Source organism: Methanosarcina horonobensis HB-1 = JCM 15518, assembly GCF_000970285.1.
GTDB lineage: Archaea > Halobacteriota > Methanosarcinia > Methanosarcinales > Methanosarcinaceae > Methanosarcina > Methanosarcina horonobensis.
In genome coordinates, this window is record NZ_CP009516.1 from 3,860,349 (window position 1) to 3,918,019 (window position 57,671).

Genomic DNA, 57,671 nt, shown 5'->3' on the forward strand with positions numbered 1-57,671 from the left:
ATAGTATATTAATATCTATTGGAAGAGTTCAGACAAGATATCTCACTAAATTTTACTGAGACAATCAAATTTATATAAAAATACCTTTGATTACCGGGAAAAACTTTGATTTTCAAAAAGATATCAAAAAGATAATCTCTTAAGGTAACCTCTTTCTTAAGGTAACCTCTTATTACACTCAACTGAAGTGAAAAACCTATGAAAATTCATTGCCTCCAGCATCTAAAAAACGAAACTCTTGGAAACATAGGGACCTGGGTGTCTCTGAAGGGGCATACGCTCACAAAAACCCTGCTTTATGAAAAAGCTGTCTTTCCCGCGCCTGAAGATTTTGACCTGCTCCTGATAATGGGCGGGACAATGAGTGTTTATCAGGAAAAAGAGTTCCCATGGCTGAGATCGGAAAAAGAGTTTGTGAGAAAGGTAATAGATGAGGGCAAACCAGTACTTGGAAGCTGTTTCGGAGCACAGATGATTGCAGAAGTTCTGGGAGGAAAAGTTACCAGAAACAGGTTCAAGGAAATAGGCTGGCACAGAGTAAAAGCTCTGGCAGGAGAAAAACTGAAAATGAAAAATGAAGGAGTGATGAACTCATGGCTTCCTTCAGGCTTATTTCCCGAGTTTACCGCATTCATGTGGCATGGGGACACCTTTGAGATTCCGGCAGGTGCGGTAAGAATTTTCGAAAGCGAAGCCTGCCCGAACCAGGGTTTTATTTATGGAGAAAACGTTCTCGGGCTACAATTTCATCCTGAAGCCGACAGGCGGTGGATAGGAAATCTGATAGAAGATTCCGGGCACGAGCTTGTTGAAGGGGAATATATTCAGTCTAAAGAGGAAATACTTGAATATGAACGCTTTCTTGGAGATTCCCGGAGTATTGCTTTTTCTCTCATGGATTGGTTTGAGAAAAAGTGTGAAAATTGAGTGAAGTCTAAAGGCTCGAAGTTTATAGGTAGAAGCGTAAAACCCGAAGTCTTTAGCTTCGTGGGATATAAGCGTTAACTTCCAAACTATTATCAGTTATCGATCCTGAAAATTTATTTTAATTGTTACCCATTATATAATATTTGATACTGTCACCACAACCCAAAATACGAAAACCAAGGAACCGAAAAATTAAGGCAGGACTGGAATCGATAAACCGCTTACTTTACAAAATTTGCAAGCGCCACTCTCTCGATCACGAGTTCCGGGATATGTTCTTCTCCTGAAGCCTCTATTTCTTCATCTGTTATCCTGAAGAGAGAAAGGATTCCTTTTCTTTTTGAACCGGAATAAGCAAGAACTTCGGAACATGGTTTTTCTTCGATAAGTTTCCGAACTTCGGAGAAAGCGAGAAGCAAATTATCCATTTTTCCAAGAAGCACAAAAACCGCATTATTATCTCCTTCATGAAGCCCTATAGAAAAACTCCTTTCAATCTGTCTTTCGCCTGCTGCATAACGCATGATCTCGATTCCCGGATCTTTTGCCACATTCATACCTGATGCGACAGCCCTGAGAGCCTTCCCTACTGCAAAATGAAGATGCCTTTCGCCTGTTATAAGGTCAGCGTTAAGGCCCTGAATGGTTACTTCATTTTCGGAAGCGATTGTGTTTACGATCTTTAGAAAACCGGGAAGGTTCGGAATTCTCACCGCTCCACAAATAACCTGGATTTCCCTTTGCATTTCCATACTCCTGCCATATCCCGGATTCTACAATAAGGGTTTCGGTTGAGGAAAGTGTATGATAAAAAGAGCAGGACTCCAGATCTAATATAAAAGTTTTTATTCTTCTAATGTGTAGACATAGTGACTAATAAAGTTAATATAGTACTCACATATTCATTATAAAATTTTGTAAAATATTTTGCACTCAAAAAGTTCAGAGAACTTGGTTCGCTGTTTCCGGGAGGTGTTAAATATTCAAAAGAAAAAAGTCAAGTCTGAATTCTGTTTCTGTTCGACTATTCCATCCAACGGCCTTACTGCAGTTTATAAGGAGCCGGAAGAAAGGACGGAACTTATAGTAGATTATATTAAAGCAGGCCTGCAACAAAACGAGCGCTGCATCTGGCTTGTCCCGGATTCTGAGAGTGCAGAGTCAGCAAAAGATTTGCTTTCAAACTCAGAGCTGGATATCGAAAGCTGTATAGAAAAATCCAGACTTAAGATAATTTCCCTGCAGGAAACAGAAATCCTTTCTGTCAAACAGCCAGAGACTTCAGGGATATATTTTGATTGGAATGCAGGAAACCCGCAGAAAGAGATTATAAAGTTCATTCACGCAGGAAACTGGCGATACCTGCGCATTAATCTTGAGGTCGGAAACTTTGGTAAGTCAATTACAGATTCCCTAAAGGAACTAAGGCGCATCTTTGCTGAGAATATACCTGAAAAGAAGATCAGACCACTCTTTATGATTAGAGAGGAAGATCTTTCCCCGGATGAAGTTTTCTACCTTATAGAAGCCGGGGAGAAACTGATAATTAGAAGAGACGGAAGATGGAAGTCTCTTAGAGTAAAGCAAGAAAACCCGGACAAAAAATTCAAGACATTACTTGAGAGTTCAAGTGACTCTATACTTATACATGATATGAAAGGAAGGGTTCTGGAAGCAAACCACGTGGCCTGTGAAATCTTCGGATATACGCGCAGTAAAATGCTCGGGAAGCACATTAAAGATTTACGGACTAATATCCACCTTACCGAGTTCGGACAGCAGATAGAGAAGCTGAAGCAAACAGGATACTTCATTTTCGAAATGGACTCACTGCGGAGAGACGGCACGGTTGTTCCTCAAGAGATCAATAACAGGTTAATTGAATACGATGGAGAAACAGCCGTACTATCCATAGGGAGAGATATAAGTGAAAGGAGAAAGAATGAAGAGGCACTGAGGGCTTCGGAAAGAAAATACAGGACACTTTTTGAGGAGTTTCCCGGAGGAATTGCCCAGTTCGATACCGAGGGGGTTATTACTCTCTGCAATGAGAGCTTTGTAAACCTCTCCGGAAGCCGTGAAAAGGAAAAAATTAGCTTTAGTTTACTGAACCTCCTAGAAGGAAAAAATCCCAAAAAGAGTATTACATGCCTCCCCGAAGTTCCTGTTCATTATGATCTGAAGTATATCTTCAGTGAAAAAAATGGGAGAACCCCTGTTGCTATAACATACAAGCCTCTAATATCCGAAAATTTCGAACTTGTCGGAGGCATTGTGCTTGTAGAGGATCTGACTGAAGTAAAGAGGTTAGAGACCGTAAGGCTTCAGCAGACGGAGTCTCTTAGAAAGCTGGTGGATTCAATACCTGTGCCTGCATTTTGTAAAGACAGAAACGGAATATATATTGCCTGCAATAAGGGTTTTGAAACTCTTGTAAGAATGAAAAAAGAAGAAATTCTCGGAAAGTCTATTCATAACTTCATCTCTCCTAAAATTGCTGAAAAGCACCATGCAATGGATATAGAACTGGTAAAACATAAAAGAACTCAGGTCTATGAAGCATCTTTGAAATTTGCTGATGGTTTAGTACATCAGGTAATGTTCAGTAAGTTCGTGTTCAGTGGAGTAAATGAAGAAGACTCTGTGCTCCTCGGCATTATGATCGACATAACAGAACGCAAGCAGGCTGAAGAAAAAATGCTTCAGGCAAAAATGGCGGCTGAAACCGCAAACAGAGCGAAAACCACATTCATTGTCAATATGAGCCATGAATTGAGGACTCCCCTGAATGCTGTTATAGGGTTTTCGGACCTTCTATTGAGCGAGACTTTCGGGCCTCTTAACGAAAAGCAAAAGAGGTACGCTGAAAACATTTCAAAAAGCGGAAACCATCTTTTAGATGTCATCAATGATGTACTGGATATCTCAAGGCTTGAACTGGGAAATATTGAGTTATATTACGAAACAGTGGATATACCCGCAGTAATTGAAGAAGTACAGAGAGTTCTTTCCTCTCTCTCAGCGGGAAAAAATATCCGTATAGAATACAAGGTTGAGAAGGGTCTGAAAACTATAATCGTGGACAAGGTAAAGTTCAAACAGATTCTTTATAACCTTCTGAATAATGCAATTAAATTCTCATCCGAAGGCGGGAAAGTAAACATCTCTGCAGAGCTTAAGGAAGATATAGTTGAGATCAGTGTAAAAGATGAGGGTATCGGCATCAATGAAGCTGATTACGAAAGAGTTTTCCATCCATTCGTGCAGATTGATGAGTCCATATCCAGAAAACATGGAGGCGTGGGGCTTGGGCTTGCACTCGTCAAAAGGTTTGTCGAACTTCACGGAGGAAAGGTATGGGTTAAAGCCAGCCCGGGAAAAGGCAGTACATTCACCTTTAGAATTCCAAAAAGGCCTGAAAGCCAGGTACAGGAAAATATTAGCTCTGTACAAACCTCTTATGATCTTGAAATTGAGAGGGAAAAAGAAAAAATAGAAAAATAAAAGAAAAAGCCGAAGTTTTCAGTATGGGCCCTGAATCACCAAACATTTGAGAACAACCTCAACCACAACCAACCCAAGCAGTACCATTAAAAAAAGAATAAAAAGGTTGAGGATGATCTGGCCGACTTTTGTGCTGACTGCCGCCAGTTCATACATCCGGATTCCCATATATATCTATATATGGGACAATATATAATCGTTTGGAAATTTTTACACTAATTCAAATATTTGAATTTGAAAGTCAGGACTAAAAAAGTTTCGGAGCCTGCCCTTTTAGCGATTTCTTCTTCGTATTCTTTGCTGTTCTTCATTGCAATTAACTTCTACTACCAATTGCCATCTCTACTTTTTACTGCAATTAATGCTCTTCCATTACTCCCTTTTGATCTGTCAGCAATCCTTTTTGATCCTTTTCTTCAATTACCCTGACAAAATGCCTGTCTGATAAATCCTCTTTCCCGGACCAGAAAATTGCTTTATGGTATTTCCATACATCAGGGTCAAACTCAAGGATGCCCACGTGGACTATGAGTTCAAAGACAAACCAATAGGCTGCAAACAGGTGTACTAAACGGATCAACCCCAGAGCATCAACGTTAAACAAAGACGCAACATACCAGGCTGCAGAGAGAATCCATTCGGATATGGGAAGCCCTAAAGGAGCCCAGGCAATGTTGTAAAGCACAACTCCTGTTATGGCAATGAGAGCAATTGCAGTACTTTCGAAAATAATCAGCAGCTTGAGCATAGGATGAAGTTTCGTAACATAATGCCCTTCCTGCTCATCATAGATCGTAAATGCGGGGTACTTTCCTTTGCCGAAAAAGTTCCTGACAATACCAGACAGGCGTTCAGCATCGTCCTCCCCAAAAACATAGGACTCTTTGAAATGTTTTACTCTATTTCTGACGCACCATCTCTCACCTTTGCAGGAAAAGATATTATAGGGAACAAGAATCCAGTTTGCGACCAGGAAAAAAGGAACTGCAATCATGTGGAAAGCCCGAGCTGTTTGAAAAGACATGAAGTCCCAGCCAAAGTAGATCTTGAACCCTGTGATAAGAAGGGTAAACATGGCAACCAGATGAACCAGGTGAGTAACCCTCTCAAGCCAGGTATACCGTTCGACAATTATCCTCCTGGAAGCAGGTTTCTCAGCAGATCGTACCATATAGGTCTCCTTTAGAGTATTTTTATAGTAGAATTGGAATGCTTTCCAGTTTTGTCAATTGTATGAACCGCACATGCAAAACAGGGATCATAAGAACGGGCTGTATGCAGGATTCCGAGAGGATTCGAATAATCTACTCCAAGAGCATTTTCCGCAGCTGAAATCTTGGTGCCTATAAGAGCCTGCTCAACAGGGCTCGGAATTCCCTGTGAATTTCTGGGACCAAGGTTCCAGGTACTCGGAACTACAGCCTGATACAGGGTTACCATGGAATCCGAGCCTGTAGTAATCCAGTGCCCCAATGCTCCGCGCGGAGCTTCCCATAAACCCATTCCTTCGGAGTTCTTTGCCATGGAAAGATCGGTATGTACTGCAACCCTTGCATCAGGCTCCAGATCCTGCGAAATCCATTTCAACAGTTCAGGCATAACTACCAGGATTTCCTGCATCCTTGCAATCATGCGAGTATAGTTGTTTAAAGGAAAATAACCATTTTCTTCAAAAATTCTCACCAATCCGGTAACAAGAGGTTCTCCCATAATCAGGAGGCGAGCAAGAGGCCCAACTTCACAGGGAATGCCACCATAATGAGGAGCCTTTGACCAGGAGTAACGACTTTCCGAACCTCTGGTGTAATCGATTTCATCAGGGTTGTCTTCAGGAACAGTAATTCCGTTCCATGGAGGCCGGTCTCTTTCTTCGTCAATATAAAGTGCATGAGCAGTGCTTTCCGAAATTTTCCTGTAATCGAATTTTTCAAGTTCCAGATGCCCATTCATATAACCCGAAGGAATTACTCTACTATCTGCAGGACTTGTAGGATCATATCCCTCCCCTTTTTCAGGCTTGAAGAAAAGCCCGTAGGAAAGAAAACCGATCTTATCAGGATCAGTGTAAACTCCTGCGTGTTCCATTTTCATACTGATAGGCAAGCCGAGAAGTTTTTCTCCGATTAATTCCGAACCAAAAGCCGCGAAAAGAGGGACATCTCCCCAGCCTGAAGAGTGTGAAAAATCATTGTTAGAAAGAGAGTTATCCAGAAGTTCCTGCAGGCGTTCGAGGACAAAATTGACAGCTTTTTGAGGAGAAGAAGCTCTGTAAGTGTTTTCTATCCATGTCCCGGGAGAGACTCCGAGAGTAGATGTTTCAACGAACTTAGCAGTTTCTGAAACGTACGCTTCAAGCTTCTGAATATCTCCAAAATTGGGAGAGTAAACTACTCCTCCGACATGCTGCAGAACAGAATGAGGCATTTTGCCGGCTATAAGCGAAATACCCACGTGAAGGCGGCGAAGCTCCCTTATAGCACCAAGATAAGAAGAGCCGGCAGGATAGGTTGTACCATTGTATTGATTCACCAGAGGCGCAAAACGTCCAACTAATTCGCCCCATACTGCATTTCCCACATCTCCGTATTGTGTAAGGATATCACGATAAGCCGGGTTTGCAAGATCTGGACCCCACAGCACGTAAATATGGACTGCATGGCTGGCTATCAAATTCATTCCCTGGTGAATATTTCGCATAACAAGGGCGTCTTTGGGAACCTGATCCGCAACCCCGAAAAGATCGTCCAGAGCATTTGCTGCAGCTATACTGTGACAAACCGGACAAACACCACATATTCTCATAGTCATAAGTGCCGCATCCCTGGGGTCATGTTTTTGAAGAAGCCTTTCAAAACCTCTAAAAACCAGGCCGCTGCTCTGTGCATCAGTAATTACACCATCAGCATCGACTTCAGTATTGACTCTGTAATGCCCTTCAATTCTAGAAAGAGGATCTACGGTCACCTGTACCATTATTTTTCACCTCCGATTTCCTCGGAAGTACTTTCTTCAGCAGTGCCTTCCTTTTCTTCAGGCTTTTTCAAAACAGTCCTCCGGAGAGCGTGAGCACCAGCAGCAAGGAGTGCTCCTCCTATTGCTACGCCTGCTATAGTATCCAAATTTGTACCGACAATTCCGGTATCTTCAATCTCGACATAAAAAGGCCTGGTACTATCCGGAAAACCGGGCTGTACACAGCCAATACATGGAGAACCTGCCTGAGGACAGAAGTTGAGATGACCATTCCAGTGGCGAAGAGCGCAGTCAGCATGGGAATAAGGCCCCTTGCACCCTAATTTCCAGAGACACTTCGGTCCGCCTACTGTCGTATCAAACTCTCCGCGATCATAGTATCCACGGCGAGGACAGTTATCATGGACAACATGGTCAGGGGGATAGAAAACCTTCGGACGGTTCCATTTATCCAGCACTTCAGGTAAATCTTCAGGTACCTTGATTTTTCCAGTGGCGATCGCTCCTATGGTTAGAAACACCCAGTCAGGATGGGCTGGGCAGCCGTTAATATTAATAACCGGTGTGTCGATCCCAAGCAGGTCTATAATTCCTTTTGACGAGTCTTCCAGAGTAAAGGCAATCCCACGATGGTCCATAAGCTCAGCAACATCACTCTTAGCAGCATTCACTCCACTATGGGTCGCACACTGCCCGATTGCAACGATTACTGAGGCATTTCTCGCAGCTTTCTCATAAACCTCCTTATAGGGCCTTCCACCCAGCATCAGGTATTTCCCGGAGCCATGAGGCCCGTTCGCGACTGCTCCTTCAGAGATAAGGATGTAGCCCCTTTCATTTTCAAGAATCTCGTCCAGTAGGATTTCGGAGTTCAGCTCACTGGTATTTGCAGGTTTTCCGTCCACGAAAATTCCCTGCTGCATCATTAAAACTTCCTGATAGAGCAATTTGAGGTTATAAAGCTGAAGTAACTCTATGAGATCAGGTGATTCTCCGTCCAGCATTGATATGGTACAGCCGCTATCCATTACCCCGTGAAGCCATACTATTTTGGTTTCCGGTAGCTCACTAAGGGCTTTTATCATATCACTTTTATATGTTTGTAAGAATAACGAAGCTCCCAGTATCCCGACAGCTTTTATAAAGGTTCGACGATCCATCGTCATGAAATCGAGGTTTTTAAACTTTTCAAGTAAACACTCTTTACTCATCCTACTCTCCCCAACAATAAGAAATAATTTATTAAATAGAGATATAATAAGACATAGACCCTATTATATTAAAAGACTATCACGGTTCAGAACAAAATCATCGGTGTTATAGCTGATTCTTATAACAAATATTTTCTACATTATTTAGATAGTCTAGTTACATTTAAAATAAATATAGTTTTTCTAAAGATTTATATATTTTAATAACCAGCTTATATATTGAAATTTTAAGTTTAGTATTTGCAGCATAGTACGAAAAAACAGCACGCGCTGCATAGTACAAGAAATAGAATTATGAAGAATGTGGGGGATAGAGTATGACTATAGGGGATGGTCACGATTTAAAATCATCGAGATTTTCAGGCGATGAGGTTTTAGAGGCTTGTTATGATAATGAAAGGGCTCTTCGTAGCGGCGACAGAGACCCCGCAGTAGAGAAAGTTCAGGAAGCTCTGATAATTTTAGGTTTTCCTGTGCCCAAAGTCGGAATCACCGGTATCTTTGGCGATGAAACTGAGTTAGCTGTCAGAAGTTACCAGGAAGCACGTGGATTGAAGGTTGATGGGATAATAGGGCCGGAAACTATAGAAAGTCTGGACTCAGAGTTCCCGAGAATAGTATCAGAACCTTCCGTTTCACCAACAACGGAACCACCGGTCTCTAAGGTTCCAACTCCATTAACACCGGAATCTCCGGTTAGGTCACCCAGGGCATCTGCGGTCAGATTGGCAGGGGAAACTCCGGAGCCGGTAAGAGCACCTCATGCCCCATCAGTAGAAGAGCTCTCAGTCCCACCAGTGGAGGAAGCTCCGGATGTTGAACCGGTACATGCGCCTGCGGTAAAGCCAGTACATGCACCGCCTGTCCCACCGGTAAGGGAAGTTTCGGCTAGACCAGAACATACAATGAGGCATGTAGAAACAAAACCGCCTTCAACTGCACCTTCAACTGCACCTTCAACTCCACCCGTGACTCCAGAAATCCCTGAGACTGACAGCCAGGGCCGCAAGTTCCATTCCTCCGGCATGTGGAATGTGGACAGTTTTCTTGAAATCAAGGGTGGTCGATCAATGCACTTTGAGGTGAAAAACCTCGGTGTCCTTGCATCACCTCTCAGGATAAAAGCCAATACCGGAGAATCCCGAGATGCTATGATTCTATCTCAAACCATTGCAGATTTCGAATTCTCTATGGTCGGCAAAGAGCCGTTTAACTGGAGATTTGATATCGAAACAGATAGCGATACGGCTTTACTTGAGTGGTATCTCTACAGTACCTGGGTGCCGGGAGAACCAGAGAAACCTTGAGCGGAAAGAATACTCTTTCCTTTTTAATTTGTCCGCTCGACACGCTCTTTAAGAGCCTGGTTCATCCTGTTAAAGCCGTTTCTGGTATTTTTAAGTACTGAAGTGGAAAAAACCAAAAAGGAAATGAAATTAATAAAAAAGATTAAAGAGTATGGGAAAACTCTTCCCTGATGAGCCTTATAGCTTCATCTACAGCCTCGAGGACTTCAGGGTTAATATCCGTAGAGATTTCTGTAGCTACCTCTCCAATCTCTATTCCTATTACCACAACTTCCGGAAGGGACTGAATCTGCTCTCCGATTCTCAAAACATCAGTAATTGTGAGATCGTGTACCGAGACCAGTGTATGAGGCTCAGTACCCTCCAGAAGGTCTTTGCCTTCGATCCGGTGTACCGAACCTGTCCGGCTGCCTGTCAGAACCGCATCGACAATTATTACTTTTCTGGCGCCGTCAAGCAGATTAAGGAGATCCAGCCCGCAGACTCCTGCATCTGCTATATCAAGCCCTTCGAGCCCTTCAAGATCTGTTTTTTTAAGAGCTTCGATGATCCTGATACCTATGCCGTCATCGCCCATAAGCGGACTTCCGCAGCCCAGAATTCTGACAGGAGCATGTAGTATAGACATATTCTCACTTCATGAAATTGAACATATGTAATTCTTTTCTGGCAGCTCTATGTCTATACCACATTTTTTCTGTGCCCGAATATATTTCCTGATAATGGAATTCCCGGAATGTTAGTCCTTTACAACTTCCGAAGGCGTATCTGACGAATCGTGCCAGAGCTCCCTATCAGGAAGGTGCTTCGGGTTGGGCTTAACAATTTCTACGTAGTGGGAATCCGAAAGGTCTTCTTTCCCGGACCAGAAGATAGCCTTGTAGTACTTCCAGACATGCGGATCAAACTCAAGAATACCCACGTGAACAACCAGTTCAAAGACAAACCAGTATGTCAGCAGCAGGTGGGAAAGCCTGAGAAGCTGCAGGGAACTCATTCCGAATGAAGGTGCAATCAGGTCTCCAGCTGAAAGAATCCATGATGCCAGGGGGAGGCCGAAAAGCGACCAGTCAAGCTTGTAGAGAACGACTCCAGAAACCGCAATTAAGAAGATAGCTGTACCCTCGAGTACGATAAGGATCTTCATTATGGGGTGGAGTTTGGTCTTGTAGTGTCCCGAAACTTCATCATAGATGGTGAATGCTGGATACTCTCCCTTTCCGAAGAAATTGAGAATTATTGCCTTCATGCGCTTTGCATCTTCAGGACCGAAAACATAATGGTCCATGAAATGTGCCAGTTTTTCCATAACTCCACCTTCACTTGCAGAGAAGATGTTGTACGGAATAAGGATCCAGTTCACTGCAAGTAAAGCAGGAACCATGATCATGTGAAGGGCGCGGGCAGTATGGAAACTCATAAAGTCCCAGCCTGCGTAGATTTTTAACCCGGTAATGATGAGCACCAGCATCGCCACAGCATGGATGGTGTGGGCCGTCCTGTCAAGGACGGTATAGCGCTCAACAACCATCGGGTTATCTTTGGATTTCATCGTGGGTCATCTCCTATACTTTCTTAGAGTATTCTTATAGTATTTGGAGCGTTTTTCCCGGTAAGGTCAATGGTGTGGACTGCGCATGAGATGCATGGGTCATAGGATCTGCCTATATGGAAGATACCGGTAGGATTTGCATAATCGACACCAAGAGAGTTTTCTACGGCATTAATTTTTGACCCTATAAGGGACTGTTCGAGCGGACCAGGAATGCCTTTGCTGTCTCTTGGGGACATTAACCAGCTACCCGGAACAATTGCTTGATAGTTTGAAACCTTTCCATTGCTACCAGCAGAGACCCAGTGCCCGAGAGAGCCACGCGGAGCTTCCCACAGGCCCATTCCCTGATTATCTTTAGCTTTATTAAGGTCTATAGGCACAGAAATCTTGCCGGTGGGGTTATAGTCAACTGTTACCCACTGGAGAAGCTGGTGTGCAAGGATAGTGGTTTCCTGTATGCGGGCCATCATTCTTGTGAAGACGTTAGCTGCAGAGTAGCCTTTAGCATTGAAAGCCTGAGCAAGTCCGGTTACAAGAGGTTCTTTCATTACAAGCAGGCGTGAGAGAGGTCCGACTTCGGCAGGAAGTCCATCGTATCTTGGAGCCTTGTCCCAGGTATACCTGCTCTCTGAACCACCAGTGTAAGAGATTTTCTCAGGGTCGGTAAACGGAATGGTCTCTCCCTTTGAGGGGTGAAGATCGCCTTTGCTGTCATCGTAGAAGGAGTGAGCAACACTTTCAGTAATCTTGTCAGAATCAAATTCCTTGCGCTCAAGGTTGCCGGTCACGACACCTGATGTCTGGAATCTGGCTCCTGCAGGACTCTTCGGGTCGTATCCGTCATCTTCGACATTGTAGAACCCACCATATGCAAGGAAGGATATCTTTGAGGGGTCGCTGTATCCGCCAATTTTGTCGTGTTTCAGGCTTGCAGGAAGACCAAGGAGGGTTTCTCCTACAAGTTCAGAACCGAAAGCTGCATATAATTCCACATCTCCCCAGCCCGCTTCTCTTGAGAAGTCGTTGGAAGTTGTTGATTTATCAATAAGGCCCTGGAGATGTTCGGTTACAAAGCTTACAGCTTTGTCGGGAGAGCTTGCCTTGTATGTGTTTTCAATCCATGTATCAAAAGGAACTTGCAGAGTATACTTTGATACAAAGTCCATTACCTGGAGATAGTAGGAGGAAAGTTTAACGATATCTGCAGCTGTTGGCTTGTAGGTATATCCACCAGGGTAGGGTGTTACCGGGCCCGGCATTCTGCCTGCAATAAGTGCAATGGCTTCCTGAAGGCGCTTCTTTTCAGGAATTGCTGCCATGTAAGAAGTTCCTGCAGATATGGCTGCTCCGTCAATCTTGTAGCTTATAGGGGCAAACCTTCCAACCAGCTCTTTCCAGACTGCATTTCCTGTGTCTCCGAGAGTCCCAAGGACATCTCTGTATGCAGGGTTTGCAAGGTCAGGGCCCCAGAGCACATAGATGTGGGTTGCATGACTTGCAATGGTGTTTAAACTCTGGAAAATGTTCCGCATAACCAGGGCATCTTTTGGAACATATTCAGCTACACCGTAGAGATTGTCAAGGGCATTTGTGGCTGCCAGGGAGTGAGAAATCGGACAGACACCGCAGATTCTCTGGACAAGAAGAGCTGCATCCCTGGGATCCTGTTTCTGCAGGATGCGTTCAAATCCACGGAATATCGTACAGGAACTCTGAGCATCCGTGATGACACCGTTGGCATCCACTTCCGTGGAAACACGAAGGTGACCTTCAATTCTGGTTAAGGGGTCTACTGTAACATTTACCATTTTTCACTCACTCTCCTTTCATTCTTCTAACAGCATGTACCCCTGCAACTACAGTAGCTGCACCGACTGCAGCTTTGGATAATGTGTCAATATTTGCCCCAAGAAGCACGCCTTTGTCTTCGGCTTCAACATAAAGGGGTCTTGATGAATCAGGGAATCCAGGTTCCACACAGGCTATACAGGGACCGCCTGCCTGGGTACACATGCTTACGGAACCGTTCCATCTGCGAATTCCACAGTCAGCATGGGAATAAGGAGCTTTACAGCCTAATTTCCACAGGCACTTTTCCCCGCCAACCTGCTCGTCAAATTCTGCACGGTCATAGTATCCGCGGCGAGGACAGTTTTCATGTACAGTGTGATCCGGAGGGAAGAAAACCTTTGGTCTGCCATAATCATCCAGAACGGCAGGAAGGTCACCAGGCACCTTGATCTTTTCAAGGATTACCGCACCCAGGGTAAGGAGAATCCAGTCAGGGTGAGCAGGACAGCCAGGGATGTTGATTACAGGTTTATCGATGCCGAGCTCCTGAAGCATGCCTTTTGTTTTATCATTCTTTGCGAAGGCCACTCCTCTGTAATCTGTGTCCTTGGCAATATCACTGTCTGCAGAAGTAATTCCTCCGTATGCGGCACAGGTTCCGACTGCAATGACGGCAGTGGCATTCTTTGCAGCTTCTCCGAGGATCTCCTTAAAGGTCTTGTTCCCGATCATGAGATACTTACCTGAACCCTGGGGACCGTTTGGAATTGAGCCTTCAACAACCAGAATATAATTACCTTCTTCAATAAGCTCTTCAAGAAGGATCTCGGAGTTGAGTTCGGCATTGTTTGCAAGTTTTCCATCTACGAATATTCCCTGCTGAGCAAGAAGAGTCTCGTGATAAGCAAGGTTAACATTGAGTTTGCTCAAAGCCTGCGCAACATCAGGGTTGCCTCCGTTTAAAAGAGATTCTGAACATCCGGTGCATTCGGACCCGTGGAGCCAGACAATCTTTGTCTCTGCAAATTCAAGCGCGCTTACAATTTCTGTTTTATAGGTGCCAAGAAACGCTGTTGCACCAAGCACGCCTACAGCCTTCATGAAAGTACGCCGGTCTAGTTTTAAGAAATCTAAACTATCCAGTGTACGGGCAAGGTTTTTCATTCCAGTACTCATCTCTACCACATCTTGTTTTTTACCCAAATTATATATCCGAAAGAAAATTTTAATTTAATTTCCACTGCAATTATATAAATGTGTATATAAATATACCGATAATGTTTTCAATGAGGGAATAGTATTTAAGGTTTTTTACACAATAGAATAAATATATTAATGCGGTAGATGGAATTTATTTAATATAGATAAAAATATAAAATATAAGATAAATTAATCTTGCGTCTTAATACAGACAATAAACCTGTAAAAGGCGATTTAACAGGATCAGTTAACCATACAGATCGAAAGAAATAGTCTACACATAAAAGAAATTTATTTCCTGAAGTAAACGATTTGCAGTATGCAGATATGGATTACAGTGCGGTTAAAAGTATCATAGAAGTCATCATAAGCACAATATAGAGATTCAAAATTATCAACCCTCAAAGAATTACATGCCTTATTTACCATGTTCTTCTTAAGTACCACTTATTTTTGTTAACCTGCATATTAATAATGTATGAACTCGTAAGTATATCCTTGATTTATCTATACCTTAAGCCGAGCATGCAGATCGATTAATATTTGGCCTCAGGTAAACCCACATATATCGCCTTGACCAGCGACTTTTGTGCAATTACTCTTATTCTGATTACTGTCGATCCTATTGCCTGCAGAAAAGTTGGTAAAACTCATTTAATATAGAAAATATTAACAAAGTTGCCTGAAATTTTAGTTATTTAATAAAAATCTTTGACTAAAATAGCCCTTAAGTAGTCAGAACAGATTTTTATTACTCTATAAAAAGCATTTCACGAGCTGGTTCTAAATAAAAAAACAGGTAAAAGTTTTGGAAGCAAAATTAAAAAACAAAAAAGATATAAGAAAGCTATACAATTGAGCAAAAATAATATTCACTATTATATTCGCTATAAAATACCCACTTGTATACTTACTTTTATGAATTTTCAGAGATTAATTTCTGGTGTTCAGGGATTTAGTTTCTGGAATATTCTACATACCATACTAACCCTTGATTATTAACTGCTCTTTCCTAACCAGGAGACAGAATAGATAGGGAAATAGAGTTACCCTGGAGAGAGTAGTTTTTCTAAGGTTGCTAACCTTACAACGTATACCCTATACTTACAATGCGTATCCTGTAGAATTATTTTTTAAAAGAACAATCAAATAGTCCAGAACGTTAATCCTCCAAATATTAATTCAGATATCAGTTTAAATATCAATTCGAGTATCAATTACAAACAAGTATCGTTCGAATCTTAAAACAAAAGCAGGAAAGAAAAACAATAGAGGTAATATGTGCATAGCTATTCCTGGAATGATTAAGGCTATCGTAGACGAAAACACTGCTACGGTTGATATGGGAGGGATCTGCAGAGATGTAAATATGGACCTGCTTGGAGGTGCCACTGCTGATCTGCTCGGAAAGTATGTCCTTGTCCATGTAGGGTACGCAATATCTGAGATCTCAAAAGAAGAGAGTGAAGAAACCATGCGCCTCCTTAAACAGTTATCGGGCCTTGAAGATTCAAATTTCTTTGAAACGGGGTTTTCCGGAGAGGCGGACGTTGAGTAAAATGAAAAACGAGGATTCTTCTTTAAATCCCTCCATGCCTGACCTTGAAAAAAAGCTCCTTGAAAGGATTCAGGCTTCAGAAATGCCGCTTCGCATAATGCATGTCTGCGGGACGCACGAAAGAACCATATCAAAATACGGACTCAGAAGTGTACTTCCGCAAAACATAGAAGTAATAAGCGGTCCCGGATGTCCGGTCTGTGTCACCCCTGAAGAAGATGTTGATATTGCGATCGCTCTTGCAAAGAGCGGCGCAACTGTAGTCACTTTCGGAGATATGATGAGGGTTCCCGGTTCGGCAGAAAGTCTACTTGATGCAAAATCCGGGGGAGCGGATGTAAGGATGGTATACAGCATTGATGATGCCATATCCCTTGCAAATAAAAAGCCTGAACTTGAAGTAGTCTTTTTCGGGATAGGCTTTGAAACCACAGTTCCTGCCAATGCGGCTGCCCTTTTAAGAAAAACTCCAGAAAACTTCAGCCTTCTTGCATCCCAGAAACAGACCCCTCCTGCAGTCGGGCTTCTTGCAAGGGATTCCGAAGTTGACGCTTTTATTGCTCCCGGACATGTTGCAACCATTATAGGGACAAAGCCGTTTGAGCCCCTTGCAGAAAAAGGCTTTCCTGTTGTTGTAAGCGGGTTTGAAGCAAGAGATGTCCTCCTCGGGATAAACCTGCTCCTCGCACAGGCAGAAAAAGGAGTTTCAAGGGTAGACAATGGTTATCCAAGAGTCGTAAAGCCGGAAGGGAATAAAATAGCCCTGAAAATGATGAATGAGGTATTCGAAACCTCAGAGTCGGAGTGGAGAGGTATCGGAAACATAGAAAATTCAGGTCTCGTGCTCAGGAAAGAGTATGAGGATAAAAATGCTTCAAAGAAGCATGAAGACCTTTATTCCACTTCCCTTGAAGAGATAAAAGCAAAAGCCGAGAAAAAGGATAAAAAACGCTGTATCTGCGCGGCCATCCTGACAGGGAAAGCAAAACCCTCCCAGTGCCCCAACTTCGGGAAAGAATGTACCCCTAAAAAGCCTTCAGGACCCTGTATGGTCAGTCAGGAAGGTATGTGTTACAACTGGTTCAGGTACTCAAAGGAAGGAGGCAGCAGATTTGCATGAGTATTCCCTTGCCTGTGAGATCTTTGAGCAGGTAATATCAACTGCCGAAGCTCACGGAGCTCTGGAAGTCAGGCATGTAATCCTTGAAATGGGAAGGCTTGCTCATGCGAACCCCGAGCAGTTGAGTTTCTGTTTTAAAGCCATTGCCGAAGGGAGTATTGCCGAAAATGCGGAGTTTATTGTAGAGATGATCCAGCCTTCACTGGAATGTGAATGCGGATACACAGGTACCCTTGATAAAACACAGGCAGGAAAAGACGATGAGCTCCTGAGCGAACTTCTGGAATACATTTCAGCGCTTGAGTGCCCGATATGCGGAAAAAACGCCCGCATTACAGGCGGTAGAGAGCTGATTATAAAGAGCATCGATATTGAGACAGAAGTAGAAAAGTGAGCTTCCAGGCAGGTAAATATATAAATCTGGTAGAAGGTAGCAGGTCTATCAAATAAGCTCATGTAAGTACTCACTTAAATGCTCATTAGAAATTTCACTGGAATTCACTGAAAATCTAACTAAAAGAGCTTAATAATTAACACACCCCCATCCGCAAAATTGGTCAATATCAGTGAGCGGATTTCCCTTCAGATAACCAAGTAACCCCGAGTGATGTTTATGTTAATGCATGTAATCCACATGGGACACGATGTGTTCAAGGCAAATGATAAAATTGCCGAAAAAAACAGGAAGACCCTTGACAAACATAGAGTCTTCTCGGTAAATGTTATGGGAGCCATCGGGTCAGGAAAGACCACTCTGATCGAAGAGGCGGTCAGGCATCTGAAAGAAAAATACAGAACCGCAGTAATCGCAGGTGACGTTATTGCAGAGATGGATGCCTCCCGATTCAGGAAACTCGGGGTGCCGACAATCCCTGTAAACACAGGAAAGGAATGCCACCTGGATGCAAAACTGGTGGAGAAAGCCCTCAACGATATAGACCTTGACAATACGGACCTCCTTATTATTGAAAATGTGGGTAATCTGATCTGTCCTGTAGACTTCAAGCTTGGAGAACACCTGAGAGCGGTTGTGGTCAGCGTCACCGAAGGAGATGATATCATTCTGAAGCATCCCATGATATTCAAAACCGCAGAACTTGCAGTCATAAACAAAGTTGACATTGCACATGCAGTTGATGTCGATGCCGAGAAAATGAGGGATGATATCCTTTCCTTAAACCCTGATGTGCCGGTTATCCTTACTTCAAAACACGACTGGGAGAGTCTTGAGACCTGGATAAGCTTTATTGAGCTTGGAATCAGAAGAGCTCAGGAAGCTCAGAGAAAGTAAGGCATTGAAAGCTGTTCGAACGCGGGAAAAGAAGCACGGAAAAAGAAGGCAGTACATGAAAACAAACACCATTTCCCTGGAACACGGGGCAGGCGGAGAGGTAATGCAGGCGCTTATAGGGGAGATTATCCTTAAAAATTTCCGCAATAGAAGCGCAGGCTCAATAGGACTTGATAGCCTCGATGACGGGTCTACTGTCAGACTTGAGAACTTTAACTCTGCCTCCGAACTTGTGCTGACAACGGACAGCCATGTTATAACCCCTGCTTTCTTCCCGGACACCAATATAGGACGCCTCGCAGTTTCAGGCACCATCAACGACCTCACCGTAATGGGAGCAAAACCCCTGGCCCTTACCTGTGCAGTTATAGTCCCCGAAGGTTTTCCGATCCATGAGTTTGAAGAGATAATTAAAACAATGGACGAAACTGCTGCCGAAGTAGGAGTCCCCATAATTACAGGCGACACCAAGACCGTAGAAAAGACAGCCCTTGATTCAATCATCCTGAACACAGCAGGCCTCGGCATAACGGACAGCCCTGTCAGAGACTCAGGCCTGAAACCGGGAGACAGGCTCCTTGTCACAGGCACTATAGGCGACCACGGGATTTCTCTCATGGCCCACAGGGAAGGCTTTGACTTTGAAACCGACCTTGTTTCGGATTCTGCTCCCCTCTGGAAACTCATAGAACCGGTCCTGAAACTTCGGACTCCGGAAGGAGAGCCTGTAGTAACGGCCATGAAAGACCCGACCCGCGGAGGTATTGCAAACGCCCTAAATGAAATGGCAGCAAAAGCCGGAGCAGGAATTCTGCTTGAAGAAGACCTTATCCCTTACAAGCCCGCAGTCACTGCAGCCTGCGAAATGCTTGGTCTTGACCCTCTCGAGGTTGCAAACGAAGGAAAAGCCGTTATCGGAGTCAAAGCCGGCTTTGAAGAAGAGGTTATCTCCATTCTCAGACAGCACCCCTACGGCAAAGACGCAGCCCTTATTGGAGAGGTTACCGCAGAAAACAAAGGCGAAGTAATCCTCAGGAACCGCTTCGGTGGAATGCGTTATGTGGACATGCCGGCTGGAGACCCGATCCCGAGAGTCTGCTGAGAAATGCTTATCTTGACCCTGAAAACTGCATTTAACCCGTACACATAACACAGATTGTTTTCCATATGCATTTTCTGTTTTCCATATGCATTTTCTGTTTTGAACATGCGTTTTTTGTTTTTATCCGACCTTCCGCAGATGTCTTCAAAAAAATAACATTTTTCCTGTTTTCAATGAAGGAAAAAGGTCGAAAATTATGGGACATTTCAAAAACACACATGTTTGAGTAACCAGGGAGATTCCCAGAAAAAACGATAGCAGAGGAAATTATGAAAATTGAAAGAGCACCTGCGGAAAGTGGGAATGTCCTGCAGGATTCAGCAAAGTTTGAGACCGATTCTGAATCCTGTACACCCGAAGGCATGAAGTACATAACTTCATAAATATTTTAAGGTTTGTTTCTTGGAGTCCGGATAGTAGCAGATTGGTGGTAGAAACATCTATTAACTCTCAAAATGAAGCCGCTCTTCATGCAATTTGTATGCTGAATGCAGATGGGAATTGAATTCGGGAACTCGCATCAACCCCAAACAATACAAAAGAAAAATCCGTGAGCCTGCATATTCTGGAAAGTCCGTACATGCAAGTTACAATATTCTGGATATCGAATGGCAGAATAATTTTATGTGAAATCCAGAAGGTACAAAAGCCAAAATCAATATCGGAGGATTCTATACTGAAAAATGGAGACTTTTATTGGTATGATTTAGGAATCAAAAGGATACAAACTCTTATTTAAAGTCATTATTCGATTTCAAGAGAGATAGGTACAAAGATATTTCTTCTAATAGATAGAGCTACATGGCATAGACTAGCAAAGGCAGAGGAATTTTATCAAAACAATAAGCAGTGGTTGAAAATATCGTTTTTCCCTCCGGCTACTCCAGATAAGAACCCAACAGAACATTGTTGGAAAGCGACAGGAGAAGATTTAACATAAATAAAATAATTTAAAAATGTGAAAGTACTAAAGGAAGAACTAGATAAGTTTTGGGAGAAATATACATTTAAACATAAAATATCGCATTATTTAAAATGGTGACTATAGTCTTGGTCGGAGTTTGGAAATGCGTCAAAGGAGAGTTCATGAAATATTTAAAGAAGAAAATCTGTAAGTTAAAAAATCTGTGGGGAATCCGTTGTGGAACTGAAGATTACACGTAAAGTTTTTTCAGCCTACTGGCTGCTCCCTGCAAAGTTTATTTTCGCAATACTCGGGTTATGGATTACAGGGCGAGCAAATGGACTTGAGAATCCAAACCGAGATAGCATCTATGAGTATATTAAAGCCAATCCTGGAGTTTGTTTTAGTGACATTGCGAAAAGTACGGGCTTGAGCAGGAGAATAGTTCAACATAGTATACAAGTTTTGGAAACTCAATATAAAATTGAGGTTTACAAGGAAGGTGGAAAAATAAGGTGTTTCCAAAACTCAACATATAGTGAAAAGGAAAAGAAAGTTCTTGTGACCACTCAAAACATAACGAATAAAAAGATAATTTCAGAAATATTAAATGGTGAATGCAATACAAACACAGCTCTTGCGCGTGAAATTGGAATTTCCAAGGCTACAGTTAGCTGGTATATGAAAAATCTTAAGGAAATTGGCCTTATAAGGGAAATAAAAAGAGGAAAAAGTAAAATCTATAAAATAAACATTTCGTACAGAAACCTGATAGAAAGATACAAGTAAGCATTTAGTCCACTTCACAATATTGTATATACCCAAAAGCTTTTAGAAAAATTTACTGGAATCTCTTTTTGTATCAGAATACTTTTGTTTTTTTCAATTCATCATCTCTTAAAATTTCTAACCTGCCTTATTTTTGGAGTAAGGAATTAAAGATTGATTGCAGTCTCAGTAATATAGTGAAATTCTCCTTTTATTGATCACGCTGTTTGTTTCATGACTTTATTAATTGGAGCTAACTTTCTCATTTTGCAACAAATATACATCACTAGCAATATTGCGAGGCTAGAAAGCCTTGTAAAGTTCAGTTTTATTTAATTCTCACTATAGAGAAATATAGCGTCTTAAAAAGTGCTGCTACTTTTCCTAAAAGGAATGTCCAAACATCGAAGATACAGATGAAAATCGATAGGCAGTAAGCAACATTATTTTTAACTTCTGTGCAAGCTCTCAAACTATTTTTTGTTAACTCGTTTCAGATTTGTACTCTTCTCTTATGCCTGATTGTTTGAGATTTTACACATAAAACTTTTAAAGGATTATAGATATTGTGAACGTGGGATTGAACATAAAGAGATAACAGGAATGGAAAGGTATGAAAATATTGCTTTTGCTCTGAATCTTAAAGATGTTCAAAAACTTTCCGGAAAAATTCAGATGTAAAAGACACTGAATTTAAGTTTAAACCCCCAGAACATACAGAGGTGGTCAATAGAATATAGATTATATTATAAAAGAGGAATTATTGCGTTCATTTCCAGTATATTTTTTTAGTTTTTTAATAATCGGGTTTCTAGATAAGGAAGAATATATCTCGATAGGGATGTCAGGGGTATTTATTCTGGCTTTTGTTTTAACAGCAATACACTTCAAACTTATAGTCTGGTACAGGAAAGAGGAGTATTTGACAGACCCTTCAATCAGTTCAATAATAGACAATATGTTTAAGCGACAGAAGCCCGAAATAAGGAATGCAGGATATGAAGAATTAAACCTAAACTTCCGTCCTATTCTAACAATACTTGTCATCGCAGATCTTGTGTTTCGTTATGCGATCTGAACCAAGAGCTATTTTTGAGGCTTGCAGAAAAAATTACATGCATAGCAGTAGCTAAAGCTAAGAAATGACATAAATAATGTCGGTAAAATGTCAATAAAGAAATAGTTAAAGAGAAAATAAACCTGAAAAGTAGAGTGATAAAGATGAGAATATATTTTAAAGGAAAAACCCCGAAAATCTCAGAAACGGCTTTTGTTGCGGATTCGGCAGATATAATCGGAGATGTTGAGATAGAGAGCTTTTCAAGCATATGGTTCAATGCCGTGATCAGAGGAGACCAGAACAAAATACAGATCGGAAGTCGAACAAGTATCCAGGACGGAGTAGTGATTCACGCAGACCCTGAAAATGGGGTTCAGGTTGGAGATAATGTATCAGTCGGGCACGGGGCTGTGCTGCACGGATGCAAAATCGAAGATAACGTGCTTATCGGCATGAATTCAACTGTGCTGAACGGGGTAGAGATCGGGAAAAATTCAATCGTCGGAGCAAATGCGCTTGTGCCTCAGGGGAAGAAGTTTCCTGCTAACAGCCTTATTATCGGAGTCCCCGGGACGGTAAAAAGGGAAACAAACAAGGCAGAGGTTGAGGCTATAAAAGAAAATGCAGAAGAGTATGTAGAGATGGCAAAAGAGTACAGGGAAGAGATGAAGAAGTTTGCCTTTGCAGCATCAAATTCAATGACCTGAACAGAAAACCATTGTGGGAGAAAGAATAGGAGCAAAGGGAGGTAGAAATGCCAAAACTGGATCTCAAAAAAGAAAATAAGGAGCTCTATAATCCGTCTGCAAAGGAAGTTTCAATAATATATGTCCCTGAAATGAACTATCTAATGATAGACGGGGAAGGAGACCCCAATACATCACAGGAATACCAGGACGCGATAGAAGCATTATTTTCAGCATCATTTAAAGTTAAGTTTATTTCTGCAAAAGAGGCATCGAAGGACTATGTCGTAATGCCTCTTGAAGGGCTGTGGTGGGTTGAAAATATGGAAGACTTCAGCATCCGGGACAAAAGCAACTGGAAATGGACAGCAATGGTAAGGCAGCCCGACTTTATCACAGAAAGTATGATAAAAAAATCCATAGAAGAAGTTGAAAAGAAGAAAGATCTTCCTGCACTTTCCAGGATAAGGTTTGAAAGCCTGCATGAAGGCTTATCAGCTCAGATTATGCATCTTGGTCCGTACTCCGAAGAAGAGCCAACAATGGAGAAATTGCACAATTTCATTGAAGCAAAAGGCTATGAATTTGACGGCAGCATGCCCGGGGAAAAGCACCACGAAATATACATAAGTGATGTGCGCAGGACAAAACCTGAGAAGCTTAAAACTATTATAAGGCAGCCCGTAAGACAGAAGAAAAAGGAATAATGCAGGATTGCAGGATTACAGAAATTGCTCCTGCCGTTATTGCGAGAATCACTGGCAAGCTATTAGCAGCAAGATTTAGCTCAAAAGCATTCTATACTGAAATCCTTTCCGTCTGTTTAAGATATTATAGCGAACTTATGGTGAACAATTGGTTATCGCAGTACTGAACATTCGGCCTAGATATTCTTCGGGTATACCATCATCAGACGGTCCATATAACCAACACTGCAAATGTTGTTAAATATAGTGCTCAGTAACTGCTCGGAGACTACACTTTTTGGGCTCCCTTTTGCGACCAGACCTCCCCGATACATGACAACGACATCATCACAGAACCATGAGATATGGTTTGGATCGTGGCTGCAGGCAAGTATTGTCGTCCCTTTCGCAGATATCTTCTTCAGGATATTCCAGATTCGGATCTGATTGCAGAAGTCCAGAGCGGATGTAGGCTCGTCCAGCAGCATTAAAGGTGTGTCCTGTGCCATAGCCCTTGCGATAAGCACGAGCTGGCGCTGACCACCGCTAAGCTGGTTGTAAGGCTTATCGGCTAGATGAGAGATCTCGAGCATTTCCATAGCTTCCCGGACCTTGTTCCTGTCCTCCTCGGAAATGCCAAAGATGCCGCCCATGTGCGGGGTCCTGCCCATCAGCACAACTTCCTTGACGAGGTAAGGAAAAGGAGGCTTGTGTTCCTGGGGCACGTAGGCAACAAGTTTTGCCAGCTCCCCGATCTTTTTCTTCCTGACATCGCATCCGTCAACGGATATGCTGCCGCTGCCGTACTTAAGGAAGCTCATGCAGCACTTGAACAGGGTTGTCTTCCCTGAACCATTTGGCCCGAAAAGTCCGCATAAAGAACCTTTCTCTACCCTGAATGAAATCCCTTTGAATACGGGTACGCTGTTGTACCCGAAGCTGAGGTTATCTACTTTCAACATATAATCACCCGAAAATCTCCTTTTCTTTACTACGCAACAGATACACCAGGTAAGGTGCACCTACGATAGCCGTGATGATCCCTATTGGGATTTCTGCCGAAGTCAGAGTACGTGCAATCGTGTCACAAAAGATAATATAAACACCACCCATCAGTGCTGCCGTGGGAATGACAAAACGGTTATCCGGTCCCTGGATAAGGCGGGCTGCGTGGGGCATCATCAGGCCGACCCATGCAATAATCCCGACCGAAGATACACAGATAGCAGTAACCAGTGTAGCCAGTACAATGAAAATAAACTTAAAAACCTCCGGGTTCACACCCAGTGCTCGGGCCTCCTCGTCGCCCATGGAAAGGACGTTCAGCTTCCACCCGAAGAACCACATGATAACTACGGATATCAGCACAACAGGTACAGTCAGATACACATCATCCCATGTTGTGTAGTAAAAGCCGCCCATCATCCAGAAGACAATTTCTCTCAGTTGTGTATCGTTTGAGAGGTATTTCATGATGGAAACACAGGCGGAAAATATCGAGCCTATGATGATACCGGCAAGTACCAGCGTGACAACAGGTGTCTGCCCCCTGCTCCTTGCCAGTGTATATGCAAGGAATACGGAAAGAGAGGCAAACGCAAAAGCACCCAGCTGTATAGAAACAAAGATATGAGGATAGACAATCCCCAGGGCTGCGCCGAACGCCGCTCCCGAAGATACTCCAAGGATATATGGTTCCACAAGAGGGTTGCGGAAACACCCCTGATAAATCGCCCCGGCCACAGAAAGCCCGATACCGACAGTTATAGCCATAATGACTCTCGGGAAGCGGATATTCCAGACGATTGTGTTTTTCAGCTTATTCAGGGAATCCGCGTTATCCGGTGAAAACAGATGAGTGGCGATGATAGAGTATACTTCCGGTATAGAGATATGATAGGTCCCTAAACAGATCGTGACCATCCCGCCTGCCATCATAACAACAGCGAGAAAGAGCATGACACACATCTTTCTCGCCTCAAAAAAATTGAGGGCAGTAAAGGTTGATTTTTTTACGTCAATCGATACTTCTTCCATGAAAAACACCCTGGAATCCTGCTCTATCATCCAGTCCAGACACTTGTTTGAACGAAGAGATACATTTGATACATCCCGACACTTTCATCCGCACACCATGCACGCCATAACACACCTTTATCCGTTCCACTGCGTTTTTAGAAATCGTACTCCACTGTCCAGTCAAGGTACTGGGCCGACCTGATTTCTTCTGCTGTTGCACGGTCCACTCCATATACATCCTGGTACAGTTTCAATGCAAACTCATGGACCTTGATATCCTGGAAAAGATCAGGATAACAGCCTTTCGCAACAATCAGCAAATCCAGAGGATACTCGACACGGCGGTCGCAGTTTCTCGGCGTGTAAGGCATGGAATAGATACGCTTGTTTTTGACTGCCTTAAGTTCCTGCACATTCTGGTAATACATCGCATCCTGAAGTTCGATAGGCGGATGGTACCCGGAATATGTGGGTAAAAAAATCACATCAGGGTTCAATGCCAGAACCTGCTCGGCGTTAAGCAACTTGCCAGAACCGGTATCCTGGTAAGCATTCCTGCCATTGGCAACAGTCTCGAGGATGTATGATTCCGGAGTATCGATGCCGCTTACATACCCGGCACCGCCGCTTTGCCTGGCCTTGGAAGAGATCCCGAGATAGAGCGCTGTGACCTTTTCCTCTTCAGGGATATCTTTAGTTCTGTCCAGAATCATCTTTTCCGTATTATCCAGATAATCTGCCAGGGCCATTGTCTTTTCCTCCTTATCGAACAACTGTCCGATTACACGCATCTCATCGCGCATGGTGTTCAGGCCGGAATTATTGTAGTTGTTCGGAGAATAGAGCACGATTACGGGTATGCCCAGAGACTTGATCGTTGATATCTTTTTATTGTTATTTTCGATATCATTAGCACTCATAGAGCAGTCACCAACCCTTATAATGAGTACATCAGGATTCGCACTAGCCAGTTTTTCGTAGTTAATGATGGTCATACCTGACGAAGACTCCGTACAGGACACATTCGCTAGCCATGGATTAACGACGCACATCGTATTTGATCCACCGCTAAAAGTATAATTTGTACCGGAGTTTAGAGTAATATTTGACTGATAAAGTGAACTGGAACCAAGCCCAACCGAGCCAACAGAAACTACTTTCTCAACCTCACTAAGATTCGTCAGGACACCTTCAACGAACCCGTCGTCGATGGTAGCGATACGCTGGATATCTTTCGGCAATTTCACCTGGACGCCACGCATATCCGTTACGTAACGGTATTGTTCATCAGATGAGTCTGTTGTTGTCGATGAGTTTGCGGCAGTTGTTATAATCTGGCCTGCCTGTTCAGTGCATCCTTCTACCGATACTGTAAAGAGCGTTATGAGTACACATAAAACAAAGCCCTTTTTAAAATCAAAATAACTGGAAAGCTTAGTTATTTGGTTATCATTTTCAGGTTTATCGACCATATATAATACCTGTAGCAACTATTTATTATTTAGTATTATATTGTACTACATAACAGTATCGAATTAATTTTTATAGCTATGATTAAATTAAATGATAACAATTATTGCTAAAAATTATATATGATATGCCGAAGTATAGTAAGGACGCTTAGCTTAAAGGGTTAAAAATGGCAGGATCTATCGATCGTTGGTTATCCAAGAATCAGAGGGGAGAGGCGATATTTTATCCGTTCGTGTATTTAATAACTATTCTTTTACTTCTTACTGCACTGCCTTTGATAGCTTATGCGGATGATACGAAAACCGTCACCGTTGTATATCTCTATGAAGAAGGCTGCCACCGGTGTACCGAAGTAATGCCAGTAGTCAGGCAGGCCATAGAGGAAACCCGTGGAGAAGGACTCTCTGTCGATTATCAGGAAATTAGAGTCAATTCACAAAAAGGCACATCCTATGTCGACCGGTATAGTCTGATAGATATCCCGGATCTGATTATCGATAATCATACGATTATTGGTCCCGCAAACCTGGATGGAGATTACGTAACAATTCTAAGAAATATTAAGGATACAATCGCATCTTCTTACGGATATGCTCCGCCAGTGACTGTGCATACAACTGCAGTAAAAAAAAGTGGAAATGACAATAACGTTACTGTAACGGTATATCTATTAAACCAGGGCAACGCGCCAATTAATGTCAGTCTATCCGGGGGGCTGACAGAGGGTTCCCGATTAGTTTCAGGACTATTTTTCTGGAGCGGCCCATTACAGCCGGATGCTGAAGAAAAGGTAACATACGTGCTATCGGGTGGCAACACCTCTTGTGTGTCCCCTTCTACCGTATATTATGAAGATAACTGTGGCAGGCATGTTATTACAGACAGCTATATATCCGTCGGCACGATGCCGATGATCTCGGTTCCCATTGCATTTGTATCCGGAATCGTAGCTGCATTTTCCCCGTGTAGCCTCGCAGTCATAACATATATGGCCACGCTGGCAGTTTCCAGTGAAAGACGGTACTTGTTGCTGATTAATGTGATGTCTTTTTCGGTAGGGTTGCTCTTCACTTATTCACTGATCGGTGTCTGCTTCTACAGGCTCAGTGTTACCATGCCCTCCATGTATAATGTAGCCAGATATGCTATCGTCATTTCAATGCTCGTCATCGGCTCTGCCATGATAATCAGGACATTATTCAATTATGGGCGCAGTTTCTCGGATATAGGGTTCAAAAAGTTCCTTGCTCTGCTGCAGCCATATGGCAAAATGAGCACGGCTAGCTACAGCTTTGCCATTGGGATGGGATTCAGCATGATTAAAATGCCCTGTGCTGGCGGGCCATATCTCGCGATACTTGGCATAATGGCGGATCAGAGCGGCTCATTTCATAGATTATATTACCTGCTGGCTTACGATGCAGGCGTCGTGTTACCGGTGCTGTGTCTCGGGGTTCTTCTCTCTCTTGGATTTTCCGCCCACAGATTGGACACGATCAGGAAACAATACCGGGTCGTTATAAATGTTTCAACCGGAATCACTCTTTTTATTCTGGCCGGATTGCTGGCATTTAACGTAATATGATCGATAGTTGATTACTCCCATCACTGAAGCGACGGACATCTGTCAGAGTTCTAAAGCAGATAAATACAGTAAAGTGCTCCAAAGGTTTGATAAGATATTTTTTAGGATTGATAACACTTAATAATATACAATATACAAAAATAGGCAAGTTTATTAATGAGAAGTTGAATTAAAGTGCTACAAATCTATTATAATTATTAATAGTTGATTATATAAGTTAGAACATTGAATCAGCAATTTTCTGACTTAAAAATTAGAGATTTAGCATAAAAATAGCCTTTTCAAATGTAGTGTTCCTTAACCGACTACAAAGGACTGCAAATAATAGTCAATTAATAAACGATTGAGGTTGAGGTTTTTATGAATAAATTCATAGTTTGCATGTTTCTGATTTTACTTATTAGCCTGCCTTTTTCCGGATGCATATCAGAAAAAGCCACTTCGTCAGTAACGGATTCGTCGACAAACGATGAATCCAATAATATTACGGATATGAGAGGCATCCAGGTAAAAGTGCCGAAAAACATCACAAGGGCTGCCGTGATCAGCGATGGCTTCGTCGAATGTACGATGATCAGCCTGGGTGTCCAGGATACTATCGTGGCTGTTGGTACCACAATCACAAATGATTATACTTATGTATTCCCGAGTGTCAAGGGAGAAAATTTCACGTATGAAAATGGTAAAAACACGATGATTTACCTGGATCCTTCGTTAAACGAAACAGTCAGGTTAACACCAAAGCAATACAACGTCATCAGCTACGAAACGCTTGCAAGTTCGGATCCCGATGTCATAATCCTCAGGGTAGGAGACTGCTCGGTTGGGTGGGATAACCGTGACACGATGAATAAAACAATTGACACGATGGAATCACTTGGGGTCCCTGTGATAGTCCTGTATTCCCCTACATATTATTCGAACTCGGACCTCTCTACCATAAGAGAAGAGATCAAAATTATCGGACAAGTTTTTGGAAAAGAGAAGGACGCTCTTGAGTTAGCTGATTACATCCAGAGCGCGGAGAAGATGATATCGGACAGGACAAAGGATATACCTGAGGTCAGCAAGCCTTCGGTATTGTACTTCGGTCTTTCGCCCAATGCCAGGAAAGCTGGAGGCTCAGGCCATTCATGGGGTATCGATACACCTGAGTCATACACCATCGAGGGCATAGTGCATGCGAAGAATGCCTACAGAGATACTGGTACTGCAAAGATACTGAACACCGAACAGGTTCTGGCCATGGACCCTGATGTCATACTACTGGCCACTTCATGGGGATACCATCCGGCCAGGGAGCTTTACGAAGCACCATATTACCAGAACCTGAATGAACTGAGTGCAATCAAGAATAAGAAAGTATATTCGATGCCGTGGACGCCCTCAAACTGCGCCCGACGCCTAGAATATCCTATCGACCTGATGATTACAGCGAAAGCATGCTACCCGGAGAAATTCCAGGACATTAAAGTCCACGAATGGGTACTGGACTTCTACAAACAGGTCTACAATGTTGATGACAAAACTGCTAGAGGTCTCAGGTCAGCACAGTGGCTCGACTGGATGGAAGAGGAAGACTTTTGAGAATTTATGAGAAAAATTCGGAGAAGAATTTGAGAAGAGTTTTTGAGGAGAATTTTCATGATGAATAACACTATAGACTATGGAGAGATCTGGAAAACGATGATGACAGAGAGTAAGAAGACGAACTTTGAAAGCGACAGATTCTGGACAATGGAAGAGGCGGTAAAATATGACACGCAGATCAAGATGGACAACTGGAGTTTTTCCAGAAACCTGATCAAACGGATTGATTTCACTCCGGATTCAAAAGTTCTGGATATCGGATCCGGTCCCGGTACACTAACCATACCGCTCGCAGACATGGTTAAGCACATCACTGCCGTCGAGCCTTCAGATGGTATGTTATACTGCCTGAAAGAGAACATTAAAGCAAATGGGTTAAATAACGTATCCTGGATCCAGAAGAGGTGGGAAGATGTCGATATCAAAGATCTGGACGCACCATATGATATAGTTATTGCCTCGTTTTCCCTGGCCATGCCGGATATCAGAGAGGCAGTGATTAAAATGAACGATGTGTCCTCAAAATATGTCTACCTGAACTGGTTCGCAGGTATGCCTTCCTGGGAAAAGACGTATGCTGAAGCGTGGCGGAGGGTCCATGGCACCCCATATAATATCCATCCGCAGATAGACTGCATATACAAAGTGCTGTATGACATGGGAATATACCCGAATGTCACCGTATACCCTGATTACTGGGAACTGGTCTATCCGAGAATGGAAGAAGCAGTTACTCATTACAGAAGGATTGTCAACGCGACCACAGCCGAACACGATGCAATACTACAACAGTATATATCTGAGGCATTTTCCTGCGAAAACGGAGACGTCAGGATGAAGGAAAAATCATATACCGCCTGGCTGTGGTGGAAAAAGTCGTAAATAGGTCCTAATGGCGTCTTACATGCCATCTCATAATTTTTCGTATCTTAGCTTTTCTACTTTCCTTTAAATCTCTTCTTTTTCTCAAAAATAATTAAACCCAATAGTAAAGCTCAATAATTAAATTCAATGATTAAACTCGACAATTAAACTCGACAATTAAACTCGACAATTAAACTCGATAATCAAACTCAATGAGTATGGACTATTCCCGTTGATCAGTTAATACTTACGGATTTCATAATACCTTTTTAAAAACTAACCCAAAAATGTTAATCAAAAATGTTAACCAAAACTGTAAATGCCTGTAAGATCTGTAAATGCCAGTAAGTATACTTCAGCAGCACGCTATAAAGAGACACGATAAAGACATGATATTTTAATGGAGTAAAAACGATGGAAGAAATACATCCCGAAACATCCGATCCAAGTGTGGAATTTCACCCGAAAGCTGATATGACTCCCGGATACGGAACGGAAGAAACCAGGCAGAAAAGAAAAAACCCGGTCATTGCAGCGTTATTATCTCTAATAATTCCAGGGCTCGGCCAGGTCTATGCAGGAGACCTGTATAAAGGACTTGCACTGTTTGCCGCACTGGTGGTTAGCCTCTGTTTGATAGCTCTTATTATCGGGTTTTTCACATTTTTTGCTACCTGGATATTTGCAGTATCTGATGCATACAAGATGGTTAAAAAACAAAATGACAGAGTTGAGAAGAAAAAAAACGGTGCTTCTGCGTAATTTGAGAAGATCCTACTGAGAAGATTCTCTTTATTACCTCCACCAGGGTTCAGAGGAAAAGATGAAGGGCTCCTCTGGCAAACCGGGACTTTGAAGCGAATATTGGATCAGAGAAATAAAACAGGATCCTCCAGGATCACTGTTAATTTCAACCAACAAACCCGATGCCGAATTTATAATATTCACGTTCAATAAGGAAGGATGCTCGTGACTTCAGTCATGAGAGGAATTCCGTCAACTCCCACATGCTCTGAGGCATATTCGTATCCGTCGACCCTACTCAACATTTTACAATATTTGTGATTTATTCCCTGTGCTGCTTTAACACCTTCTTTATTTTTAATATCAAAATATCCCGTTTTCCTACAGGCTACCGCTCCAATCCAGGTTCCTTGGTGCTTTCCTTTAGGAACAATTGCTTTAACAATGTCTCCAGTTTGAAATCCAAAGAAACTCTTTTGCCTAGCTAAATATCCTCTAGGGAAACCATACTTATTGAGATTAGTTCTGCAATGTGATCCTCTACCTTTTGCTTTAATGTGAAGCACTGAATTTGTTCGGAATATAATATCGTTTGGTGTTGAAGTACCAACACATACGGCATCGAAATGATGGTTTTTTGGCAGGTTTAACAGGATTCTGTTCATTTTCGTTCTAGCACCTGTTCCGCATTCGATATTAAGTCCAGTTTCAGAAAGAACATTGTATACTTTCCATCTTGTAGCTGTGACAAGTGCAGCATCTTTTAGCGGCTTCTTTGCTTGTTTCTGTATGTCAGGATAACCAAACTCTTCTGCTGTCATATCACCCTTTACTTGATTACATGCATGGCAGGCTAATGTAAGATTAGAAATTCTACTTGTACCACCTCTTGATTTCGGGATAATATGTTCAATTTCAAGCGAAATATTTTCTGCTCCACAGTATGCACATTTTCTATCCCATTTTTCAAGAAGATACTCCCGGATTTCGTAACCTTGAAGTTCTCCTTGTTGGTATTCAATGCCTGATATTTCGGGATTCTGCATTAGTTGTGTATCAAACTTTACATTTTCATATGAAATATGAGTCAACGAACACAATCTTTGCAGCTTTATAACCCAGTTTTTAATATTATCTACTCTGCTTTGCAGAGATGGAGGGAGCCAACCTTCTTTTCGTCCTCTGTTATTGAATTTTGGCTTTCTGTATCTTGTGTTTCTATTTCGTCTGGTCCTTCTCATTGCTCTACGGCTGTCAATATTGCTTTTTATGTTTGTTTTGTGATGAATTTGAGCTAACCAAACGACCGTGGGCCCATTCAAGATAGCCAACCCCGTATATCGGCTTCCGTAATCTATTTTCAATCTAAATTCAGCTTTACTTTCAGAGTCTTTTAACTTCCTTTCAGATTCCTTTAATTCCTTTAGCCGAATTGTGAATGGGTATTTTTTATGAATTACCACTTTTCCTGTTTTCAGCAATTTTCTAGCAACCGCCGAATGACAAGGACTTAATGGTTGTTTGTTTTTGTTCAATACAAATACCATTTTGAATTTCTCCTATCTCGAAATGCAAGATAAATCTTACATCCGGTAACGCATTTTCATGTCTCATCTCGTCAATGTTGGAAATGCTTGTTAGGTATAGTACACCATTCCTACCCTCAGAATTTTTAATACTACACGACAGAGCTACAAGCTGATGAAGCACCTATAGGTGTCATGACATTTCCAACGTAGTTCTCAAAGAACTTAGACTGGTCAATCAAGGCACTATTTCATGCCTACCACTTTAGTGGTGGGTTATTGACCCTCGATCTTGAGATACGACCTCGTATCATACGTGTTACTTATGTAATAGACTTGATTCCCGAATTTGATAAATATGCCACCGTATTCTTCATTATATCGTGTGTGATTCCAGGAAAATATTCCATTAATCTGAAGAGATCCCGTACCGCCTATCCGGCTAGCTCACAGTTTTTTTAATTGAAAGGAATCGTTCCAGGTCTTCAGCAGTAAGCTCAGCATAAGGAGGGGTATCGGCTGGGACTTCATCCGTACTCCATACCGTAGCACGGACCCACATTTCAAATGGATAATCCAGTTCAGCCTCTTTTTGTGATATCAAGTCTAATATCCGGTCCCTCTCATCACTGGTTGTTTCCAGTTCGGTGATGTGCCCGTATGTACTCTTGTTATTCAAACCCTGAAGCGTGGGAAAATCTTCCAGTTATTCAAGTATTATTTCCATAATACTCAGGTTCATAATTTAATTTGGTGAGCCATAAAGTAGGACCGTAGGAAAGCTTCTGCGTTATGAGCGGGGAGACCATCACAACAACAATCATCCATTATGAGAGTTAACTGCTTGCTATTATTTCCTCAGAGACATCTGATCTTGATTATTATAAAAAATACTTTTCCAATTAATAATAAATTAAACATATATAAATAAACGCAAAATGATTATTCAGCCTTCTACCGTAATACTACCACATATAAGGTCATAAATAATCTAAATTGACTTTTATTTACAACAAGAATTCTCTTCAGTATGAATAAAATACTTTCCTATTCTACCCTGAAAACTATTTTCACTTCTTCAAACCCCCCAAAATCCCCTTATACCAAAACCCTTACTTGAATTTGATTTCATATGAAATCAAAATTAACAGAATAAATTAATGTGGAGTAATGATTAACAGGCCTCTAGCATTTGATATGGAACGAATGAATTTCCATAAATTACAATTCCACAAGAAAAATTGATGATAATCACTCACATATTAGTTTCATACGAAACTAATATATACCACATAATACAATTAAGCATCATATTAGTTTCACATGAAACTATTTATTGAATAACCTTTATTTCGAAAAACTTTCCAGTTTCATAAACGACGAAAGGTAAAACTATGCATGACCCAAGAGAAATATTCGGCCCGATTGTCCATATCTACCGGAGTCACATGGAATATATGACAAAAGAACTCGAAGCTTACGGGATAGGGAGCGGGCAACATGATTTCCTTTTAGTTTTGTACCATAAAGACGGCATCTCTCAGGAAAACCTTGCAAGAATGTTGAAAGTAAGCAAAGCAACAAGCACAAGGGCAATCCAGAACCTGGAAAAAGAAGGGTATGTGTACAGGCAGAGGGACGAAAATGACCTTCGGGCTTACAAAGTTTACCTGACTGAAAAAGGGAAGGAAATGAGAGATATAATTTTTGAAAAACTGGTTTCTTTTATTGATATCCTTTTTTCGGATTTTACACCGGAAGAAAAAGAAATTTTCAGGCTGCTGACCCGTAAAGCTGCATTAAAATTCTTCGAGCCCGGATTCGAACCTCCATCTGAAAAGCTGAATGACATTCAGTAAAAACAACAACATCTTACGACAGAGAAGAAAAAACATGGAAGAAAAAAGCGAGTTTTTGGGGAAAGAGAGTACAGGAAAACTCCTGTTCAAACTTTCAACTCCCGTGATCATCGGAATGCTGGTACAGGCTATCTATAACGTTGTAGACACCTTTTTCGTGGGAATAGCCTACGGAACAGAGAGTGTTCAGGCTATAGGCGGTCTTTCAATAGCTTTTCCGGTCCAGATGATAATCATGGCTTTTGGGATTGTTCTTGGGACAGGAGGCTCTTCAATAATCTCACGTGCCCTTGGAGCGCGGGAGTTTAAAAAAGCTGAAAGAGTTCTTGGGAATGTTTTTTCCCTGAGTCTGATCTTAAGCGTACTCATAGCCATACCCTGCCTTCTCTATCTTGAACCGATTTTGGAGGTTTTCGGGGCAACCCCGGGAGTCCTGCCATATGCCAGAGATTATCTTAAAATCATAATTTTGGGAGGGATTTTCTTTGTCTTTGGAGTGGCTGTTCAGAATATTGTCAGGGCTGAAGGAAACTCCCGCCTTGCAATGAATGCTATGCTTATAGGAGGCGGCCTCAATATTTTCCTTGACCCGGTCTTCATGTTTGGGTTCGGGATGGGGGTTGAGGGTGCTGCAATTGCAACCGTACTGTCCCAGGCCGTAGCTTCAATCTTTCTTCTGCTATACTACCTTAAAGGAAAGGGATCTATTCATTTCAAATCAGAAACCTTGAAACCGGACCTGAAAATCATCAAGGAAATCGGAGCTATTGGTACAGGGTCCTTTGTGATGGAAAGCGCGAGCAGTATCATGATGATTTTCGTATACAATGCGCTTGCAGATTACGGAGGGGATGTTGCAATTGCTGTTTTTGGCATAACAATGAAAATTAATTCCTTCATCTTCCTGCCTCTCCTGGGTATGGCCTTTGGCCTGCAACCGATTGTCGGGTTTAACTACGGAGCAAAGAAATATGGAAGAATAGTCGAAGCTGTAAAATTATCTTTAGTAGCGGCAACGACCTTTGGGCTTCTTGGCTTGCTTATCGTTTACCTCTTCGCAGAAAAACTTCTCGTTATTTTCAGTGCAGATCCGGAATATCTGGAGCTTGGAAAAATTGCTGCAAGGATTATGTTCCTGGGAACACCTTTGATAGGTTTGAATGTAGTTACAACCATCCTGTTCCAGGCACTCGGGAAAGCCAGACCGGCATTCATTCTTTCTGTTAGTCGACAGCTTCTCTTCCTGATTCCTGCCGTTGTCCTTCTTCCCCGTTTCTATGCTCTAAACGGAGTCTGGGCAGCCTTTCCGGTTTCAGACCTGCTTGCATTCCTGCTTTCCGGATTTATGCTTTTCAAGATATACAGGATTTTCAAAGAAAGAAAAACTTCTTCAAAAGTCACTCCAGAGTTAGAAGTGACAGATAAAATATTACACGTCTAAAAGCTCATAAAAATAAGGATCATGAAAACCATTGGAGCTAAAAACAGGGATAACTCCATGGTTTCCCTTTTTAACTCCGGAAGGCGGGTCTTGTCGGAGGCATCCTTGGAGTTATGCTGGGACGGGTCGTTTCAGCTGGCCTCCAGGCAATGATGGGAAGCGAGATGACCGGAGGAGGGGGGAGTATAAGCCCTCACCTGATGATTGAAGGACCCCTCCGGGCAATTCTTATAGGTGTGATTTTAGGAGTAGTACCTGCGTACAGGGTCTCGAAGTTAAAGCTAGTAAATGCATTGAGATACGAAGAAACAGATAAATGGAAAAAAGAAAGGGAGCCACCCCTTTCTAAAAGCCTGATGAGTTTCAGAATTTGAAATAAAAACTAAGTCTCGAAAGTTGAGTTTCCAAAAGCTGAACTCTCAAAGATAGAACTACCGGAAAGGAAGACAAAGGCCCTCAAGCTGGTTCAAAGTATGGCACAGGGCTATTTAGGAGAGCGAAGGAGAATCCCCGTCAATTTATTGATGGAATGAATCCGTCAACTCTCCCATAATATGCTACTAATTACATTTTTGTACTTTCCAATCTATACTCTGTTGTCGAGCTCTGCTTTGGAAGCTGCAAATGCTACAAAGGTCACTTGACTTTGCTCTGAAACTCAAGTATGAGGTTTTTTGAAGTAGTTTCAAAGGTAAAACTTGAAACGATGGAAGCGAGACACGAATAAATAGTTGCTCCAGGGCAGTATAGCATTGGTTGAAATACCATAGATGCCAGCGAATTTATTCGTGGGAGCTAGCACTTTCAGAAAATGAAGATTTGCCTCTATCGCCTTTCTTTACATTATCTTTTCAATTCAAAAATACATTCCGTTCCGGAACAAAATCCTTCACTTTCCAGTTCAAGCGTTGAATGTTCTATATGATGTTCCTCTAATTTGCTTTTGATGGATTGCCTCATTTTATCCGGTCTTTCCAGGTATTTGTCTTCCACAATAACATGAGCTGTTAAAATATCCGTTTCTCCTTCCAGAGACCATATATGGATATCGTGAACCGCTTTCACTCCTTCGACTGATAAGATAGATTCCTTAACCTTATCAATGTCAATATACGTCGGGACACCTTCCAGAAGAAGGTTGAATGTCTCTTTTGCGTTTTTAGAAACTCCCCATAATACAAAAATCGTGAATCCTATTGTCATTATAGGATCAATAACAGGTTCGTTCCAGAAACTTATGATTATTGCCCCGATTAGCAGAACCACCCACCCCAGAATGTCTTCCAGAAGATGCCAGGATAATATTTTTTCATTCTGGCTCATCCCTTTCTTCAATCTAAAATATCCCAGTCCATTTATGGTTACTCCGACGATTGCAATCAAAAACATTCCTTCGGCATTTACGGGTTCCGGATTGATCAGACGCGGGATGGCCTGTGACAATATAAACAACGACCCGGCTATAAGCACAATAATAGCAAATACTGCAGATAAAAGAGATAACCTTCGATATCCGAAAGTCATTTTACTCGTTGCAGGTTTTTTTGCTTGCTTTTCTGCATACCAGGCTACGATTAATGCAAAACTGTCAGCGAAATCATGCAACGCGTCAGCCATCAGTGCCAGGCTGTTTGTTAAGATTCCTCCGATCAATTCTATGATTGTGAAGAGTATGTTTAAAGAAGCAGCAAACCCCACATTTTTTTCTCTATCACCCATAAACAGTTCTTTATTTTATGTTGCTGTTAAATCTTGTGTTCGCATGGAACCTGGAACTCAAACATCCATTTCTCTGCGGTTGTTCCTGAATACCTTAAAACGTTTATAAAGGAAATAATGGAAACTGAAGACAGATATTAAGATATTGTTATACGGGAAGTATCTTCAAAAGATATACATTTAGTGATATGCCAGACCATACTGAAAAAAATTTGCAGGAACAGAGTTGCAGAGTAAAAGGAGAAAGTGAATCCTATTGTCCTTATAGGATCAATAACTAACATAAGAAGAACCTCGGAGTGCTGTATCACCGTATCCCCCAAAGCACGGTATTGAAAGTTTCAAGCCTGTTGTTGTGCTTTGTTATATTTTTTCTGTTGATTTTTTATTATTTTCAATGCCATTAAAATTTTCAATACAATATAATTATTTAGTTATATTAAAGTTTAAAATAAAAAACAATTTTTCGGATCAATTATGATATATACATTGATGCTATCTTAGATATACAGATTAAGGGTAATAGGGTTTCCTCTTAATCTATGGGTTGGATCGCAGGTAGGGTTTGAGAATAGGGACTCAAAACCCTACCATCTACATCTAAGCTAATTTTCGGAATCACAACTCTTTTTCTTCAGGTTCAGACTCAGACTTTCCTTCAAATTCTTCATTAGATTCTCTACTGTAAAAATCTTTTACATTATCTTTAATCCCGTGAGGTAACCTGTCAACTGCTCTTTTGCTTTCATTTTAGCATTTGCTTAAAAATTAGATCTGCTGTTTGAAGAGAATCATCAATTCCATTCACAGTTTTTCCGGCATAAATCGTGTCGCCCACTTTTTTCACTGCACCATTGTCTTATTCACCTGTTTGATGCTTATTTATGTTTCTTCTACTTTTTCGATTTCATCCGGCAAAAGCACTAGCTGTTTAGAGTAATTATCTTTATCCACAAATTCAACTTCATAGGTTTCATCTGGCTTACGAAATGCAACGACTATGGAACCTATATCTCCTTTTTTAATACATTCTTCAGGAATGTCCTTCTTTACTCTTACAACATCCTGTTCTGAAAACTTCATGTTAACCACTCCCTTTGCCATCAAAGTTGTTAATCTTGAACTATCAGGTTCCACTTATATAGGAGTATTGTGTCGGGCTGGACAAAAAACTGTACTCAGGTGAATAATACCTCGCACCATAGTACATCAGCCCTGTATCGGCATCGTTTTCCTGCCCTGTAAACCCGTACTTCTCCAGGTCTCCTGACCTCACCTGACCGTATGGGAAGTAATCGGTGCGTTCGACTTCAATCCCATTCTCGTCTGTCATCAGAGAAGTACTGCCGAGATGGTCGGAGAGATACCACTCCATGCCTTCGAATGTTTGTTTGGCTACGCGTTCATCGTCGCGGAAGAAATAGCTGGTGGATGTGCCGCTGTCGATCTAATTACTTTACAAAATGAATAATAAGGTAGAAAATCAAAAATGAAAAAAGAGTTAAACATCCAGTAATTCTGGATGTTTTTCAAGTGCTTTTGTTACTTCGTAAGCTATCGAACCATAACTACCAATTGCATATATCCCTACAATTGATGGCTCATGATTTAATTTTTCACCCATTGAGTTGAGGAAGCAAGGTTTTACCTTAAGATCCTTGAAACCATAGTTAAGTTTTTTTTCCTCACTTGTTAACTCCATATTTCCTAGTGTATAGAAATAGCCCATCGTCCAACCTCTCAAATTTACGATTTGTGGTGGAATCAAAAGGTCATTTGGACTTAAATAGTCAGGCATTTCTAATCTTGTCGAACTGTTTTTATATATTAGTATCACTAATGCATCAACAGGAAATCCTTGAAACTCATCATTGACCTCGATTACTTTCCCATAAAAATAAACGGATTCTTTGGGCTGAATTACGAAAATATCTCCTACTTTTGGTTTTTTCCTAGATCTTTTTATGAGAAGAAGTTCATCAGTCATTTGTTTTTTGTTATTAGCCATTACCCATCATCTCTTATAGCCATTGCCTTTTAACCAATTTTGCCCCCATTCTACTGCTTTATCATAAAAGTCTCTATTAGGGCTGATGCTATTAATTTTGTTTTCAAACGAGGGATTACTCACTATTTCAGCTTGCTCAATAGCTCTTGATTGTTTTCTTGTTAACGGTTCTCCTCTGTTTAAAACGTACAATACGTCAAATCTATCTCCATGCTGATAAATTCTCTTTGTCGGATTATTTGTAATTCCAACATAGACATTTTCACCGTCTCGGACACCATAATACACATAGGTGTTTGCTTCTCCTACCATTAAAGACTCTGGAACATTATCAGAAACTTTTAGTGTATCTCCAACATTATCCACCGCTTTTCCGGCATCTGCAACAGTATCTACAACTTCGACACTTTTCTCGATGGCCTTTGTTGTATCAACAGCATTATCAATCCCATTAGTAGCTTTGATTGCTTTTACCCCAAGCCCGCCACCGGTTGCAATAGGTACAACAGCACATACTCCATCTGCACCAAGTGCTCCCCAGGCCCACAGGTCGGATGGATCCTGCCTGATATCATTCAAATCCATCAAAATAAATGCGACATCAAGAGCACTTTCAACATAATGCCCGCTCGGATCACTATACTTCACAGGATTATTCAGAGCATAAGAGTACCTGTTCAATACCTGCGGATTATACGGATCAGGAAGCATCGTATCAGGCTGAACAAAAATACTGTACTCAGGCGAATAATATCTTGCGCCGTAGTACATCAACCCTGTATCGGCATCATTTTCCTGACCTGTGAAACCGTATTTCTCAAGACCGCCTGACCTCACCTGACCGTATGGGAAGTAATCGGTGCGTTCGACTTCAACACCATTTTCGTCAATCATCAGAGAAGTGCTGCCGAGGTGGTCGGAAAGGTACCACTCCATGCCTTCGGATGTTTTCTTAGCTATGCGCTCGTCATTAAGGAAGAAGTAGCTGATGACAGTGCCATTTTCAATTTCGTAGAACTTGTTTACATAATAAGTGAATTCGCCAGTTGAGTTCTGTTTTTTGATTCTCTGGCCATTTGCATCGTACCAGTACTTTTCCACAAGGGAATTGTTAGCCGAGTAACGGACTTCACTCAACTGGTTTGCATCGTTGTAGACGTAGATGAAATCCTCATCGTCGATCAGGTTTCCGTTTGCATCATAGTCCAGGTCGTTTGTATCATAACCCAGGCTGCCTACACTATAAGTAACAGGAGCATGGAAAGGTGTCAGAGAATATTCATAAAGTGCAGTTTCTTCAATAAAGGGAACGGGGCCATATGTAGCATCGTTAATCTCGATACGGCCATACTGGTCGTAGGTGAAGTCTATCAGGTAGTTCAAGTTCACCCTACTACCTGAGTACATCTCGGCACTGACAAGCCTGTCAAGATCGTCGTATCCGTAGGTTTTTACGGAATTCTGGGCATTGTCCACAATCTGCAGGACATTGCCGACGTTGTCGAAATCGTAATTGAGGTCCTGGAGGCCTGCGGAATAGATCCTGTCCAGCAGCAGTTTTTGACTGTCGTAGGTATAGGTCGTGACCACGCCGTTGGAATATTCCTTTCTTGTGATCTGGTTCCTTGCGTTGTAGTCAAGGTTGTCGATCACGCCCTCAACGCTTTCAAGAAGGGTCTGGTTGTTGTATCTCAGGTTGACACTTGCGGCATTTGGATAAGTGATCCTTATGACCCTGTCCATACTGTCATACTTGTAGGATGTGGTATAACGTGTGCCGTCAATAGTTACAGCTTCATCCTTGACTCTGTAGCGCAGGTCGTAGTTATAATCTGACGAAACATTTCCTTTTTTCACCTTTGAGAGCGTACCATTAAACTTAAGGTCATATGTGAAACTGACATCCTCATCGTTAGGGTAATATATTGAAGTAACCCTGCCCAGGTCATCATAACTGAGAATTGTTGAAACTCCCCGAGCATCGGTCTGGTTGACCAGGTTGCCGTTAAGGTCATACTCATAGGTCCAGCTTCCCATGTCAGGGTCATTCATTGCCACTTTCCGGCCAAGGGAATCGTAGGTGAAATAAACGCTGGGTGGCATCTGAGGGTCGTTACAGCCCGGCGAAATCTCTATGAGGCTATTAAGAGCATCGTAACCATAAGATGTAACGTAGGTTTCATTCCCGTTGAACTCATAGACCCTGACAACATTTCCGAAAACATCACTTGTTAGTGTTTTATTAACCCCGTTCTGATTGGTAATCGTAGTGTTGTCAAGTTTGTAATGATATCTCAGAGTAGTGCCGTCAGTATTGGTGATGACCGTTGGCCGTCCGGTTGCATCGTATTCATAGGTTACGGATAAGCCGGATTGGTCAGAGTAATGCGGGACTTCAGCGCTTTCCACAAGGCCCAGTTCGTTATATGCAGTATTCTGGATAATCCAGCCGTCTTCTCCTTCGTACTTTTTCTGGATCAGTTGACCGAAGCCGTCGTATGAATCGGTGGAATCGAACGTGGAATAAGAATAAGACGTGTTTGTTGATCCTTCATCATACCCGGTTTCCGTATCTCCAACTACATATGTAGGTTCGAATGATGCGAACTTACGGACATATATGTGTGAAAATCTAATGTCATTGCCATTATCCCATGTACCTATATATATAGAACCGGAAAGATTGTTTGCATAAGTACCAGAAAGATTGAGTTTGTCACTAGATAGCTTCTGTAAGTTATTCGATGAAGAAAATGAAAATCTATCCCACACACCAGTAGACCATGATGGTCGGGCTTGTGCAATTGGAATAAAACTAGCTGACGACGAAGCATACGTTATTGAAGTGCCCGTCCATCCAGTGCCGTCTGGATATGATTCTATACGGTATGAGAAACGTGCCAACTGATTATTTGGCTCCTTGACCTCAAGTGACATACGTGGTCCACCGAAATAGCCAAATGACTCAAATTTCATCAGTCCTCCAACGGTATACTCCGTACCGGAAAATTTGTTAAATGTATTTACATCGTTGTTTGGTGTCAGTCTGAGTACTTTGTCTCCACTATCATCAATAATTGTCGGCGAACCTATTGTATTCCATTTAGCAGTATCTAGTACTCCGCTCTCAAAATCGTCAAAGAAGTCAAAAACCGCATTACCGTTTGATGCCGAAGGTACACCAGAGTTACCATAGTACATATTGATAGTTGTACCATGTATACCATCTATCTCAGGAACCTTTACCCAGACCTTTGCTGAAACGGAATCTGTTTTCTCTTCAATCCAATATGGAAGTGGAATGCCGTTATCATCAACAAAACGAACATCATCGAAATCCGATTGCATTTCAGGCTCGTAAGCGACGTCGAAACTCACCTGGTAATCAGTCAAAGTGCCATCTGCAGACGGGGAAATTGTGATAGTTTTATAATTCTTGAATATGGAACCATTAACGATGTAATTGTTCTCTTCACTACCGCAGTCCTTTGTTTTGGTTAATACTTTTTCAGGTGCTACACCATCCTGATAGTACGTGTACTCTGTAGATGGAGAATCAAGTGTGTCGTCGACTTTCAGCATCTTCGATATTCTGTGCAGGTCATCATAGACATATGCCGTAGAAATACCGTTGCTGTCTGTTATTTTTGTTATCCTGCCAAGATCGTTGAACTCATAGCACTCTTTTTGACCCAAGGCGTTTTCAATGGAAGCAGGGTATAAGTGGTTATCATCATATTCTATGTTCTTTGAAGCCCCTTCCGGATTTGTAATCTGGATTATATTTCCATAGTTATCATAATCGTACAAAACAGTGGGATTATCTCCCATATTGTTCCATGATATTGTTTTTGTGAGTTGCCCTTTGCTTATGGCACTGTTATCATTTGTTCCGTCATAATAGTACCATGATTCGCTCTTCTTTGTCTGATTTGAATCTTTCAGCCATTCATGCGTTTTTTTCCCGAGAATCCACGGACCTTCCGCATTGGCATATTCATAATAAAGATATTTTCCATCCCCAGTAGTGTTCACATCACCGTAATCTGTTATGGAAAGCGGGTTCCCGTAATCGTCATACTCATTATATTTGATGAAAGAGGACCAGCCGGCTGAACTGGTTGGGCTCTTAACAAGCCCGTCAAATTGTGTTTTAGATATCGAGTCCAGCAAAATCAGGTTAACATCAGGATATGTTCTCTGAGCAGTATATTCCATGTTCGAAGAACTGTAAAGGTTTCCGTTTTTGTCCCATACTTCAGTATGATTCTCAATACCTTTCAGCACATTGTCCTGGTGGAAAAAGTGTTTTATTATCGAGTATTCGTTTTCAACAGTGACCTCACCAAATCCTCTGAATTCGATTTCCTCTGGTGGATTGAAGTATTGCATTCCGTTTTTATAAGTGTAATTTGTTGTTGAAACTACTCTTCCGGTGCCTGTAATCCCATTATCTCTTGTCACACTGCTTGTGACCCACATACTCATGGACAGATCTGAAACGCCGTCGTTTCCAGTGTTATCAAAATTTGTGGAAGGTTCATATTTTATTGTTGTACTTCCGCCGGTTGGATGCTGTATTTTTTTGAGCAGACCTGGGGTTTTGTAATCTTCTGTACTATCGGTGTTAGTGTTTATCCAAGTATAGCAGCAACTAAGACCGTTTCCTTGAATAATATCTGTCAGCCCGTCCCCGTTCAAATCTGCAAAGCGCACTCCCAGGCCTTTGGTATAGCTTCCGATTAATGTAGGAGGATTCCATGAATTTTTCTCTTCCCAACCATCACCGGTATTTATCCAAGCGTTGTAGGTGGACCCTTCACTATAAAGATAACCCTTGAGAATATCTACTAAACCATCTCCGTTAACGTCCGCCAAGCAGATACCAATTGAAAGGAGGGATACTGGGGCTCCCCAGGAATTATCCTGTTCCCATCCACTGCCATTATTTAACCAGGCAGAACCGTACTTAACGAGATCAACCAATCCATCTCCATTGACATCAACGAGTCGTATCCCTTGATCACTTCCATCATATGAAAAACAAACAGGGGGGTTCCACGAGTTATCCTGTATCCAGCCTTCACCGGTATTGAGATAGGCATCATAGTATTCATGAACATAATCACTTTTGTAACCCTTAATTATATCAGCTAATCCGTCTCCATTGATATCTAAAACTCTTACACCGCTATCACTTGACCAGCCAAAATCCAATGGAGGTGTCCAGGAGTTGTTTTGTTCCCACCCGACACCAGTATTCAACCAGGCAGAAGAAATGTAAGATCCGTTCTGGATAATATCAACCAATCCATCTCCGTTGACATCTGCAAGGCGGGCTCCTCCATCATGGGTATAATGTCTGAAATATGTTGGTGTTTCCCAGGAGCTGTTCAGTTCCCAGCCATCTCCGGTATTTATCCATGCCGAACAACAAACTGCGTTGTTACTAGCTATATAACCCTGAATAATATCTTCTAATCCATCGCCGTTGATATCTACCAACCTTTCTCCTCTGTCTCTTCCTCCTCCGAAATCAATCGGGGATATCCATGAACTACTCTCCTGCCATCCTTCGATTATAGAGCCATATTCAAAAATAGTGGGAGGGAACTCTGCATTGTTTAGCCCTGCTTTTGTGATAGATGTAAGATATAGTTTTGACTGTTGTGTGTTGTAATCAAGATCATATTCCCAGAGAATAGTTTCATCGTTCTGAACGGTGATGCTGGATATTAAACTATTTTCACAAATTTTATTCCCGTATTCATAAACCGTGAAGGAGTCTGGTTTTTCCGTGAACTCAAAATCAATAACTGCATGATTGTCATTATAAGTTATGCTGTCAAGATATGTGCTTCCTATTTCCCCGCTTTTCGGGTTTTCAAGATACTTGTACTTAATCTGGTTGCCATTAACATCTTCTATTAAATCGAGCCACCATTTACTAACATAATTTCTTGATTCAACGGAGTTTCTTTGTTCGGAATCACTGTTATAACCAAAACGGTATTTTGTTCCATCCGGCATTTTCAGGATCCAGTAGTCCCCAAAAGAATTGCTGCCTGTTGTACTTTTTTCAATTTTCATAAAACTTTCGATTTCTGTGTGATATGACTCATCTTCCTCCACATAAACAAGTTTGTAAGTTGAGCCGTCCAGAACAAGAATAAATCTATCATCACTGGTGTTATCAGGAGTATATCTGGTATCTCTGATGACACAGTTTTCATTCAATGACCAGCCCATCCCCAGTGAACCGTATGTTCCTCCAGAGCCCATAGCACTGGAGTATGTTAAAGAAACCTTTGGTTCCAGGCCAGCTCTTCCTTTTAAAGCTTCAATCGGATAAGAATATACAAAAGAACCCGTAAATAGACTTGCGTCAAAGTAATCGTTTTCATTCTCCAGGGCCGGACTAAGATATGCTTTTGCATTCCCTAAAGGTTCGATATCATCTTCAGAAGTTGCAGTTAACACAGTATCTTCAGAAGCAGTTTCTGAATCATCATCCACGCTTTCACTATCAAGATCGGAAATTGCCTCACTCGTTTCCTCTTTTTCTACTGCATTTTCGTTATTTTCCTCATATGAATCGAAATCTGCTTGTGAGCTCTCATAATTTCCATCTTGACTTGTTTCTATGTTTTCAAGACAATATACGTTAGGCGTGAGCAATATAACTAGCAGTGAACTACCCCTCTCTGTCCAATCCGGCAAGCCGGATTGTCTGAGGAATGGGATTCCTTCGAGTATTTACGTCATTTGTGGAAAAGATTCTGAGAACCTTTTCGACATCGGTAAACCTGTTTGTCGAAGATTTTCAGCGAATTGCTGAAAGCTCGTCCACAGAGCATTTTGCAATAGGAAATTATACATGATATTAATTGTAGAATTCCGATCTCTATCAATATAATTCCCACAATCACATTCCATATTTCGCTTCCATAACGGCATTTCATGAAGTTTTCCACAAACATAACACATTTTGGAAGTATAGCTTTCATCAATTTTTGTTACTCTTTTACCTATAAGTTCTGCTTTATAGGTCAAAAATTCGATAAAGCGAGATAAATAACCTTGATTTTGAGTTGATCTATTTTGGGCTTTTTTCCTTTTACCTTTTAGTTTTTTGGATTGAGCCATTTTCTTAACATCAAGTTTTCCAATAATAATAGTATTAGCTTTAGTGTTGTTTACTATTTTTTTGGATAACTTATGTTGGAAATCTTTAAGCTGATTAGATTTCTTTTTTTCCATTTTCCTATAATTTCCATGAAGTTTTACCCATTTCCGGCTTTTCTTTTTACAATGATCCCTTCGGGATTTGATAGAGTCTATCTTAGAATTCCAATACTTATCCGGTCTTGGACTTTTCACTTAATGGATTTTTCCTTTGAGATTGATACACGTTACTATCTTAGTTATACCTGCATCTATAGCTTGATACTGATTATTATCAACATATTCAGGAACAGCTACTTCATAGGTTATAGAAACGTAGAAATCTCCTTTCGCTTTGAAAGGATCATCATTATAGATTTCCACTTGTTTGATGTTAGGAAATACTTTAGAAATCTCAAAATCAAGTGAAACATTATTTACGTTATGAGAAAAAATAATCTTATTCCCATATAATGTTTTTAATAACCTAAATCCACTTTGATTATATACAATAGTTTGGAAAAAGTTTCTACTTCGGAAATTAGGAGATTTTGCAGTAACATCTCCATTTTTCCTTAGACCAAAAAAGGACTTATAATTAGCGTCAAGTTTTTTAAGAACTCCTTGTAGAGTTTTTGAATACACTACTTTGTATTCAGGATTCTTTTTCTTGAACTCTGAAAGCTTGTTCTGTTGATCTATATATTTGACACTTTTTCGTTTCGATTTCCATACATCTTTTCTTTCAGCTAAAGCTAAGTTATACAGAGAACAACATCTATCAGAAAGTTCCCAAAGAACTTTCAGTTGATCCTCAGTTGGATGTATCTTAACTCTTGCCGTCAGATGCATAGTTGTATATAAATGGACGGTCTAAGAATAAATAAACTTGCAGAATTAAGAAAAGGTTTATGTTTTAAATTTGCAGAGTTATATTAACTATGGTGCGAGGCTCCGCTTTCATCCCCCACCTGTCCGATCCGATAAATCGGATCTCCCGAGGAAGGGGACTTCCCGCTGTGCCTCCGCACTCCCAAAGTTAAACAGCCTATAAAAGCAAATTGACCGACTGCGGTACCTATATTTACCTAATATAAGGCTGCATTTCGAGAGTATCTGAATTTTGAAGAACGGACAGATTTGCAAGTATGAGGTAGAAACATTGAGAGATTGATGCTCTCCAGTGAAGAAGTTGGTAAGGACTGTTCTACAGATCTTCTGCAGTATATTGAGGAAAACTGTGGAGTTATAAAGACTTGCTGCAAGAAGCTTGTAGATAGAACTCAGTTTGAGTTTGCATACGTGTTGGACAGAAAAAGGTTTTTTTATAAAGTAGTAACGGTTTATTCAGAGATTAAGAAGCAGAATAGATGGATGAAAATTAAACCAAAAGAGAGTGCGAGGGATGCTATTCGACCGCAAGAATTCTACGGACTGGACCCTCACCCCTGCCCTCCTGGTTTTTCCTCATTTTCAATATCATAGAAAGTGAGGACGAGAAATATCGCTCAATAAAACAGAGTTGCAAAAAAAGGGGATTGACCCCATTAAGATATACTTTTTGTAATCTTTTTCCATTATCTCACCACAAAGGTCTTTGCACCGAACTTAACTTTTACTCCTTTTCCTGTCAGGTAGCAGAGGAAAAGGCTGCTGAGTACTACTACTTTTATTGTCGCGTAGATCAATACATACGGTATCAGCATTACTAATAATCTTTTGTCTTTGGCAAACAATGGGCCGATGTATATGATGTACAGCATTATGGAGAATGCCAGACAGAGGATTCCACTCATCAATATCAATGGGATGTTCTCATATTGAAGTATTAAGCACGGTATTGACATGATCAGGATGATAGAACAAACCCCAATAATATATCCTGAGTAATTGAATATCATCCATGGGTTCTTTATTGCCCATTTTTTGTGGAGCCTCCATAACTGGAGATTGCCGTACCACCATCTCTTTCTCTGTTTATACCACCCTCGAAGAGTCTCAGGTGCGTTTGTGTAAACCATTGCTTTTGGTTCTTGAATAATCTTAACGGAGTTTTTAAGAGCCTTGATTGTAAAGTCTGCGTCTTCAACGATAGTTTCGCTACTGAATCTAACTACATCGCATACTTTGCGCCTGACAGCGGTAAGAGGACCAGGGCATACGAGAATACTGCCGGACAAACTCTGAAGGTGACGGGTAATATCCTGCTCTGTGCGGTATTCTATCATCTGGAAGTATTTCATGAGTCCTTTTTTTCCGCGGTTATCGTGGATATACACATTCCCTGCCACCATCTGGGCATCTTTATTCTCATTGAGACATTTCATTAAAGAGCTCACAGCATCTGGGGCCATATACGAGTCTGAATCCGTAAAGATCAGGATGTCTCCTTTTGCAATCTCAATCGCTTCATTAAGAGCGTTTGCTTTTCCTCCGTTCACTTTAAGATCGAGAAGTTTTACGGGATATTTTGAGATAATCTCTGCAGTTCTGTCACTGGAACCATCATTAACAGCGATTATTTCCATTTCTCCTTTGTAGTCCTGGTTAAGGATGGCCTGGAGGCATTTACCTATTGCTTTCTCTTCATTATAGGCAGGGGCGATGACGGTGACTAGCATCGGATCTTTCGGGTCAGGATCTTTCGGGTCTCGACCATCTTCAAGTAAGTATTTATTTTGTTTTCTTTTCTTGTGCCGTTGTGATAACAACTTCCATATCACAAAGAATGAAAGTGGCAGTAATGAGGTTATGATAAAGAACCCGAAATATATCTCCATTATCTTATTTACATTTATATTTCCGATAGTAGGGTTGTCACCTTTCCTTGATCCTGCAGGGATAACTGAAAATGCAACCTGTCCTACTGATTCATACTGAGTCAACTTGGCCATGTCGGAGACTACTTCTGGTCGGGTATTCACCTCAATATCGTCTACTCTGACGGTGATATTCATCTCGTTAGTCGATGATAAGTAATCAGTGAGAAACTGCTTTGTGTATGGATTCCAGTCCTGTACATGGAGCAGAATGGTTTCTGGATTTTCTTCCCTGATTTGCTCGGAAGCTTCCTGGTACCGGGGGTCGTCAAAGCTTTGCATTGTACTCCACTCCCAGGTATATTCGTTTCTATTGGATCCACTCGTTTCGAGAACGGGTAACTGTGTTGAGATTCCATTACTCTCTATTTTCTGTTTTAACGATTCATCTACTATTCCATTGATGGGTTCTTCTGGAAGGATAAATGCCACAGGAACAATTCCGGCTTTTTCAAAGACTTCTTTCCCCTTTTCTATATTTTCTTTTGTCTGCAATGGCGTTAGGATAGAATAATTTTCATGTGCCCATCCGTGCATTCCCATAAGAACTCCTCTATCCTGCGCGTCCCTCAGTGCATCGAGAAGTTTCGGTTCTTCCAGAACTGTAGTACTTCCTGGTGTGTTGCCGTTTAAGTGATTAAGTCCCGTGTAAAGAAATAATCCAATTGAAAGAGTGACCAGTACCGCCAGAAGTAATGAAACAATCGGCACAAATTTGTTTATCATGCGATTGCTGGACGAACTCGTAAACTTTTTCTCGTTTTTCTCTTTTCGAGCAAATATAATATCTGGCTGATGTATCACTTTTGTTTTTTGAAATTTTACAAAATCTCCGATATGTTTCCTCATCATATGTAACCCCACCCAACAGCCTACCCCATTTGACTGCTTAGTTACTAATAAATTTAAATGAATATTTCTATGTAATTTTGAATGATAGTTAGTATCTGGTTTATCCTGAATAATTTCGATTCAATACTTTTTTATGTTTAATCTCCAGCAAATTCTTAAGGCTTATACTTTAGCCCATTTGAGTTTAAACAGAGATTTCCCTGGTTAGAATATAAGCGACCATTTCAGGATTCAGCTTACTCTCCCTTGAAACCTTTTTCTCAATCTCCTCAGCGGCTTTACCTTCGTTCTTCATTTCCTTAATCTTTTCAATCACTGAGGATGGAATTGCGTAGTATTCGTTTATATCTTTCCTGTGGCCCCAGACATCTCCTTCAAGGAGCTGAATTCTCTGCATTTGAAGGAACATTTCTATGGATTTTGAAACTGTAGCCTTATAGGATTTAGGTACCTGAATTACCTCAATTTTCGGGCATGTTTCAACCAGTCCAAAGAGGTCCTTGTTTGAAGGCCTGAAAGCCAGGTGAACAAGACGCTCATTCGGATTAAGTGTAAAGATCTCTTCCCTTGAACTAACCACTCTTATTCTCATATTTTTCCCCCACTGTTATGTTCTTTTTTGATTTGAGTCGATTTTAGTTTTTAATTGCCTTAGGTTAAAAGTAAAAAGTAAGGAAATTCTACTTTTTACGATGAAACTAATAAATTTATGCAGATATGCAAGAGGGAACTGCTCCTCTCTTCACGCTTTCCTGAGAAACTAAAAGGCATTTAAGTGTACAGTAAATTGCCTTTTCCTCCACTTTCTTCAGGACTATAAACTCATTCCCACAAATTGGACATATTTTTGTTACATACTCCATTAAGCATCACCCACTAATTTTTCGATTATTTTGACCGTATTCTTGTAAGATTTAGAGATCTTAATTTTTAGGCAGGTTTCTACCAGCCTAATTATCCTTGTTTTAAGGCCTGAAAGCCTGGTGAACAAGCCGCTCTTCAGACATTACGTAAAGATTTCTTCCCTGAGACTAACCATTTTATCCAGGTGTCACTTTCATATTTCCCTTCCCCACTGTTAAGTTCTTTTTTGGTTGTACCCACAATATACTACATATACTTATTATATAAAGTTAGCTGATTGAACTAACTTTATTTACATAGTATTCTCTGAATATCACTCATATAATTATTAGTAAATGGGTCTAATAGAGCTTTAAAAGAAATGAAAACGATTTTTAAGGTTATATTTTCTATTTTTATTCCGAATTCTGCTTTTTTTATTGCTATAATTATTTTATAAGATTTAGTGAATTATTTTATTTCCAACTTCTTTCAACTTTTAGTGCTTCTACAAGATTCGTTTCGATCATTTTCACGTACATAAATCCACTCCATTGGTCACGGTTAAGAACTTACTTCCATCCACCAATAGTATCCTTCATATCATCTTTTCATTCCAACCATTTTTCCCTAAACCTTTCATTGATTGCAATTCATTTTTAGAAAAAGATGTATTTCTTATCAGGAGATGTAAATAACAAATCAAAGTTTCCATATTAAAGGCGATTAATATTGGAAATTTATGAACTGCAATAACTTATTCCTTATAGATGGTGGAGATAAAGATCTAAATAAGACCAGTAAACAGGAAGCCAGTATACAGACAGCATAAATAAAACGTTATCAGACAACTTTAGTTTGCTGAAGAAAGTTCAATAATTGAACCCTTTTTTATTAGGTGCCTTCAACTTGCTGCTTTTTCTTGCTTTCATATTCCTCTTGTTTGCGTAATTAACATAAGTTCATCTCTATTACCTTTTTAAAAAATAAAAGTCAAAATGAAATCTAATAAACCCCAAGGAACTAGAAAGTTGGATAATGTGAAGGAAAAATTTCTTATCTCAAAAATTCTCTTGTACCTTATCTCTGTTTTTCCTGTTGAATGTTTCTCTCAATAACTTGTTAACTGAAGCTTAAATATCTGACAGTATAATAAGAGTTTACACATTTTCCAACTTTTTGGGCATGCAATGACCCATCTCTAAACTCGCATCCGTAATAAAAAAGTAGATGTTTGAGACACTCAATTTCAGCTAATGAGTTTATGCTTATTATCTGGAATTTTAAACTCATATATTTGTCTCAAAATCAGGGTTTTATAACAGGTAATACCCATTTTACCAAAATTGTGAGAACAGCAAATATAATAATAAGCCAAATTACCCAACCGGGTAAATTTTCGGGCGTGTCAACCATAATAATAGGTATCTCAGGATTATATAAAAAGGCATATAGCTGAAGTTATCCAGCTGACCTTTGCACATTGAAAGATGGTTTCTATCTTTATCTGTTCTTTATTTAAATATTATTTTACTGTTAAATTTCTTCTCTTTTTTCTTGAACCTTATAAAATATCTAGTTCTGTATGTTAGACTCTGAATCTGGTGCCTTTGACGTAACTTCTTGGAGCAACTAAGTTTTTTATGGGAAATTTGATCTAACATTTTCCTTTGAATTTCTCTCAATAAACTTGCCAACTGATGATTAAATTTAAAAGAATATAATGAAAAAATTTAGCTATTTTTTTGGTATGCTTTGGCCACTTCTAAATATATATCTATATCAAAAAATTAGATGTTTAAGACACTCAATTTTAATTTCTAATGAGTTTCAAGATTTGAAATAAAAGCTAAGTAGGTCAAACAAGAGAGGAAACAAGAAAAAACATGTATAAACTTTCTACAAGATATAGAAAAAAGCTTGATGCGAGGGGTGCGATTCGAACGCACGAATTCCTACGAAACCAGGCCCTCAACCTGGCGCCTTTGACCTGGCTGGGCAACCCTCGCATTTTGATGGAACAGATAAATGGACTTTAAGATTTTATTATAAAATTATTCTGTGAAATGAATTGAAATTAAAGTTAATAGTATTAAGAAATCTGGTGCGAGGGGTGCGATTCGAACGCACGAACTCCTACAAGACTAGGCCCTCAACCTAGCGCCTTTGACCTGGCTGGGCAACCCTCGCATCTTGTTTTACTGCTAAATTACGGCGCACCTTACGCCTTGCACTTCCTCACAATATCATGGATAATATATAAACGTTTCGAGTCGTGAAGGAAGCTGTTAATAATTATTGAAAGTTCAGGCAGTAAAGGAAATATTTCCGGAGGTATTTTGGTAAAGAAATCTTCCGGAAAGAGGAGTTTTCCGGGACCAGAAAGGAAAAGAGGTCCGGAAAAATTGGTTTGGACCCGAGGGGTTAACCCCAGGCTGGACCGAAGTTCAGAGCTGGTTCAGAATTGTCAGCATTCCTTCAGCTTTGCCCTTAACCACGTTTGCGGCGTTAAGGACAAGGTCTTTAGCCGTATATGAACCATCTGACTCCATGGTAAAAACAAAAGCGTTTTCGTAGAAGTCCACTTTTATAGCATTGATATCACATACCTGCTCGCAGAGCCTGCAGAGGGAACATTTTATAACATCGTCCTCAGCAACCCTTGCTCCTGCTTCTTCAACCCTGATAATGCCCTTTGGGCATTCTGCTGCACAGTGCCCGCAGGCATCGCAGTTCTCAATGGTTATAACAGGTACGTTTTTGTAGCCGCAAGCAACGCCTGCCTGCCATTTTACGCTGTCTCTGCCGTAGCCCATGTGGGCGATAGCCTCGAGCACGAGCTTCTGTCCCTTCTTCAGCTCAACAATAGGCACGTTTGGATCCGCTGGCTGAATCTTTGGGTCAGAAGAGATAAGATCTCGCGAATAAACGGTTCCGGGACCTTCTGCACTGAGGGTTAAAGAAACCTCGCAGGCAGGGCAGCCTTCTCCTCCGCAGACCTCACACTCAGCCTGAGGCATATACGTCTCTATATCCGTTACAAGCGGGATTAAGGAGAGACGGAGAGCCAGCTGTTCATCATAGAGCACGGAGGTGTTGTCATAAAGGTTTACATACTCAATTGCAAGAGTGGGTACATCGGCAACCATGGCACGCCGGATGCCGTTAGCAAAAGCCGTGCTTACCTTAGACAGCACAAACTTTGCAGATCTATCCGATAACTCCAGAATGTCTACTTCCATCGTCATATACCTTAATTCCCCTAAATTTTGAATATCTTAAAAAAAGAGAATTTTGAAGAATTCTCTGAATATTTCTTTTTATACACGCCTTCCGCCTTTCGGACGGGTACCGTCGTGCGGGACAGGAGTAACGTCCTCGATCCTGCCAATGCGAATTCCTGCTCTTGCAAAAGCCCTGATTGCAGCCTGTGCACCGGGTCCCGGGCTTCTCTGCTTGTTTCCTCCGGGAGCTCTTACCCGGATATGAATGCCGTTAATGCCCTTGTCCCTGAGCTGGTCAGCAAGCTGGCCTGCCATCTGCATTGCAGTGTAAGGAGAACTCTCGTCCCTTGCAGCCTTTACAACCATACCACCAGAGGACTTTGCAATAGTTTCTGCCCCGGTGATGTCGGTTACTGTAATAATTGTGTTGTTAAATGAGGATTTGATGTGAGCTACAGCCCATTTCATGTCTGCCATAATTACTTCCTCCCGCCTCTCTTCTTCTTACCGCCGGCACCGCCGCCTCTTTCAGCAGGTCTTTCTCTTGACTGCTTTGCCTCGGCAGCAGCTTTAAGGGTTGTTGCGCTGTCTGCAAGGAAGGATGCGACCTGGACAGGCCTTTCGGGGTGAGATTCACTCACAAGAGGGGAAGTTCCATAGTACCCGATATGCATCTCATCATCCTTTGAGACCAGCATTCCCGGAATTGTAGCTTTTCTTCCGTTAATTGCAATATGGCCGTGGGTAATGAACTGGCGTGCCTGAATAACGGTCCTGGCAAGCCCGAGGCGGAGAACCTGGGTCTGGAGCCTCCTTTCAAGGATATTTTCAGTCTTTAAAGAGAGAATATCGTCAATATTAGCATCGGATTTTATAATGCCGTAGCGGATAAGCTTGGAAAGAATTTCTTCGGACTGGGTCCTGTAGTGCCCTTCAAGTCCTCCTTCCTGCCCGCCGGAAGCTACCTGTGCAAGAAGTTTCCTTGCTTCGGACCTGTACATCCTGAGCGTACTAGCTGCTTTCCAGACTTCCTTTTTGTTCCTGAGGCCGTATGCCTTTATGAGTTGAACTTCACTAGCCATCCTGGCTTCCTGCCAGGGGTGCTTGGGAGTCTCGTAGCTTTTACTTTTTTTACCTGGATATGCCATTCAAATCACCTTAACCGAAAAATTACTTCTTCCTGCTCACACCGACAGTTGATCCGCGGCGGCCTGTGGATTTTGTCCTCTGTCCTCTGACTTTAAGGCCTCTCTCATGTCTGAGACCTCTGTAGGCACGGACCTTCTTCAGGTTGTTGATGTCTTCCCTGAAGGTCAGAACGATATCTGTTCCGAGCAGGTGCTTGTCCTGTCCGGTGGCAAGGTCTTTCTGCCTGTTAAGCATCCAGGTAGGGACAATCTCTTCGAATTTTCCGATTGCAGCGTCGAGTTTGGCTACTTCCTCATCAGGAAGGTACCCAAGTGTAGCAGTGGGGTCAACACCTGCGCCCTTTGCAATAAGGATTGCAGTGCGCCTTCCGATTCCGGGAAGGCCTGTAAGAGCATACTCTACGGGCTTTGCCCCCTGCAGGTCGGTATTCATAATCCGAACAAGATGCCTTAGTTCTTCGTTGTTGTTTTCTTCTGCCATATACTTCCTCCGTTGGAGTGCATGCAGCATCCTGTAGCCCCTGACCGAATACCCTTAAAGAATACGCGAAAACTCAGGAGCAGCTCTCAATAGGAGCTTCTTTACAGCATATACTGATGAGTTCTTTTACATGCAGCTGCCAGTATATAAGGATATCTGCGCTCGCCCCTCATTGAAAGCGAATGTCCGGCAAGATTGAAAGCTGATAGCGGAAGAATTACTGAATAATGAAAAGACGTGAAGAAAGGACGCATAATTAGAATTATGCTAAAATCGGAATGATTTTTCTGCGTATGCATGCCCGTGAAGATAAGTAATTTATTCTTTCTTGAATATTGTTTTTTTCTGGGGATTAAAAGTAACCAGCTTTCGGGTCAGACATAAACTTATTTAATTTGGCCATCGCAGTACGCATCTTTTTAAAACCGCACTTCATGTAAAATCCCTCCCGCCCAGGAGCAGAATACAATATTATGTTTTCCACAGGCAATTTATCACACAACCTGTCAAGCATTCCTTTTCCGATACCCTTCCCCTGATACTCGGGCAATATTACCATATCATAAATGGCTGCCTGATATTCACCATCGCAGAGGGCACGACACATACCGATTAGTCTGTCAGAATCATAGACAATTACAGCTGCATAACTTGCCTCAAATGCCCTCC

The 57,671-nt window shown here is 41.4% G+C and carries 49 protein-coding genes, 2 tRNA genes and 2 pseudogenes (1 of these 53 only partly in view); 22 read left to right on the forward strand and 31 right to left on the reverse strand.

Translation table 11 applies throughout. The features are described 5' to 3' along the window. Nucleotides 1-198 precede the first annotated feature (198 nt). Nucleotides 199-927 (forward strand): type 1 glutamine amidotransferase, encoded by a 729-nt coding sequence (locus MSHOH_RS16830; RefSeq protein WP_048141411.1) that lies wholly within the window; start codon nt 199-201, stop codon nt 925-927. Nucleotides 928-1,148: 221 nt separating this feature from the next. Here the strand turns inward: MSHOH_RS16830 and cgi121 are convergent, their stop codons facing one another. After that, a complete protein-coding gene (gene cgi121 / locus MSHOH_RS16835) occupies nt 1,149-1,679 on the reverse strand; it encodes a KEOPS complex subunit Cgi121 (protein ID WP_239451026.1) in 531 nt (176 codons plus the stop codon). Nucleotides 1,680-1,899: 220 nt separating this feature from the next. On the opposite strand from cgi121, the gene MSHOH_RS16840 reads away from it, so the two are divergent. Further along, on the forward strand, nt 1,900-4,431 hold the full coding sequence (locus tag MSHOH_RS16840; RefSeq protein ID WP_048143583.1) for a PAS domain S-box protein: 2,532 nt from the start codon (nt 1,900-1,902) through the stop codon (nt 4,429-4,431). Between the two features lie 18 nt (nt 4,432-4,449). On the opposite strand, the gene MSHOH_RS24070 is transcribed toward MSHOH_RS16840, so the two are convergent. The 4 genes from MSHOH_RS24070 to MSHOH_RS16855 form a co-directional block, all read right to left on the reverse strand. Continuing rightward, on the reverse strand, nt 4,450-4,587 hold the full coding sequence (locus MSHOH_RS24070) for a hypothetical protein (protein WP_158024226.1): 138 nt from the start codon (nt 4,585-4,587) through the stop codon (nt 4,450-4,452). Nucleotides 4,588-4,789: 202 nt separating this feature from the next. Continuing rightward, entirely contained in the window at nt 4,790-5,602 is an 813-nt protein-coding gene (locus MSHOH_RS16845; protein ID WP_048141413.1) for a cytochrome b, read from the reverse strand. An 11-nt stretch (nt 5,603-5,613) separates the two neighbouring features. Then, nucleotides 5,614-7,404 carry a nickel-dependent hydrogenase large subunit gene (locus MSHOH_RS16850; protein WP_048141416.1) on the reverse strand — a complete coding sequence of 597 codons (1,791 nt, stop codon included), beginning with the start codon at nt 7,402-7,404 and terminating at the stop codon, nt 5,614-5,616. After that, nucleotides 7,404-8,615 carry a hydrogenase small subunit gene (locus MSHOH_RS16855; protein ID WP_048141418.1) on the reverse strand — a complete coding sequence of 404 codons (1,212 nt, stop codon included), beginning with the start codon at nt 8,613-8,615 and terminating at the stop codon, nt 7,404-7,406. Before MSHOH_RS16855 ends, MSHOH_RS16850 begins: the two co-directional genes overlap by 1 nt. 317 nt (nt 8,616-8,932) lie before the next feature. Here MSHOH_RS16855 and MSHOH_RS16860 point away from each other — a divergent pair, with 317 nt between their 5' ends. Beyond that, the gene (locus MSHOH_RS16860; RefSeq protein ID WP_048141420.1) at nt 8,933-9,922 is read left to right on the forward strand and encodes a peptidoglycan-binding domain-containing protein; all 990 of its coding nucleotides are present in this window, start codon (nt 8,933-8,935) and stop codon (nt 9,920-9,922) included. A 142-nt stretch (nt 9,923-10,064) separates the two neighbouring features. Here MSHOH_RS16860 and MSHOH_RS16865 read toward each other — a convergent pair whose 3' ends face one another. The 4 genes from MSHOH_RS16865 to MSHOH_RS16880 all read right to left on the reverse strand — a co-directional run bounded on the left by MSHOH_RS16865 (nt 10,065) and on the right by MSHOH_RS16880 (nt 14,444). Next, nucleotides 10,065-10,550 carry a hydrogenase maturation protease gene (locus tag MSHOH_RS16865; protein WP_048141423.1) on the reverse strand — a complete coding sequence of 162 codons (486 nt, stop codon included), beginning with the start codon at nt 10,548-10,550 and terminating at the stop codon, nt 10,065-10,067. 111 nt (nt 10,551-10,661) lie between these two features. Continuing rightward, complete coding sequence (locus MSHOH_RS16870; protein ID WP_048141425.1) at nt 10,662-11,474, reverse strand: cytochrome b; 813 nt, start codon at nt 11,472-11,474, stop codon at nt 10,662-10,664. 23 nt (nt 11,475-11,497) lie between these two features. After that, entirely contained in the window at nt 11,498-13,285 is a 1,788-nt protein-coding gene (locus MSHOH_RS16875) for a nickel-dependent hydrogenase large subunit (protein ID WP_048141427.1), read from the reverse strand. A 7-nt stretch (nt 13,286-13,292) separates the two neighbouring features. Further along, on the reverse strand, nt 13,293-14,444 hold the full coding sequence (locus MSHOH_RS16880; protein WP_204245461.1) for a hydrogenase small subunit: 1,152 nt from the start codon (nt 14,442-14,444) through the stop codon (nt 13,293-13,295). 1,303 nt (nt 14,445-15,747) lie between these two features. On the opposite strand from MSHOH_RS16880, the gene MSHOH_RS16885 reads away from it, so the two are divergent. From MSHOH_RS16885 to MSHOH_RS16930, 11 genes and pseudogenes are all read left to right on the forward strand, one after another. Beyond that, nucleotides 15,748-16,026: a HypC/HybG/HupF family hydrogenase formation chaperone gene (locus tag MSHOH_RS16885; RefSeq protein ID WP_048141429.1), complete on the forward strand. Its 279-nt coding sequence runs from the start codon at nt 15,748-15,750 to the stop codon at nt 16,024-16,026. A gap of 1 nt (nt 16,027) precedes the next feature. Continuing rightward, nucleotides 16,028-17,146 carry a hydrogenase formation protein HypD gene (hypD, locus tag MSHOH_RS16890; protein ID WP_048141430.1) on the forward strand — a complete coding sequence of 373 codons (1,119 nt, stop codon included), beginning with the start codon at nt 16,028-16,030 and terminating at the stop codon, nt 17,144-17,146. After that, nucleotides 17,139-17,540 carry a hydrogenase maturation nickel metallochaperone HypA gene (gene hypA / locus MSHOH_RS16895; protein WP_048141433.1) on the forward strand — a complete coding sequence of 134 codons (402 nt, stop codon included), beginning with the start codon at nt 17,139-17,141 and terminating at the stop codon, nt 17,538-17,540. The genes hypD and hypA overlap by 8 nt, the downstream gene beginning before the upstream one ends. A gap of 225 nt (nt 17,541-17,765) precedes the next feature. Then, complete coding sequence (gene hypB / locus MSHOH_RS16900) at nt 17,766-18,437, forward strand: hydrogenase nickel incorporation protein HypB (protein WP_048141436.1); 672 nt, start codon at nt 17,766-17,768, stop codon at nt 18,435-18,437. Beyond that, nucleotides 18,394-19,539, forward strand: a complete 1,146-nt coding sequence (gene hypE, locus MSHOH_RS16905; RefSeq protein ID WP_239451028.1) for a hydrogenase expression/formation protein HypE — start codon at nt 18,394-18,396, stop codon at nt 19,537-19,539. The genes hypB and hypE overlap by 44 nt, the downstream gene beginning before the upstream one ends. A 501-nt stretch (nt 19,540-20,040) precedes the next feature. Beyond that, nucleotides 20,041-20,169, forward strand: a complete 129-nt coding sequence (locus MSHOH_RS25750; RefSeq protein WP_269851578.1) for a hypothetical protein — start codon at nt 20,041-20,043, stop codon at nt 20,167-20,169. Nucleotides 20,170-20,178: 9 nt separating this feature from the next. Then, nucleotides 20,179-20,581, forward strand: a pseudogene (locus tag MSHOH_RS25350) (transposase); the annotation flags it as partial. Between the two features lie 183 nt (nt 20,582-20,764). Beyond that, nucleotides 20,765-21,232: pseudogene (locus MSHOH_RS16915) on the forward strand (winged helix-turn-helix transcriptional regulator); the annotation flags it as partial. Nucleotides 21,233-22,052: 820 nt separating this feature from the next. After that, nucleotides 22,053-22,289 carry a hypothetical protein gene (locus MSHOH_RS24410; RefSeq protein ID WP_239451030.1) on the forward strand — a complete coding sequence of 79 codons (237 nt, stop codon included), beginning with the start codon at nt 22,053-22,055 and terminating at the stop codon, nt 22,287-22,289. Nucleotides 22,290-22,432: 143 nt separating this feature from the next. Beyond that, the gene (locus MSHOH_RS16925; RefSeq protein WP_048141442.1) at nt 22,433-22,978 is read left to right on the forward strand and encodes a gamma carbonic anhydrase family protein; all 546 of its coding nucleotides are present in this window, start codon (nt 22,433-22,435) and stop codon (nt 22,976-22,978) included. 47 nt (nt 22,979-23,025) lie between these two features. Beyond that, the gene (locus MSHOH_RS16930; RefSeq protein WP_048141444.1) at nt 23,026-23,664 is read left to right on the forward strand and encodes a GyrI-like domain-containing protein; all 639 of its coding nucleotides are present in this window, start codon (nt 23,026-23,028) and stop codon (nt 23,662-23,664) included. Nucleotides 23,665-23,840: 176 nt separating this feature from the next. Here MSHOH_RS16930 and MSHOH_RS16935 read toward each other — a convergent pair whose 3' ends face one another. The 3 genes from MSHOH_RS16935 to MSHOH_RS16945 all read right to left on the reverse strand — a co-directional run bounded on the left by MSHOH_RS16935 (nt 23,841) and on the right by MSHOH_RS16945 (nt 27,134). After that, complete coding sequence (locus MSHOH_RS16935) at nt 23,841-24,605, reverse strand: ABC transporter ATP-binding protein (protein ID WP_048141446.1); 765 nt, start codon at nt 24,603-24,605, stop codon at nt 23,841-23,843. Nucleotides 24,606-24,609: 4 nt separating this feature from the next. Beyond that, entirely contained in the window at nt 24,610-25,680 is a 1,071-nt protein-coding gene (locus MSHOH_RS16940) for a FecCD family ABC transporter permease (protein ID WP_048143587.1), read from the reverse strand. 137 nt (nt 25,681-25,817) lie between these two features. Continuing rightward, nucleotides 25,818-27,134, reverse strand: a complete 1,317-nt coding sequence (locus MSHOH_RS16945; protein ID WP_052730905.1) for an iron ABC transporter substrate-binding protein — start codon at nt 27,132-27,134, stop codon at nt 25,818-25,820. A 233-nt stretch (nt 27,135-27,367) separates the two neighbouring features. On the opposite strand from MSHOH_RS16945, the gene MSHOH_RS16950 reads away from it, so the two are divergent. From MSHOH_RS16950 to MSHOH_RS16965, 4 genes are all read left to right on the forward strand, one after another. Then, the gene (locus MSHOH_RS16950) at nt 27,368-28,720 is read left to right on the forward strand and encodes a cytochrome c biogenesis CcdA family protein (RefSeq protein ID WP_239451031.1); all 1,353 of its coding nucleotides are present in this window, start codon (nt 27,368-27,370) and stop codon (nt 28,718-28,720) included. A gap of 360 nt (nt 28,721-29,080) precedes the next feature. After that, nucleotides 29,081-30,307: an iron ABC transporter substrate-binding protein gene (locus MSHOH_RS16955; protein ID WP_052730906.1), complete on the forward strand. Its 1,227-nt coding sequence runs from the start codon at nt 29,081-29,083 to the stop codon at nt 30,305-30,307. Nucleotides 30,308-30,367: 60 nt separating this feature from the next. Further along, on the forward strand, nt 30,368-31,192 hold the full coding sequence (locus MSHOH_RS16960) for a class I SAM-dependent methyltransferase (protein WP_082089505.1): 825 nt from the start codon (nt 30,368-30,370) through the stop codon (nt 31,190-31,192). A gap of 396 nt (nt 31,193-31,588) precedes the next feature. After that, the gene (locus MSHOH_RS16965; protein WP_204245344.1) at nt 31,589-31,936 is read left to right on the forward strand and encodes a DUF5683 domain-containing protein; all 348 of its coding nucleotides are present in this window, start codon (nt 31,589-31,591) and stop codon (nt 31,934-31,936) included. 188 nt (nt 31,937-32,124) lie between these two features. On the opposite strand, the gene iscB is transcribed toward MSHOH_RS16965, so the two are convergent. Both iscB and MSHOH_RS16975 read right to left on the reverse strand, forming a co-directional pair. Beyond that, on the reverse strand, nt 32,125-33,465 hold the full coding sequence (iscB, locus tag MSHOH_RS16970; protein ID WP_048141452.1) for an RNA-guided endonuclease IscB: 1,341 nt from the start codon (nt 33,463-33,465) through the stop codon (nt 32,125-32,127). Between the two features lie 421 nt (nt 33,466-33,886). Beyond that, nucleotides 33,887-34,123: a hypothetical protein gene (locus MSHOH_RS16975; protein WP_048141454.1), complete on the reverse strand. Its 237-nt coding sequence runs from the start codon at nt 34,121-34,123 to the stop codon at nt 33,887-33,889. Nucleotides 34,124-34,838: 715 nt separating this feature from the next. Between MSHOH_RS16975 and MSHOH_RS16980 the strand changes: the two genes are divergently transcribed. The 3 genes from MSHOH_RS16980 to MSHOH_RS16990 all read left to right on the forward strand — a co-directional run bounded on the left by MSHOH_RS16980 (nt 34,839) and on the right by MSHOH_RS16990 (nt 37,118). Continuing rightward, a complete protein-coding gene (locus tag MSHOH_RS16980) occupies nt 34,839-35,303 on the forward strand; it encodes a MarR family winged helix-turn-helix transcriptional regulator (protein ID WP_048141456.1) in 465 nt (154 codons plus the stop codon). Between the two features lie 34 nt (nt 35,304-35,337). Beyond that, nucleotides 35,338-36,744, forward strand: a complete 1,407-nt coding sequence (locus MSHOH_RS16985; RefSeq protein ID WP_048141458.1) for an MATE family efflux transporter — start codon at nt 35,338-35,340, stop codon at nt 36,742-36,744. A gap of 113 nt (nt 36,745-36,857) precedes the next feature. After that, nucleotides 36,858-37,118, forward strand: a complete 261-nt coding sequence (locus MSHOH_RS16990; protein WP_048141460.1) for an ABC transporter permease family protein — start codon at nt 36,858-36,860, stop codon at nt 37,116-37,118. Between the two features lie 469 nt (nt 37,119-37,587). On the opposite strand, the gene MSHOH_RS16995 is transcribed toward MSHOH_RS16990, so the two are convergent. The 7 genes from MSHOH_RS16995 to MSHOH_RS25360 form a co-directional block, all read right to left on the reverse strand. Further along, complete coding sequence (locus MSHOH_RS16995; RefSeq protein WP_048141462.1) at nt 37,588-38,463, reverse strand: cation diffusion facilitator family transporter; 876 nt, start codon at nt 38,461-38,463, stop codon at nt 37,588-37,590. Nucleotides 38,464-39,345: 882 nt separating this feature from the next. Further along, nucleotides 39,346-39,600 (reverse strand): DUF4926 domain-containing protein, encoded by a 255-nt coding sequence (locus MSHOH_RS17000; protein ID WP_204245345.1) that lies wholly within the window; start codon nt 39,598-39,600, stop codon nt 39,346-39,348. Beyond that, the gene (locus MSHOH_RS17005; protein WP_158024227.1) at nt 39,590-39,796 is read right to left on the reverse strand and encodes an RHS repeat-associated core domain-containing protein; all 207 of its coding nucleotides are present in this window, start codon (nt 39,794-39,796) and stop codon (nt 39,590-39,592) included. Before MSHOH_RS17005 ends, MSHOH_RS17000 begins: the two co-directional genes overlap by 11 nt. A gap of 168 nt (nt 39,797-39,964) precedes the next feature. Next, complete coding sequence (locus tag MSHOH_RS17010) at nt 39,965-40,471, reverse strand: immunity 26/phosphotriesterase HocA family protein (protein WP_052730907.1); 507 nt, start codon at nt 40,469-40,471, stop codon at nt 39,965-39,967. A 6-nt stretch (nt 40,472-40,477) separates the two neighbouring features. Beyond that, nucleotides 40,478-47,149 carry a DUF2341 domain-containing protein gene (locus tag MSHOH_RS17015; RefSeq protein WP_048141466.1) on the reverse strand — a complete coding sequence of 2,224 codons (6,672 nt, stop codon included), beginning with the start codon at nt 47,147-47,149 and terminating at the stop codon, nt 40,478-40,480. 78 nt (nt 47,150-47,227) lie between these two features. After that, complete coding sequence (locus tag MSHOH_RS25355) at nt 47,228-47,851, reverse strand: RNA-guided endonuclease InsQ/TnpB family protein (protein ID WP_239451032.1); 624 nt, start codon at nt 47,849-47,851, stop codon at nt 47,228-47,230. Further along, on the reverse strand, nt 47,852-48,487 hold the full coding sequence (locus tag MSHOH_RS25360; RefSeq protein WP_239451033.1) for an RNA-guided endonuclease InsQ/TnpB family protein: 636 nt from the start codon (nt 48,485-48,487) through the stop codon (nt 47,852-47,854). Between the two features lie 321 nt (nt 48,488-48,808). On the opposite strand from MSHOH_RS25360, the gene MSHOH_RS17025 reads away from it, so the two are divergent. Then, complete coding sequence (locus MSHOH_RS17025) at nt 48,809-49,120, forward strand: hypothetical protein (RefSeq protein ID WP_048141468.1); 312 nt, start codon at nt 48,809-48,811, stop codon at nt 49,118-49,120. Nucleotides 49,121-49,212: 92 nt separating this feature from the next. Here the strand turns inward: MSHOH_RS17025 and MSHOH_RS17030 are convergent, their stop codons facing one another. From MSHOH_RS17030 to MSHOH_RS17070, 10 genes are all read right to left on the reverse strand, one after another. Next, complete coding sequence (locus MSHOH_RS17030) at nt 49,213-51,180, reverse strand: bifunctional polysaccharide deacetylase/glycosyltransferase family 2 protein (protein WP_239451034.1); 1,968 nt, start codon at nt 51,178-51,180, stop codon at nt 49,213-49,215. A gap of 310 nt (nt 51,181-51,490) precedes the next feature. Continuing rightward, nucleotides 51,491-51,898: a DUF1699 family protein gene (locus MSHOH_RS17035; protein WP_048141472.1), complete on the reverse strand. Its 408-nt coding sequence runs from the start codon at nt 51,896-51,898 to the stop codon at nt 51,491-51,493. 115 nt (nt 51,899-52,013) lie between these two features. Then, entirely contained in the window at nt 52,014-52,169 is a 156-nt protein-coding gene (locus MSHOH_RS24770; RefSeq protein WP_204245346.1) for a hypothetical protein, read from the reverse strand. Nucleotides 52,170-54,073: 1,904 nt separating this feature from the next. Beyond that, nucleotides 54,074-54,158, reverse strand: a tRNA-Leu gene (locus MSHOH_RS17040). 93 nt (nt 54,159-54,251) lie between these two features. Further along, a tRNA-Leu gene (locus tag MSHOH_RS17045) sits at nt 54,252-54,339 on the reverse strand. 257 nt (nt 54,340-54,596) lie between these two features. Beyond that, a complete protein-coding gene (locus tag MSHOH_RS17050; RefSeq protein WP_048141474.1) occupies nt 54,597-55,397 on the reverse strand; it encodes a DNA-directed RNA polymerase subunit D in 801 nt (266 codons plus the stop codon). Between the two features lie 72 nt (nt 55,398-55,469). Further along, entirely contained in the window at nt 55,470-55,850 is a 381-nt protein-coding gene (locus MSHOH_RS17055; protein ID WP_011034088.1) for a 30S ribosomal protein S11, read from the reverse strand. A 2-nt stretch (nt 55,851-55,852) separates the two neighbouring features. Beyond that, nucleotides 55,853-56,521 carry a 30S ribosomal protein S4 gene (locus MSHOH_RS17060; protein WP_048141476.1) on the reverse strand — a complete coding sequence of 223 codons (669 nt, stop codon included), beginning with the start codon at nt 56,519-56,521 and terminating at the stop codon, nt 55,853-55,855. Nucleotides 56,522-56,543: 22 nt separating this feature from the next. Beyond that, on the reverse strand, nt 56,544-57,032 hold the full coding sequence (locus MSHOH_RS17065) for a 30S ribosomal protein S13 (protein WP_082089398.1): 489 nt from the start codon (nt 57,030-57,032) through the stop codon (nt 56,544-56,546). 322 nt (nt 57,033-57,354) lie between these two features. Then, nucleotides 57,355-57,671, reverse strand: partial view of a GNAT family N-acetyltransferase gene (locus MSHOH_RS17070; protein ID WP_082089399.1) — the 3' portion only. Its footprint extends 139 nt past the window's final position; only the last 317 of its 456 coding nucleotides appear in the window; its start codon lies beyond the right edge, outside the window; it ends in the stop codon at nt 57,355-57,357.

Bases quoted from the DNA above. Each gene is read 5' to 3' on its own strand.
- MSHOH_RS16830 (WP_048141411.1), top strand. From the start codon at position 199: ATGAAAATTCATTGCCTCCAGCATCTAAAAAACGAAACTCTTGGAAAC.
- cgi121 (WP_239451026.1), bottom strand. From the start codon at position 1,679: ATGGAAATGCAAAGGGAAATCCAGGTTATTTGTGGAGCGGTGAGAATT.
- MSHOH_RS24070 (WP_158024226.1), bottom strand. From the start codon at position 4,587: ATGTATGAACTGGCGGCAGTCAGCACAAAAGTCGGCCAGATCATCCTC.
- MSHOH_RS16845 (WP_048141413.1), bottom strand. From the start codon at position 5,602: ATGGTACGATCTGCTGAGAAACCTGCTTCCAGGAGGATAATTGTCGAA.
- MSHOH_RS16850 (WP_048141416.1), bottom strand. From the start codon at position 7,404: ATGGTACAGGTGACCGTAGATCCTCTTTCTAGAATTGAAGGGCATTAC.
- MSHOH_RS16855 (WP_048141418.1), bottom strand. From the start codon at position 8,615: ATGAGTAAAGAGTGTTTACTTGAAAAGTTTAAAAACCTCGATTTCATG.
- MSHOH_RS16860 (WP_048141420.1), top strand. From the start codon at position 8,933: ATGACTATAGGGGATGGTCACGATTTAAAATCATCGAGATTTTCAGGC.
- MSHOH_RS16865 (WP_048141423.1), bottom strand. From the start codon at position 10,550: ATGTCTATACTACATGCTCCTGTCAGAATTCTGGGCTGCGGAAGTCCG.
- MSHOH_RS16870 (WP_048141425.1), bottom strand. From the start codon at position 11,474: ATGAAATCCAAAGATAACCCGATGGTTGTTGAGCGCTATACCGTCCTT.
- MSHOH_RS16875 (WP_048141427.1), bottom strand. From the start codon at position 13,285: ATGGTAAATGTTACAGTAGACCCCTTAACCAGAATTGAAGGTCACCTT.
- MSHOH_RS16880 (WP_204245461.1), bottom strand. From the start codon at position 14,444: ATGAGTACTGGAATGAAAAACCTTGCCCGTACACTGGATAGTTTAGAT.
- MSHOH_RS16885 (WP_048141429.1), top strand. From the start codon at position 15,748: ATGTGCATAGCTATTCCTGGAATGATTAAGGCTATCGTAGACGAAAAC.
- hypD (WP_048141430.1), top strand. From the start codon at position 16,028: ATGAAAAACGAGGATTCTTCTTTAAATCCCTCCATGCCTGACCTTGAA.
- hypB (WP_048141436.1), top strand. From the start codon at position 17,766: ATGCATGTAATCCACATGGGACACGATGTGTTCAAGGCAAATGATAAA.
- MSHOH_RS24410 (WP_239451030.1), top strand. From the start codon at position 22,053: ATGTCAGGGGTATTTATTCTGGCTTTTGTTTTAACAGCAATACACTTC.
- MSHOH_RS16925 (WP_048141442.1), top strand. From the start codon at position 22,433: ATGAGAATATATTTTAAAGGAAAAACCCCGAAAATCTCAGAAACGGCT.
- MSHOH_RS16930 (WP_048141444.1), top strand. From the start codon at position 23,026: ATGCCAAAACTGGATCTCAAAAAAGAAAATAAGGAGCTCTATAATCCG.
- MSHOH_RS16935 (WP_048141446.1), bottom strand. From the start codon at position 24,605: ATGTTGAAAGTAGATAACCTCAGCTTCGGGTACAACAGCGTACCCGTA.
- MSHOH_RS16940 (WP_048143587.1), bottom strand. From the start codon at position 25,680: ATGGAAGAAGTATCGATTGACGTAAAAAAATCAACCTTTACTGCCCTC.
- MSHOH_RS16945 (WP_052730905.1), bottom strand. From the start codon at position 27,134: ATGGTCGATAAACCTGAAAATGATAACCAAATAACTAAGCTTTCCAGT.
- MSHOH_RS16955 (WP_052730906.1), top strand. From the start codon at position 29,081: ATGAATAAATTCATAGTTTGCATGTTTCTGATTTTACTTATTAGCCTG.
- MSHOH_RS16960 (WP_082089505.1), top strand. From the start codon at position 30,368: ATGAATAACACTATAGACTATGGAGAGATCTGGAAAACGATGATGACA.
- MSHOH_RS16965 (WP_204245344.1), top strand. From the start codon at position 31,589: ATGGAAGAAATACATCCCGAAACATCCGATCCAAGTGTGGAATTTCAC.
- iscB (WP_048141452.1), bottom strand. From the start codon at position 33,465: ATGGTATTTGTATTGAACAAAAACAAACAACCATTAAGTCCTTGTCAT.
- MSHOH_RS16980 (WP_048141456.1), top strand. From the start codon at position 34,839: ATGCATGACCCAAGAGAAATATTCGGCCCGATTGTCCATATCTACCGG.
- MSHOH_RS16985 (WP_048141458.1), top strand. From the start codon at position 35,338: ATGGAAGAAAAAAGCGAGTTTTTGGGGAAAGAGAGTACAGGAAAACTC.
- MSHOH_RS16990 (WP_048141460.1), top strand. From the start codon at position 36,858: ATGCTGGGACGGGTCGTTTCAGCTGGCCTCCAGGCAATGATGGGAAGC.
- MSHOH_RS16995 (WP_048141462.1), bottom strand. From the start codon at position 38,463: ATGGGTGATAGAGAAAAAAATGTGGGGTTTGCTGCTTCTTTAAACATA.
- MSHOH_RS17005 (WP_158024227.1), bottom strand. From the start codon at position 39,796: ATGACAGACGAGAATGGGATTGAAGTCGAACGCACCGATTACTTCCCA.
- MSHOH_RS17010 (WP_052730907.1), bottom strand. From the start codon at position 40,471: ATGGCTAATAACAAAAAACAAATGACTGATGAACTTCTTCTCATAAAA.
- MSHOH_RS25360 (WP_239451033.1), bottom strand. From the start codon at position 48,487: ATGCATCTGACGGCAAGAGTTAAGATACATCCAACTGAGGATCAACTG.
- MSHOH_RS17025 (WP_048141468.1), top strand. From the start codon at position 48,809: ATGCTCTCCAGTGAAGAAGTTGGTAAGGACTGTTCTACAGATCTTCTG.
- MSHOH_RS17030 (WP_239451034.1), bottom strand. From the start codon at position 51,180: ATGATAAACAAATTTGTGCCGATTGTTTCATTACTTCTGGCGGTACTG.
- MSHOH_RS17035 (WP_048141472.1), bottom strand. From the start codon at position 51,898: ATGAGAATAAGAGTGGTTAGTTCAAGGGAAGAGATCTTTACACTTAAT.
- MSHOH_RS24770 (WP_204245346.1), bottom strand. From the start codon at position 52,169: ATGGAGTATGTAACAAAAATATGTCCAATTTGTGGGAATGAGTTTATA.
- MSHOH_RS17050 (WP_048141474.1), bottom strand. From the start codon at position 55,397: ATGACGATGGAAGTAGACATTCTGGAGTTATCGGATAGATCTGCAAAG.
- MSHOH_RS17055 (WP_011034088.1), bottom strand. From the start codon at position 55,850: ATGGCAGACATGAAATGGGCTGTAGCTCACATCAAATCCTCATTTAAC.
- MSHOH_RS17060 (WP_048141476.1), bottom strand. From the start codon at position 56,521: ATGGCATATCCAGGTAAAAAAAGTAAAAGCTACGAGACTCCCAAGCAC.
- MSHOH_RS17065 (WP_082089398.1), bottom strand. From the start codon at position 57,032: ATGCTGCATGCACTCCAACGGAGGAAGTATATGGCAGAAGAAAACAAC.